Consider the following 45,212-nt stretch of genomic DNA (forward strand, 5'->3'; position numbering starts at 1 on the left):
TCCCTGATGCTGTTCTAAAGCCTGAACTCCTTGCTAAAAAATGGTTTTGTTGCAAATATTCTCACTCGATCGCTTGAATCTGGCGATCGAGTGCAAGGGTTCTGAGCCTTTCAACGTCAAAACCTTGCACTTAATTTCTGAGAAAAGGCTCAAAACCCTTGCAGTGATTGGCTTGCTGAGATCTTCAGCAAGCCCTACATAAGCTTTCTGGTAAGTGTTTCTTGAAAGAGGCTACCGCCAACGTAAATCCTTAACCTAAACTCACGTTAGTTAAGTAACCCCCAACTGCGATCTAGAGTGGAGAGAACGCCGCTCTAAGCTAGCACACCAGACATCCATCTGAAGGGCGAGTTTGAGGGGCGGCGTTCCGCTGTCTCGATCGCTAAACCCTCGGCACAGCCGAGGAGTGCACATCGCTGCCGATTGGCTTGATACAAGCAGTTACGCATGAGGCTTAATAATCATCACAAACCCTCGCGGACAAAAATCAGCGGCAACAACGCCACCAACCGCAACACCCCAGACAAAGCAAATAGCCCCAACAAGCCACCATAACCAAATTCAATCCAAAGACCTCCAGCCGCAGTACCAACCCCCCACTGACGCCAGCACCCGCCGCTGCGATCCCAAAATAGGTAGCCTGATGGGGATGGGGAGCAATATCGATCTGAAGATTATTAGAACACAGATCGATCGCCGCAGATGTCGCTCCAGCAATGAGATGGAGTAATGGCAGCCAGAACCAGATCGACAATGAATTATCCCCAGTCACCAACCAGAGCAGTGGGAACAGGGCAAACATGATGCCGACACCGATCAGAATCGGACGATTGCCAATTCGATCGGCCAACCTACCCCAAAACATCAATAGCAGCAGATTTGCGCCAGCAGAGAGGCTATTGTAAAGAGCTACTTGAGTGAGATCGAGATTTAATTCATTCAGCAAATAGACATTGAAAAATGGGGCACTGAGATTGACCGCAAATGTCCACAAAGTGAAGTAGAGTAGGAACTTGAGAAAGTTGGGGTCTTGCCAACAATCGATCGGCAGGATCTGAGGTACTGATTCGCCAACAATTGCCATCGAACATTGCGATCCTGTCAGGGGATTTATATCCACTATAAAATTTTGAAACCACAGGCTGACTAATCCTGAAATAATCCCCAGCATCAGCACCAAACTATAGCCCTGAACTGAACCGCCTTTCCACTGAGAGATCGCAAATCCCATCAATGGCACCGAAATCAGATTAGTCAAATTTGCCGCACTATTGCGCCGCCCAAAGTAGCGTCCTCGCAATCGATCGGGTACCAATGCCGCCATCCAACTCAACCACGCAGCACTTCCCAGCGCACCCAGAAAGCAGCTCGCCGTGGCTATGCCTAAAGTCACCAAAACTAACAATGGTGAATCATTACTCTGCCCAATCTGAAAAATCGCCACCGCCAAACCCACCCAAAGCGATCGCGAGATCCCATATATCCACAGACAATAACTATGTCGGCTCGTCGTTTGTTCGGCAAAATACGCGCCAATTGGCTGCATCAGATTTGCCAACATTGGAATCGAGGCGAGTAAGCCGATCTCGGTGGAATTAGCACCGAGTTCTAGCAAAAAATTCGTCAGCAGTACGCCACTTGTGATGTTCAAGAATACCGCCGCAAATACCCCATCGATCGTTGACGCTTCTAAACTCGTCCTAATTTCGGCTTTACTCGCAACTAACTGGAGCGATTTTGATTTGACTAGTTCTGTGGGGGCGAGTTGGTTCAGCTCTCCTGTATTGGAGGTAATCGAGGCTAATTCAGCCAGATTGGTTGAGGCGATCGCCTCTACAGATTCAAAATTCACAGGCGGTACCTCGCAGCGATCGGGAGCTATCCCACAGCTTGGCATAGTTTCGATCCTAATTATCACTACCATCTGGGGGTACCCAAACAGCTCCGCTTTGGCTAATATTTATCCAACAGTAAACGTGGGCATACTCATAGCCTGGGTGTTTAGATATTTTTGCCCAAAAACTCGACCAACTCTAGCAACTTATCCCAAGCGACACCACTGCGTAATACTGTTTGGGCGATCGCGATCGACTTCTGATGTTCGCCAATCGGGACGATCCCACCCACTTGGAGAGCCAGTGCTGCATTCAGTGCCACGACATCTCGCTGCATGGGAGTACCCTTACCTTGCAAAATCGCAGTGAGAATCGCGGCATTTTCAGTCACATCGCCACCTTTGAGTGCAGTAATCGGTGCGGGGGTAAGCCCCAATGCTACCGGATCGATACTGGTGAGTTTTACCTGTCCATTAGTTAAGATTGCCAAGTCTGTCAGATCGCCCAAACCCGCTTCATCCAAGCGTTCGCGTCCGTGGAGAACGATCGCTTGCCCAGTGCCTAAAATACCTGCTGCTATCGCGATCGTTTCCAGCAGATGGGATGAAAATACGCCGATAATTTGTCCCGTCGGACGCAGGGGATTGACAAGTGGGCCGATCAGATTGAATACTGTCCGAATCTTTAACTCTTGCCGCAAGGGTGCTACAGCCTTCAGCGCGGGATGCCAACCCGCTGCAAATAGAAAAGTAATCCCCACCGTATCTAGAGCCGCTGTCACACGATCGGCAGGAGCTAACAAATGTACGCCCAGAGCCTCCAGTACGTCCGCAGAGCCGACGCGACTCGATGCCGACCTACTCCCGTGTTTTGCTACTTTTACCCCTGCTGCTGCGGCAACAAACGCCACTGCTGTAGAAATATTGAAAGTCGATGCCCCATCCCCACCAGTGCCACAGGTATCGATGACTGGAACGGGATGCTCGATCGTCGGAGCTTGCAAAACTTGTGCCATCCCAGCTAGTTCGGCAGCGGTGATTTTTTTCGCTTCTATTGCCGCCAAGATCGCCCCAGACAGGACAGGCGGAATCTCACCTCTCAACCATCCCTGCATCAGCTTGGTAGCTTGTGGTTGGCTCAAGGACTCGCGATCGAGTAGTTGTTGGAGTAGTTGCGACCAGATGGCGGTTTCGGTAAACATGGCGGAGGCGATCTTAAATTAATTGATAATTGATAATTGGGTCTTTAAGCTCATAGATTGAGAGACTATCAGTTTTGGATCTTACTCCCTTTACAGTGACAAGTTAGAGATCCGAGGTAGTGAGTGAATGGCGATTTGCGATACGTAGGAAAACCCTAGTGCAACTATCAACTATCAACTATCAACTGTCATCAATCCTTCTAACCACCATAAAATTGCCCAAACGAGTGGGACGGTAGCCGCCAAACCGAGCCAGAAGTTGTGGGCAAATTGGGTCGATCGATCGAGTGCCCAACCACCCAATGGTGGCCCGATGGCGTAGCCGACTGCCCAACAGAGCGAATTAATCGAGGTATAGACACCACGTAAAGAAGATGGCGCGAGATCGGCAATCAGGGCGGAAGCTGTAGGAGTATAAGCGACGATCGCTAGTGCAAATAATCCTAAGCCTAAACTCGCCCACAAAAGTTGATAACTACTAATCGTTCCAGTAATAGTTATACAAACAAAACCTAAGATCCAAAAGCCACCGGAAATCATCAACGATCGAGAGTGACTCAATTTTTGTAATAGTTTCAGAACTGGGAGCTGAAAGGCAATCGTCATCAGTAAATGTCCCGTAAATAGGGTACTAATTACTTGAGGATTAAAGCCACGGGTAGTCGATTGGGTAACGAAACCACTAAAATATAGTGGTAAAGTAGTTTGGGTTTGAGAGATATATATAGTCAAGATAATATTGACAATAATATACACTAATAACCGTCGATCGCGTAATGCAGTTGTATAACCATCAAAAAATTTAACGGATCTTTTTTGCGATCGTAATGTTTCTTTAATCCCAACCGCGATCGTTAGTAAGAAAAAGCAAAACGAAATCCCATCGATCATAAATAGACTGCGGTATGCTCCTGTCGAGCTAATCAATAGCCCCCCAGCAATAATCCCCAGTCCCATCCCGACATTATCCGCCAAGCGGGTAATCGCATACGCAAATCTGCGCGTCTCCCCAGTTGTCAGATCGGCCACGATCGCCTCATTCGCAGGCCAGTATAAACCCAAACCGAAACCTTGGACGAGACAGCCAGCGATCAGCGTCGGGAAATCATTTGTTACTGCGAAAATACCACAGGCGATCGCTAAAACGACTGTAGATAATAATAAGACTGGTTTGCGTCCCCACCGATCGGCATAAGTCCCGCTAATCAACCGTCCAGCAATTCCTGAAATCGAGGCACTGCCTAATGCTAGTCCCACAGATGTCGCTGATAGTCCTACTTGCTGCACGAAAAAAATCGGGGCATAAAAAAGGGTGAAACCGCTACCAATTTCTGATAGCAACCGACCCAAAGCCAGAATCCAAATCTGTAGAGGTAGCTTGGACATATCGAGCCAGGGGTGGGGAAGATCGGGATGCGGAGTCAACATCTCGATCGACTCTGCATCTTTACTTTAACCCAAGTTGCTATCCATAACCCAAGCGGTCAAAAACCGCTACTAGGGGTAACAAAGTCCGTGTTCGCATTTGTACCCCTAGCGACGATTGAAATTGTAGGCACGATCCATCACGGCTAGTGCGAAGCGATCGGACTTATTCTCCAAGTGCCAAAATATCGATCCGGACTGCCCCGATCCCAGTATTTTTCAGACCGATGGCTTCCGCCGCACCAGCGGAAACATCAATCATCCGGCGACGATGAAAAGGGCCGCGATCGTTAATCCGAACTACGACTGCTTTACCAGTTATGATGCTGGTAACTCGGACTTTGGTACCAAAAGGTAAAGTCCGATGTGCTGCTGTCAAACCGCGAGGATTGTATCGTTCGCCATTAGCAGTCTTGGAACCAGCTTCACTGCCATACCAGGAAGCTTGTCCGGTATGGGTAGCAACAATTTTGTCGAGGGCTGGTTGTACTTTGTCAGGTTGCTCGATTTTTGCGCTTTCTGTTTCGATAGGCTGCGCCAAAGCCGCCGGAATCGATCGTCGAGCTGGAATATTTTGCCGTTTGGGTCGCTCTACTGGAATCGCAATACTCGGTTCTGGGGCGACGATATCGTTATCGATTTGCGCGATGACAGTCGCTACGATCTGCTGGGGTCGCTCATTGTCAAAAATAAATACAGGCAATCCAGCTTCAAAGCTAGGAGGATCCGATCGATTGTTGGCACCAGTAAAGATCGGTGCAACTTGCGGTACGGGAATGATTTCGGATCGCGGGGTGGATGTATCGATCGCTGTTGCAGCGAGAGTTTGCTGAGGTTGTGGAAGACGATCGATCTCAGCCTGAGCGGTGGTTGAATTAGTAATTATCGTTGGTCGAGCGCGATCGCTATGTACGACGAGAATAGGCGTAGTGGCTGTTTGACTGATAAATGATGTGAATGCTGGATTGGCTGCCCCAGTAGGTTGTGGCATAACGGCAGCGACTGGAGCCGCCGCTGAATTGATGCTGTTACCTAGAGGGTTCTGAGTTGAGACAATTGGTCTAGTAGCCTGGGACTTGGGATTGAAGATGGATGTTGATATGGGAGTTGCAGCGCGATCGAGGTGCCGATTCCTAAGCGGGATGAGTGTAGCCTTTTGACGCTGCTGGTGGCGATCGGCTAATGATGCGATGGTTGGAAGTTTACTGACTTGGGGAACCACTTGGTTCGCTACTTGTAGTACAGCGTCAGTTTCGATTTCGGAGACTGTCAGTGGGGTAATCGTTGGCAACGATTGGGGTGAAGGGCTATAGTTATCGCCAGCTTCTACTGAGGATGGTACTTTAGCCTGAACTTGAGCGATCGGTGCCAATACCGCAGTCAGGATTAATGTGCTTAGACAAGTCCAACGATGTTGATTCATATCTGATGAGGGAAAACAATATTGTGTAAAATTGACGCTCTCGTAGCAACGATGTGATGCCGATGGCGATCGCCATACGTCAAACCCGCGCAGAACTTTACCGTTGGTGCTTACATTTGCTCAACCTACATTTAACAGCTAATCCACCGACCTGGTAGCGATTAGCTGCTTACAGGTTGGCAAATCCGATTGACCAATTTTACCTGCTTTGAGTGACAAATAAGTATTGTTTAATCTGTCAATACTCAATTTCACAGCTTCTAGATATCAATATACCCTCAGAATCATCATTACTCTCAACTACTCTCTTTTCTAGTGTCAAATTAGGTTAGGGTTGTGAGTAGATGGCTTGCACTGTTGGCGATAGCCTGCCTTAGGCAATGCGTAGCCGTTGGCGTTGGCGAAAGCTGTCCGTTAGGTGGTAGCCTGCCGTAGGCATAGTGTGACTGGTGGATCGATTCGGCAGAGCCGACGCTACGCGAACGGGGTGGGAAGAAAATAAGAACGTTGGATCTGGATTAGCGACTGTATGGATCGATGTAATGATAAATCCTGATTTACAACATTGATATCGATTATCTATCTAACGACTACGACGACCTTGACGACGACCTTCTCCACCACCTAAAATTTCCATGTGGACTGTGCCGACACCATAACTGGTCAAACCGATCGCCCGTGCGGCACCGATCGAAAGGTCGATCGCCCGTCCGCCGATAAATGGCCCGCGATCGTTGATTCGCACTACAACGGATTTTCCAGTATTTGGACTTGTCACACGGACTCTGGTACCAAAAGGTAAAGTGCGGTGAGCCGCAGTCAAACCACCTGGATTGTATCTTTCGCCATTTGCAGTCATTGGGCCACCTTCATTTGCTCCGCCGCCGTAAAAAGAAGCTTGCCCGACAGCTTGAGCGATCGACTGTTTTGATATGACTGAAACATGAGATTGAGTGGAGTTGACTGATGTTGTCGCCGAGGCTGCTGTTGCGATTGTCAGCGTTGCTACCAGAGCAGTTAATCCAGTCAAAGTTTGGTAATTCATATGCCTATTGTGAAACGTTTTTATCTTTGAGATTTAGCTCGGATCTACCATATTTTCAGGGATAATTCACCGATTGCTAGCTCATACTTGTTCCGTGTTCACCTCGGTGTGAGGAACGTTTGGTCTACCATAACACGAAGTTTTTTATAAAAATATTGTTCTATATCCTTGACAAATCGAGTTTTGTATGTTCCCAAAAAATGACGATCGAGTCCCAAAAGTCCGAGCGATCCCCACCAACCCCAGCTTTGAGCAATGCGACCACCAGCATTTTTAAATCAGGAAAAATGATATGTTACATTTATTTGTATATATTATTCAAATATTTATTCAGTCCAAATAGGGTTGACAGGGTTGAGATATTTACAAATTTTTTATTAAAAATTTATTAAATTCATGTCGATGGCGACTAAATCTGTAAATCAAAAGACTAGATTCGATCGTTACTCGCTGAACTGTGACAAATTAGACATCTAATGTAGGGGTGGATGGTGAACGGTGGATGGTGAAAGGTGAATCATCAATGCCTAATCGATAGATGTGAGGATCGACAAGATCTCGGCGATTCTCCTGAGACAGAGGCAAAGCAGGGAACGACAACATGCTGTAACTGGCTGCTGAAAAAGCTAAATTGCTAAACCCAGATTTGCGGTCGGTAAAGCGATCGCTGTAAAATGCCTATGCCGATCGTCTACGGGGTCAGATATGGATTATCAACAAGCAGGTGTCGATGTGGTAGCGGGGAGGGCGTTTGTTGAAAACATCAAAAACCTCGTCCAAAGCACCCATCGCCCAGGAGTTTTAGGCGGTTTCGGTGGCTTTAGCGGCTGGTTTGAGCTGCCATCTGGCTACCAGCAGCCAGTCCTAGTATCGGGTACAGATGGAGTAGGAACCAAGCTCAAAATCGCTCAAGAATTAGACAATCATGCTTCGATCGGGATCGATTTAGTCGCAATGTGCGTAAATGATATTCTGACGTGCGGTGCCGAACCGCTATACTTCCTCGATTATTTGGCAACTGGCAAACTCAACTCTACCCAACTTACGCAGGTAGTAGCCGGAATTGCCGATGGTTGTCGTCAAGCTGGTTGCGCGCTTTTGGGTGGTGAGACTGCGGAGATGCCAGGATTTTATCAATTAGGTGAGTACGATCTGGCTGGCTTTACCGTGGGAATTGTTGAAAAAAGCAAGATGCTTGATGGTTCGCAGATCCAAATCGGTGATGTGGCGATCGGCTTAGCTAGCAGTGGTATTCATAGTAATGGCTACAGTCTGGTACGGAAGATTGTCAGCGATGGCGGCTATGGGTGGGAGGATGCTCCCAGTCGCTTGGAAGGGAAAAATCTGGGGACTGTGTATCTAACTCCCACTCAAATATATGTGAAGCCGATTTTAGCAGCGATCGAGCAACAATTGCCCATTCATGGGATGGCGCATATTACGGGCGGTGGTTTACCCGAAAATTTACCGCGCTGTTTAGGTGCTAACCATTCGATCGCGATCGATCTTCAGAGTTGGCAGATTCCGGCGGCGTTTCAATGGTTGGCTGAGGCGGGAAATGTGGCACCTGTAGATATGTTCAATACTTTTAATATGGGGATTGGATATGTAGTTATTGTCCCAGCGGCGGCGGTGGGTAAAGCGATTGCGTTTTTCAAGTCCCAAGGGATTTCTAGCTATGCGATTGGGACTGTGGTTGCTGGCGATCGATCTTTGATTGGGATACCTGGTTAAATAGTTGACAGTGATTCGCGCACCGTCGTTTTCCGACGGTGTGCGCTACCCTCTACCCTCTAGAGCTTATCCCTGTTAAGGTGACTATTTGTACTAAGCAGAGCGGTAAACGAACAGAATTTGTGGGTGGCGATTTTCTTGGTGTGGGCAAAACCCGGATCTGGGGGTTGTCTTGATTCGCTAGACCCTCGGGAAACCCGAGGAGCGCGAATCGCTCCGACCCCCAGACCCCCCGTTGTGAGGCGGAACGCCGCCCCTCAAACTCCCCTGCGTAAGGGTTAGATTGTTGGTAGCGTAACGCGCTTCGCATTGGTGCTTGGACTTTGGATTCATAGTACACGTATCTGTAGGTTGGGTAGAGCAAGGCGAAACCCAACAGCCCCAAATACCCCCTACCCTCTAAAGCCTAAAGCCTAAAGCCTAAAGCCTACCCTCCTCCAAATCGATTTCGTCGGTGATGAGATTTACGCCGAGCCAGTTGCTGAGTTCTATGGCTAGCCATTTAATTTCGCGCTCGGTGAGATCTTGTCCGGTGCTGAGGATGCGGATCGGATCGATCTGACGTAGCTCTAGCAATAGACTGACTTTGGGGACTTCTAGATCGGGATGCTGGTAGTTATCGACGATGACTTGACTGATTTCCTTGGTTTTGAGGTGTTTAGGACGACCGCGATCGAATCCGTAGAGATGCTCAGATAAGGTAAATTGATGACGATCGATCGTCACGAGTGTTGTTGATAGAAATTTATCAGCTAGATCGAATGATAGGTGCAATCCGGTTTTTAATAAGAAAAATGTCGCTGGTAGCACAAACATCAAACCCACCCCCAACCCAATCTTGACTCCTGCTTCCGTACTGGGATTTGTCAGCTTTATTGACATGTAAATCGTGAGGACGATTAGTACCAAAACGAGCAAGTCTACACCACCAGCCAATCCGAGTTGATGTGTGGCAATGCGATCGGGTCGAAATCGTGCCGGAATCGTTACTTGCAGCCGATCGGCTTTACTCGTAAGTTGAATTTTACTGCTTGATGGTTGACGCATGATAGATCGGTTGAGAGTTGAAAGTCAATCGTGACAACGGATATTTTTGGTCTTTGTCGTTACGCTGTCGTCTGGTGAAGGCAATCGCCAAAAGCTCGGATTGTGCTAGTTTGTGCGGTTTAATTTAAGTGGGGATTTTGATTTGAAGGAGATCGAGTATCGACGGCTGCACGGTTGCTGGCGAGATTGAGACTACTAAGCTGTTGTTGCAATGGTTGGCTACGATCGATCGCGATCCCTGCTCCAGTAGGGGTAAATCGCTCCTGAGTCCACAAGATCCAGCGACTACCAGCCGGAAGTGTTTCTACTTGTTGTGGTTGACTAGTGAGGCAAATTACGGGGACTGATGGTATTTGTGTCTGTGCGGGTTCTGCCATTTGGACTGCGGCGAGGGTTTCTAGAACTCGCTGTGTGCCAGAAATTAGACCAGTTCCCGCAGTTGAGAGTTTGACATTGAGACGGGCATCAGCATAGAAATACAGCGTACAAGCCACAATGACGGCTTGCTCAAAGTCGGCTGCATTCCAATTTGCCCCACTGTCGAGATAAATAATCAGATCTTGTCCGCCGCGATCGATTTCGAGTTCGCGGACCTGAAACTCGCCATATCGGGCACTCGTGCGCCAATGAATCGATCGCATCGGATCGCCATAACGGTATGGACGCAACGATCGAGTTATCCCCTCATTGGCTGATTCGAGATGACGATTGGAAAACTGTCGATCCGATCTATCTGTACTCCCCATCTCGTCTATGAGTGGACAGCGATCGAGTTTGAGTGCTTGGGGATATACATAAGCGATCGCCGGGACTTGCCGAAATCGTTGGCACCAAAATAACCCGATCGGCGCACCACTACGGATCGCAACTTTTTCCCACTGATACACTCCCCGCTGCTCGGTAGCCATGCGATATACCCATCGATACTTATTTTGAGGTAAAACTTGCTCTACCGTCGTTACAGGCGGATTCAACCTGCGTAATGTCGTGAGATCCTGAACTTGAAACAAAGCTTGTAAGTGTTGGGTAGGATTGTGAATAGTCAGGGCGATCTCTAATTCTGTCCCAGCGGTAACTGGCAAAATTGGTTCGCGGGTGATGGTGATAGCTCTAATCGATCGAGCGGGTAAAACTGCGCCCACTCCTAGTAATGCCATTCCTACGCCACTCAACACGTATAGCCAGCCAGCCATCGTATTCGTCGCCGCGCCAAAGAAGCAAATTGTCAGGATCGTCAACAACCATGCAGCATAGGCGGGATTTGCCCAGTTAGTTTCCAGCCAGTTTGTAATACGGTTGAGCATGAGGATTTAGATTTAGCGATCGAAATTAGCCATTGATACTATTTAGAGTACCCACGAATAATCGTTGAGGTCGCCTCTGAAGCAGAATCGATCCGAATCTACCCAAACGCGGTAAGATTTTTATCTATGTGCCCTACGTATGACGACAATTTACGGTAATTGTCTTTTCCCAAAGCTGCACCAGCACTAAGAGGGTGTTTGAAAAGTTTTATTTGTTACAAGCGTAGGCTATCAATCCCCCTGTCTTGTCGTTTTTTTATTCGGGGGTTTCCCCCGAATAAAAACGCCGCTAAATCCCCCTTAAAAAGGGGGACTTTGACTCTTACTCCCCCTTTTTAAGGGGGCTGGGGGGATTAAATCTATACTTTTCAAACAGCCTCTAACATCACTGTCTTGCCGATCGCATCAATAGGTTTGGTGCCAATTGACAGCGATCGATCCACTGTCCACCGTATGAAGTATTCATGGCGATCCAACTTTATCAGAGTGTTTCGGCTTATTACCATCGAACAGCGATAATTATCTTACTGGCTGGCTTTTTAGTAAGATTATTTATCTCAATCTGGCTCAATCCAGGATTTGATGAAGCCTATTATTATCTCTATACTCTTCATCCCGATTGGAGTTATTTCGATCATCCCCCACTTGTTGCTTTTACTACAGGGATTGGGGTGTGGTTGACTGGGCAAGTCTCTCAGTTCACAATTCGGATTGGGACATTACTGTTCTACACTGGCTCATTAATTTTTCTTTATTTAGCTGCGCTCAGATTATACACGCTGCAACTTGCCATTAATACACTCGCGATCGCCTCAGCAATTCCGATCTTTCAGATTGCTTTTGGGATCTTGAATATTCCCGATACGCCCCTATTATTTTTCTGGGCAATATCTCTATGGTTGGCTACCCAAGAATTTTTTGACTATCGCGTCTATCGACCAAGTTTCCGATTGACGTTGCTCTGTTTGACTGTTGGATTGGCATGTTTGGGTAAATATCATGGCTTTATTTTAGGCTTTAGTTTGATTGGGTTTTGTTTGTTTAATCCACATTACCGTCGCGCTTTCCGCTCTCGTTGGTTCTTAATTGGTATCCCTATTTTCTTACTGACAATTTCACCAGTACTGTACTGGAATATCAGCCATGATTGGGTATCTTTTCGGTTTCAATCAGAACGTGCTGTGCCCAATAGTAGTTATCAGATCGAGCGAGTTGTAGTTACCCTCTTGGTTGAGATGCTGTATCTATTTCCCACTTTTGGGTTTCCATTATTGTGGGCGGTTGTCCGCTCGACGATCCAACAACTGCGGAATTTTAAATGGCAACAATATCCTAGTAATCGATCGGGCGATCGTGAGTGGGAATTAGACAAAAGAAGCTTATTATTATGGCTTTCATTACCATCTATCTTGGGATTTACGATTATTTCTGGCTATCAACAGATTCTACCTGCTTGGAAGATGCCTGGATATTGGTCGGCAACAATGTTACTCGCCGAACGGATCTCAATTAACCGCCATTACGCTCATTCACGCATTCCTTATCGCTGGTTTTTTGGATCGATCGCGGTAATTCTATTATTACTCTCGATCGCGCTGTCTCATGTTGCGCTGGGTGCATTCCAAACTCCAGGTAAGTCGTCAATATTTGGATTGTTGCCAATCAAAACTGACAATTCTACCCAAATCTTTGATATTCAGCAGCTCCGGCAAGGGTTTGTCAATAATAATAAATTAAATCTCGCGTTGAAGAAAGCAGATTTTGTCTTTACCAATCGCTACTATTTGGGCGGACAAATCGGCATGGCGATCGAACCTATCTTTCACAAACCCCTCACTTGTCTCGATCCCGATCCGCGTGGTTTTGCTTTTTGGTCGAAACCAAAGCAATGGATCGGTAAAAATGCCATCTATTTGGGTACCAAAACTTTTGAAGTCGATCTAGATGCTAAAAATCGCTATCCGAGCTATTTCAAAAAAATCATAAAATTAGGTGAAATCCCGATCCGTCGGGGGGGCGAAGTAGTGGAAACCTTTAGTGTTTATCAAGCCCAAACTATGCTCAGAGCATTTCCTCGTCCCTATGGGAATTAATCAGATCTACCCTCGCCCCCACATTGCCCCTACACAACGAGGATCGGACACGATCGAACATTCTGGCTTAGATTCGATCGCTTCTAGCTACTTTTGGTGAATGTTAATGAGAGCAACCTCATTCAACAATTCTATGGATTCCGCTACCACACAAGAAAAGCTGGTCGATTTTCAGCATCTGATAGCTGTCGAAACAGCTCGCAAGCAAATTAGGAATGCACAGCTACTCACCGTCTTCACCGGAGTCGCCGTAATTGCCGCTTGGCTGGTAGGTACGTTCGTGGCGAATATATCAGGAGGTAGCGTAAATCAATCGGGATCGGGGTATTACTGGACTTTGGAAGTACTGTTTATCTTTGGGATGGGCTATGGCATCTCTCGATACAATGTACTGTGTAGCAGACTGATGTTTGGATACTCTGTCGTGGGTGCGCTCCACGCGTTGTTGACGATTGGAGTTACGTCTTTGGGGATTTCTGCCAGGATTGGTGCGCTGTCATATAAAATTTACGCGCTGTACTATTTATGGATTGGGATCGATGCTATGCAAAGATACCATCTACTAATGAAAAAAGAACGCTCATTGGCAGCAGATGGAGCTGTAAACACACGTAGTCAATTTACCGAGCAAGACGCGCTCCAGCCGAGATCTGCACCTGCTGAACCACTAAATCCGACACCAGAATTAGTGGGATTGTGTGGTGGAGATAGTACCCAAGCTCAGTGGCTGTTATCCAAAGCCAAAAGCAAGCACCCCGATCGATCGGTAGCATGGTGCAATCAACAAGTCATCGAGCAATTATCTACCTAAAAATTTCGCTGTCTTGATTCGCTTGCTTGGTGCGCTAAACCCTACGTGTGGCGAATCGCTCTCTTGAAAAGGTGCTTCACTTGGGCAAAGCCCAAGAACGCACTGTTCGCTGTCAACTGTCAACTGTCAACTATCAACTGTTAGATCATCCATGTCTACTCATTCATCGGTTACGCCACCACCAGATCTGTATGTTGCTGTCAATGGTGTGAATACTCGTTATTGGCAAATGGGCGATCGTGGGAGTAAAATCGTCTTGCTACATGGCGGGAATGGATCGATCGAGTTTTGGCTCTATAATATTGCCGCTCTAGCTCAACATCACCAGGTGTATGCTTTTGATATGGTGGGTTCTGGGAAGTCTGACTATCCCGATGGCTCTTATTCACTGGGTTATCAAGCCGAATTCCTGCATGACTTCATGTCTGCGTTGGCGATCGATTCGGCTACTTTAATCGGCAATTCGATGGGAGGTGGTGTAGCTTTGGAATTTACCAGATTATATCCCGATCGTGTAGACAAATTAGTATTAGTCGATAGTATGGGATTGGGTCGAGAAATTAGTATGGGAATTCGGTTGATTACTTTACCTGCGATCGTTAATTTGCTACGTCCAGGACGCTGGATGATTCCAGCGATGTTAAAATCTAATTTTCACAATTCCGATCGACTACCTCCAGAATGGATCGAGTTTCGCTACCCAATTTTTGCGATTCCAGGGCGAAATCAGGTGATTCTAAGGCTCGGACAAAGTAATTTTAATTTAGCTGGTGTTCGGGCTGAGGTTTATCAACCGATCGTTGATAGTCTAGCTCGGATTACCCAGAAAACATTAATTATCTGGGGAGAGTGCGATCGAATTATTCCTGTCAAACATGCCTATACTGCTGTTGAAGGGTTGCCTAATTCTCAATTAGAGATATTTCCCAATTGTGGGCATCATCCCTATCTAGAGTATCCGGCTAAATTCAATCGATTAGTTTTGGATTTTCTAACAGCATTAAAAATCGGAGCGATAATACCGATCGCTCCAATTAAAAAATAAATTTTTAAATCTTGAATAACTTACAGATTTCCACTAACTTGTGGATCTGAATTTCTTTGACCGACATCTGATGATTCCAAGATTGCATTGTAGAAGAATCCAGCCGCGATCGCGCCCAAAATAGGTGCAAGCCAAAAGAGCCATACTTGCCCAAATAATTCCATTTTTCCACCTATTAGTCCTACTATCAAAGCGGGTCCTGTGCTTCTAGCTGGATTCACGGATGTATTGGTGACGGGGATAATGATGAGGTGAATTAGTGCTAGCATCAATCCGATCGCAATCGGTGCAAAACCTTGAGGTGCTCGGCGATCGGTAGCACCTAATATTACTAGCAAGAACATAAATGTCATCACAACTTCAGCAATAAAGCAAGATAACAGGTTATATCCTTGGGGCGAGTGAACACCAAACCCATTTGTCGCTAGCGGATTACTTCCTGCGAATGCAAAACCAGTCTTACCGGATGCAATGATGTAAATCAGGAATGCTGACACAATTGCCCCACCGACTTGAGCGATAATATAAGGTAATAATTCCGATGCTGGGAATCTCTTACCAGCCCACAAGCCAAAAGAGACAGCGGGATTGAGATGACAACCAGAGATATGTCCGATCGCATATGCCATCGTCAAGACTGTCAACCCAAACGCAAATGACACCCCGATGGTGCCAATCCCTAAGGAAGCTGCGGCGATCTTGGTGTCAGGTGCCGCTTGAGCACTAAGATCTGTATAAGCTGCTGCAAGTACAGCACTACCACAGCCGCCGAGTACCAACCAGAAGGTACCAAAAAATTCGGCAATACAACGTTTTGTTAAAGGCATACTTGTCTACTACATTTACGGTAGGAATTACGATCATTGTCATGGGTAAATCCAATTAGATCCCTACCGCGTAACATTTAGTAATGTTTTAGCTTCAGAGCGTAGATTTATGCTACTAACATCGGTACCCACGTTGAATCGTTCGTCGATGACAATCGATGCTGGTATTCTCCTACAGCGATCTAGCAGTAGGAGCTTCTGTGGCGAAGCTACGGTAAGTTTCAGCCCGTTTTAGTCTATATTGATACTGACGATCTCGATTAAGCATTAACCTGAACTTGTCCATCGACAACTTGAGTGGAAAAAGTCTGTAATTTTACAGTCACATCGTCCAAACATTCGCCTGTCAACAGACTAAAATTTTGCTTGTAGATCGGTGATGCGACTTTGGGAATGCCATGGCGATCGCCGACAATACCTCTCGATAAAACGTATGCTTTACTAAAGGGATCGTAATTGTCGATCGCGTAGACATCCAGCCCTTCACCAACTCTAAATACGGCGATCTGTCGATCGTTTACTAAAGCACAAACGCCTGTGTTTGGTAAAATTCGCTCTAGGGGACAGATCGTTGTCCACTTTTGAGTTGGCTGAATTGATTCTGTTTGTGACATGAAATTTGTGATTTGTTAAAAAGCATCGACTAAGGGCAACCAAAAGGGATTGCCCCTACAAAATTATTGTGCGGATTCGATGTCTGCGATGTTCTAACGATCGATCTCTAACAATTGTCGCTCATGTTCAAACACAGGACGTTTTTGTCCGCGCTCTTCAATTAACACAATATTAGGATCGGGTGCGTCGCTATTAACGAAGTGTTGGAAGCGTTGGAGTTTGACTGGATCTTTGAGGGTAGCATCCCACTCACAGGCGTAGGTGGCTACCTGATGCTCCATTTGCGCTTCTAATTCGGCGGCGATGCCGAGGGAGTCGTGGATGATTACCTGTTGAAGGTATTCCATTCCGCCTTCGAGTTTATTAAACCATGTGGCTGTCCGCTCTAAACGGTTAGCAGTGCGGATGTAGAACATCAAGAACCTGTCAATATAGCGAATCAATGTCTCTTTATCTAAATCGCCAGCTAGGAGTTGAGCGTGTTGGGGTTTGATACCACCATTGCCGCATACATATAGGTTCCAGCCTTTTTCGGTGGCGATGATGCCAAAATCCTTGCTTTGAGCTTCCGCACATTCGCGGGTACAACCAGAGACTGCGGATTTGAACTTGTGGGGCGCGCGAAGTCCACGGTAACGTAATTCTACCTCGATCGCGAGGCTGACCGAATCTTGTACTCCAAATCGACACCAGGTACTTCCCACACAGGATTTGACTGTCCGTAGAGCCTTGCCATAAGCGTGTCCAGATTCAAAGCCAGCAGCCACGAGCCGCTGCCAAATTAGGGGCAGTTGGTCTACCCTTGCACCGAGTAAATCAATCCGCTGTGCGCCCGTAATCTTGGTGTAGAGTCCAAAGTCTTTGGCGACTTCACCCAGTACGATGAGTTTTTCAGGGGTGATTTCGCCGCCAGGGATGCGGGGGATAACTGAGTAGGTACCATCGCGTTGAATATTGGCGAGGAAGGCATCGTTGGTATCTTGGAGGCTGACGTGGGGTGCGTCGAGAATTTGGTCATTCCAAGCGGAGGCGAGGATCGAACTGACTGCTGGTTTACAGATTTCGCAGCCGCGTCCGGTACCATGTCGATCGAGTAGTTGTTGGAAGGTGTGGATGTCTTGCGATCGAACTAAGCTATATAATTCCTGACGGGAGAAGGCGAAGTGTTCGCACAGGTGATTATTAACGGCGATTCCGGCTTTTTTGAGTTCGGATTTGAGTAAGTCGGTAACTAGCGGAATGCAACCGCCGCAGCCCGTTCCGGCATTTATACAAGATTTGACGCTACCGATATCGCGCAGTTCTTGCGCTTGAATTACGGTGCAAATTTGACCTTTGGTGACGTTATTACACGAGCAAATTTGGGCGGTATCTGGAAGTTGTTCGACTCCCATCGCCATTGTCGCCCCACTGCGCGGCGGTAAAATCAGATCCTCTGGATGGGGCGGTAATGCCATCTGATTTTGCATCAGTTGAAGTAAGGTACCGTACACAGTCGCATCGCCGACGAGGATACCACCTAATAAACGGCTACCGTCCTGGTTGACTACCAGCTTTTTATAAGTACCACTGACAGCATCATCGATCGCAATTACTTTCGCGCCAGCCGTCTTCCCAAATGCGTCTCCAAAGCTAGCTACATCGATGCCCAATAGCTTCAATTTGGTGGACATATCTGCGCCCGTAAAATTATTTGTTTCGCTACCACAGAGACGATCTGCGGCGACTTCGGCCATCCGGTAGCCAGGGGCAACTAGCCCAAAAATTTGATTATTGTAGAGAGCGCATTCACCGATCGCATAGACATCAGGATCGGATGTTTGACAATTATCGTCGATCGCGATGCCACCTCGATCGCCGATCTTCAAGCCACACTGACGCGCCAACTCATCCTGAGGACGAATTCCTGCCGAGAAGACGATCGTATCAGTCAGCAATTCAGTGCCATCGGCAAACTGCATTTTGTGAACGCGCCCATGCTCGTCGGCGACAATCTCCGTCGTCGATTTACCCGTATGGATGCCAATCCCCAAATCTTCAATTTTCTGGCGCAATACCGCCCCACCAGCGTCATCTACCTGTACGGGCATCAGACGCGGCATGAATTCTACTACATGCGTCTTTAGTCCCAAATTTTGCAGTGCATTGGCACATTCCAAGCCTAGTAGTCCACCACCGACGACCACCCCAACTTTACAGTCTTTGGCATACGCTGCGGTTGCTTCGAGATCGCAGATCGTCCGATAGACAAAAGTACCAGGTAAATCGTTACCTTTAATCGGCGGTACAAATGGATAGGAGCCAGTCGCCAGCACCAGCTTGTCATAACTAATCGTCACCCCTTTTGCCGAAGTGACAGTCTTATTTGCTCGATCGATACTGATAGCCTTATCGCCGACGTGTACCTGAATATGATTGTCTTGATAAAAATCCGGTGCGACAAGTGACAAATCTTCAGCACTCTTCCCTGCAAAGTAACCGCTGAGATTGACCCGATCGTAAGCTACCCGTGGCTCTTCACAAAAGCAGATCAGCTCCCAGTCTGCACCTTTTGCCGCCATCTGTTCGAGGAACCGATGACCGACCATGCCGTTCCCGATCGTCACTAACCGCTTTGTCATGCCAATGCTGCCTATAGCTACAATAAACCCAAGTTTATACAAGGCTATGCAGATTTACAATTTTAGTTTGTCTCCGTTGATACACAAATGCTCAAAATATTCAGCGATCGCATCATCTTAATCCTGTTTTGGGTCGATCTTTTGGCGTCGATGACGATCTCAGTCAAATTAATTGCATTAAGCCTGGAGAGAATTGTCTAAAAACTAGACAGTGGAATGGACGATTCGTTCGCCCAGCAGTAACCACCCTATGGTACCGTCCACCATCTAGTCATATTTTAGATTCAATGATGCTCAGTTACTTAGATTTCGTCTGAGCCGATCGATTAATGATGCTTTTTGTTAATCTCTCCTTCAAAAGGTTGAACACCAGTTGCAGGATATTTATTACGATCGAGTCCGAATATTCGCTCGGCCGCATCGGAAAAATAACCGATGAACCGTTCTAACATGGTGGCAATTCGCATGATTTACATCCGTACCTTTTTAAGGTAAGTGGTTTAATCTTCGCTCCTACTAATTGTAAGTTTTCTATTTTCAAAAAATTATTAATAGCATAGATATTTAACTATTAACTATCAACTGTTCACAGTACTCCTTTAGAACTAGGGATAGTCCCCAGCCGACGCAGATCTAGTTCGGTGGCCATCCGCATGGCTCTGGCAAAAGCTTTGAAAGTAGCTTCGATAATGTGATGGGAATTGATGCCATCTAATTGGCGAATGTGGAGCGTCATCAGACTGTGATTGATGACAGCTACAAAAAATTCTCGGACTAGCTGAGTATCGTAAGTACCTACTCGCTGAGTGGGAATTTCCAAGCCATAACTGAGGTGGGGACGACCGGAAAAATCTAGTGCGACTTGTACCAAGGCTTCGTCTAGAGGGGCGACAAAATGACCGAACCTGACAATGCCCTTGCGATCGCCTAGAGCTTTGGCAAGAGCCATCCCCAGGGTAATTCCGACATCTTCATTGGTATGGTGATCGTCGATGTGGATATCTCCGGTGGCGGTAATCTGGAGATCGAATAAGCCGTGGGCGGCAATTTGGTGGAGCATGTGATCCAGAAAGGGAATCCCTGTCTGGGCGTGACAGATGCCAGTACCATCGAGATCGATCGTAACGGTGACATCTGTTTCACCAGTTTGACGATGGACTGTGGCGGTGCGATGTGATGAGCTATGATGCTGAATTAAGGGAGTGGTGCTGGCTTGAGTCGCTGTTGACATATAGCTACTGAGGCTGATGGTCTAGTCATCTATTCTATCACTCCAGCCACTATCCACCATTCACCATCCACCATTCACTATCCACCATCCCCCCTTGCAACTTCTGGCAAAGATTTGGGAATCATAGAGAAGGTAATCTTCAGATGCAATGGAATCGGTAGATGAGTGGAATGTCGATGGGTGATGTCTTGATACCAGGGGAAACATTACCACTAATTCCCTATCAATCACAGGATCTCGCGCGGTTAATAGAATCCTTTCGCCAACAGCAGGTAAGTGGTACTTTCCAGTTGGAAGTAGAACTACAGCCAGGAAGATATTGGCAGCGAGTCTTGATTTGGTATCGGGGAGAAATTACCTACGGGGGTAATAAATTAATCGATCGCGGTGAGTTGATTAGAATACTTGTCAAAAAGTTTAAACCAGAATATTCACAATCGATCGAGGGGTGGCTGATCCAACAATTAGTCTCTCCTCATTCAAGTCGCGAACTGTTAGCATTTTTGGTGAAAAAACAACTCCTGACGTGGGAACAGATCGAGACGTGGGCGCAAGGACAAGCAGTATTTGCACTCGAACAGGCGATCGGTTTTGGTGGGAAATATCGATTTAGCCACCAGCTGGAAGTTGACTTCTATCTTGGTGCGACGGGATCTGGATTGAACTGGCAACAGTTAATGATGAGTGTCAATACCCGCCAACAATATTGGAGCAAGATCGGGAATCTAATTCCGGGGATTGCCGCAGTTCCACTCCCACTGACTGCGGCAATGTCCGCCAAAATCGCCGAAAAAGCGATCGCGCAACACGCTCAGAAGTGGTTTGATGGGCACAGAACGATCGTCGATATCGCGACTGCGCTCGATCGCGATCCGCTTCAAGTCGCCCGTTCCTAGGCACAATGGGCACAGATGGGTTGGATGCAGTCTCAGCAGCCTGCCGATATCTCGATGGAGTCCCTAGTCCCCGTAGAATTGCCGATCGTCTTGTCTGTAGATGATAGTCCGATCGTCCAAACTCGGATCAAGCGGGCGTTGAGCGAGCGGTTTGAGGTACTACTGGCGAATGATGCGATGAGTGCCCTGCATTTGTTGGCTCGACAGCCTGTGGATTTGCTGTTGCTGGATGTGACGATGCCCGGTATCGATGGGATCGAGCTGTGTCAAACGCTCCGGCGCATGAGCAAATTTACCCAGTTACCGATCGTCATGCTGACAGCCAAAGACAAGAGTTACGATCGGGCACTAGCAGAAATGGTGGGAGCAACTGAATATCTCACCAAACCGCTAGATGATGAAAAATTGATTGCAATTGTCGATCGATACACCAAGCGTGGGCATATTCAATGATAAGTCCAGCACCTAATGTAATTCAATACACATTATATACATCATGTCAGATAAGCAAAATCTGATCTTTGGGCTACACGGCTCCCTCTATGGAATTAATACGGGGTTTGTCAGAGAAATCTGTTGGTTGCCTGAGTTGTACTCATTAGCCACCACTCCAGCAGATATTATCGGGATCTTCAATTGGCGATCGCGAATGGTGCCTGTGATGCACTTAGATTTGCGATTTGGCTGGAGTTTTTCCGGCTGTAGTGTCACAGATCGAGTCATTGTGGTGGAGTGTCAAGGCACTTATCTGGGCATCGTTGCTCATGAAGTATTTGATGTTCGATCGATCGACCCTCAGCCCTTGGATCTCGATCTGATCCAACGTCAATCGCCGATCGATCGTAACTTTATCATCGGCATCGCCCAGAGCGATCGAGATCTAGTCTCTTGCCTCGATCTCGATCGATTGATGCGAGAGCCAGATGCGATCGCCGCTCTAGATCGCCACGAGCCACCCCTGGCTGCTGGTGCTGACTTTTATCATCGTTGCTGTGCCCAGGCTACAGTCGCCGAACGCGCCACCTTTGCCACTCGCGCCAGCCAGCTCAAGATATCAGTCATTCAGACTCAGACCGACGAGACAGATACGGGCGTTTTAGTCGTCCAAATTGGTACCGATTACTTTGGACTGCCACTCCAACTCATCGTCGATGTGGATACACTCGATCGATTTGCGCTCTCACCAGTACCACTTGCACCGCCCCAAATTTTAGGTCAAATCAACTGGCGAGGGCAAATTTTGCCATTACTAGAGCTAGGGACAGTATTGCAAATTCCCGCTTCCCCTCGCCAAGAAGTGGTAGTCGTCCAGATCGACGATTTCCAAGTTGGCATTGGGGTCGATCGGATATTTGATGTCTTGTATCTAGCAAATACACAGATTGATGCGCTCCCGATCGCCAGTACCAGTCAACTACGCAAATATCTGCGTGGCGTCACCAAATATACTGATAGATTGCTGTATTTAGTCAAAATTCAGGAATTAGTCGAAGGCGAATTTTTATCAAAAAGTGTAACTTAAATATTCATAACTAAATATAGTTCTTGTGTTTTAATTTCATTCTCTATCATTAACTATTGCAATTGACAAACTTTATGTTCCCAACTAACCTGTTGACTAAAGTCAAAAGACTTTCTTTGAAAACGAAAGCAATTAGCACTGTAATATTACTGTCGTTACTACCTATCATTGGAGTTGGAGGGATAGCTTTCGTCGTTTCTTCTAATAACCTGCGACGAACAGAAGTGGAGGCTCAACAATCTAGTACGTTAACAATGGGAAATATAATCAGCAACTTTATTCAGCTACGGAGTAAAGACATTCAGACTATGGTTGACTTGCCAATTTTTAGCAATTCAGCGATCTCAAAAAACTTGACTTTGGCTTCACAGGCAGAGATTTTTAATATCTATGTAGATAGATATAGATATTATGATAGCTTAACATTGATGGATCTAAATGGAAAGGTTATCGTAGCATCGAGGGGCAGTCTCGATAATGATGCTAACCGCGATTACTTCCAAGCAACGCTCAAAACTGAAAAACCTCAAATTAGTAAGGTCGAAGTTTCTCGCACGACGAAACAAGCCTCAATCTATTTTACAGCATTAGTTAGAGAGGCTGATACGGAGAAAGTAATCGGAGTAATTCAGGCGAGAATGCCACTTACTACACTCAAAGATATTACGCCACCTTCTGCATTTAATCAAAGTGAATGGCGGCTAATTAATAAGAACACAAATAAATTTGTGCTGGCAGATCGTAAAAAAGATCTCGATTTCGGCGTTAGTGGTATTGATAGTTATCAGCAGCTCAAGGATAGCGATAAATCATTTACTAATACTGAGCAAGATCGAGTCACTGGAGATCGAAAACTAGTCTCCGTTGCTAATATCACAGGCGGAGAAAAGTTAACTAATGTAAATTTGGCGATCGCCACGTTTAAAGATCTGAAAATAATTCAGGACAAGGAAAATTCTGTCCTAGTCGTGCTGTTATTGGGAATGCTAGGCACAGGCGGTATTACAGTCGGCTTAGTACTATTTTTTGGTAGTCGAATTACCAAATTTATCCAACGGACGATCGCGACAATTACGACTTCTGCCAATGAAATCGTCGATACCGTGCAGACGCAAGAGATCGCCGTTAACGAACAGGCAAACTCCGCCATCGCCACGACAGATACCATCAATGAATTGGAAAGCATCTCCACCGAAACAGCCGCGCAAGCATCCGCTTCCGCCGATGGAGCCAGACAAGCACTGTCTCTAGCCGAAGCAGGTACTCAAGCGGTGCAAAAGACTATTCATGAAATGTCCGACTTGCGCGAGCGCGTCGATGAGATCGCCGCTCAGATTACCAATCTCGGTGCCCAAACCGGACAAATCACCACCGTATCGGATCTGGTATCAGATCTCGCCAAACAAACCAACATGCTCGCCCTCAAAGCCGCCGTCGAAGCTGCCCGCGCTGGCGAACAGGGGAAAGGATTTGGGGTAGTTGCAGGTGAGATTCGGAAGCTCGCCGATGAAAGTAAAAAATCCGCTCAGAAGATTAATAACCTCGCCACCAACATTCAAGCGGCGATCGATCGCACCGTCATAACTACCGAGCGTGGTACCAAGACAGTTACTGACGGCATCCAACTTGCCGAAAATACCGCCGTGACTTTTCACGGCGTGACAGATGCCGTCAACAACGTCTTCCTCAACTCCCAGCAAATTTCCGCTAGTACCAAACGCCAAGCCACAGCCATTCAACAAGTACTTGGTGCAATGAGTACGATCTCGGAAAGTTCTCAAGAAAGTGCCGTCGGTATGCACAAAGTCAAGACCTCCACCAGAGAACTCAACCTGATTGCAGACGAGCTGCAAGCAGCGGTGAGCTAAGAGAGTGGATGGTGGGCAAATAGGGCAGACGCAAGCGGCTTAAAAAAATAGATGCTTACCACCGACTATCCACCATCCACCATCCACCATCCACCCATCCACCCATCCACCCATCCAGCCTCCTATGCTATCCACATTCACAACCAATTTTCAAGATAAATTAAATAGCTTTTCCTTTAGAAAGAAAGCAGCTATTGTTGCCGTATTATTTTCGACGCTACCTGTCGTAGGGATTGGACTACTTGCTTATAATTTGGCACATGATAGTCTTCAAACATCCGAAACTCAGCAACAACAGTACATAACTGATTCTTTTAAAGGTAACTTAATCAGATTCCTGATTCTGCGTCGGAAAGATATTCAAAGTTTGTCGTTAGCACCAGTGCTGACAAATCCCCAACTTAGAGCTAGTAGCTCGGTATCAGAAATTGAAACTTACTTAAATCGATTCCAAGATACTTATAAGTTGTACGACAGCATTATGGTATTCGACCTTCAGGGAAATCCGCTGTATGTTTCCCAAGGTAGTCCCCGCGATAATCATCGCGATCGAGCATATTTCCAAGCGACGCTCAAAACTGGCAAAGCCCAGATTTCCAACGCCTCAATTTCCAAGAGTTCGGGAAAGACTGTCTTCCATATTACCGCTCCCATTCTGAATAGTAGCACCGGAGAGCTAATTGGTGTTGTCCGCGCTCGAATGCCGATTGAGTCTCTCAAAGTACTCGCTCAAGCTTTTGGTGTCGGTAGTAGTAATCGTAATAAGTGGTATATTCTCGACAGAAATCTCAATCAATTTCTCCTCGCTGGAGAGAGCAATCGAATTGGGCTTCCAGGTAATAGCTTTAACAGTTACGAAAAACTGAAAAATGCTCCGCAGCCCACCACAGTCATCGATACCGAGAAAGTTGATGGGAAAGCTCAACTAGCATCCTATGTCGCTGTTTCTGAAACCCCAGATTTGCAAGATCTCGGACTAACAATTCTCATTGCCAAGGATACCGCTGATATTTTTGCCAAAGAGCAGGGAATAATCGTAGTTATTGCTTTAGGAGTACTGGTAACAGGTGGTTTGACCTTGGGTTTATCCCTTTTATTGGGGAATCGAATTACCAAGTTTATCGCCAAGCTTGCTGACTCGATCGTTACTTCTTCTGGGGAGATCGTCGATACGGTAGAAATGCAGGAAATCACAGTCAATCTCCAGGCAAATTCGGCGATCGATACCAGTAACACCGTCAACGAACTGGGGGCGATCTCATTCCAATCTGCCGCCCAAGCTGAAGCCGCCACCAATAACGCCAGACAAGCACTCTCCCTCTCAGAAGATGGGACTCGATCGGTACAACAGACCCTCCAAGGCATGTCTGGACTCCGAGATAAAGTCGATGCGATCGCCAATCAGATCGTCAATCTCAGCGAACAAACCGGACAGATTACTCTAGTATCCGACCTCGTGGCAGATCTGGCAAGTCAAACCAATATGCTCGCCCTCAACGCAGCGGTAGAAGCTGCGCGGGCGGGGGAACAGGGTCGAGGTTTTAGTGTAGTTGCCGACGAAATCCGGAAACTAGCCGACCAAAGTAAGAAATCTGCTGACAAAATCAACGATCTAGCCAACGATATTCAATCAGCAATCAACCGGACGGTAATGGTGACTGATGAAGGTACCAAAACTGTAAATGAGGGGATCGACCTGGCTCGATCGACCGCAGCCACCTTCGTGGGCGTGACAGATGCCGTTAACAACGTATTCTTGAACTCCCAACAAATCTCGACTAGTGCCAAGCAACAAGCGATCTCGATCCAACAAGTACTCAGCTCGATGACGACGATCTCTCAAGGCTCTCAAGAAAGTGCCGTAGGAATGCACCAAGTGAAAATGACGACTAAAGAGTTGACACAGGTGGCGGATGAGCTGAAGGCAGCAGTGGTTTAGAGGGTAAAGGGTAGAGGGTAAAGGGTGGATGGTGGATGGTGGATGGTGGATGGTGGATGGTGAATGGTGGATGGCTTCAGCTCTTACTCCCTTCCTACTCAAGAAATAGACGAGCGCAGTTCACTATCCACCATTTACTATTCACCCACTACCCTAATATCTAATTATTCACTGTGAAGGGATTAATAATCATCTACTATTTGCCAATAACCAATAATATTTCCCAAGTAATTGTCAAGATCGAGGTGATTGAATGAGTGTTAGTAGTTTTCGTGATTTAAGAGTTTGGCAGCTAGGGATGGAAGTAGCTGAAAAAGTATATCGATTGACAGCAGACTTTCCCAAGTCAGAAACTTATGGTTTGAGTAGTCAGATGCGACGATCGGCAGTTTCGATCCCTTCAAATATTGCTGAAGGTCAGGGTCGAGACTCAACTAAAGAATTTTTGCATTTCCTCGCAATTGCATTCGGCTCGATCTGCGAACTTGAAACTCAACTACTGTTAGCACATCGCTTTAGCTATCTATCCGATAACGATCTTCAAATAATTCTTGCTACTTTAACATCAACGAGTAAAACAACTCGCAACTTACAAAAGGCTCTTAAATTGAAATTGCAAACTTAATGAATAGTGGATGTCAAATAGCTAATAAAAAAGCTTGGTAATTACAAGAAAAACCATCCACCATTCACCATTCACCATTCACCATTCACCATCCACCACAACCCCATGTACATTGACGACGACGAACTCCGAGGACTATACAAAACCTCAGCTACCGAACATATCCAAGCGATCGAGTCGGCATTGATGCAGTTGGAAAAACAACCGCAAGATTCGGCTGTATTAAAAGACTTGTTGCGCTCGGCGCATACGCTCAAGGGTGACTCGCGGATGCTGGGGGTAGAAGATGTGGAAACTCTCGTTCATCAGATCGAAGAGTGTCTGATGCCGCTAGAAAGAGGGCAGACGATGATGGATGAGCAATTGTGCGATCGGCTGTATGTCGGACTCGATACCATCAAGCAATTAGCCCATACTGCGGTGACAGGCGAACCCAATGATGTCAATATGTTTTATGTATTGGCAACATTAATGGGGGATGCTGGCGTAGTTCCGCCGCCCGTTACTGCTGCTCAACCAGCATTCACGCCAGATCCATTGGTCGATGGGCAAGTATCCGATGGTTGGATAACACTCTCTAATGAAGAACCTCTGTTTGAGATGTCTTCAGATCTGTGGGTACATGAAAACAATGACTTACTTGCACCAATGTCGTTGGAAGCTCTGCCCTGGGACACTGATACGCCCCAAACAAATTTCTTGGAGTTAGGCGCACTATTTCCACCTGACTCGACTTTACCAAAGCTCGATCGCGATATAGTTTTTAGTGACTTCGATCTGATGCCTGGAACTGCACCAACAGATCTGGAGCAGATCTTTCTGTCAGACGATAACTTGTTACTGATGTCTGATATTTCAGATAGTGATGGCACCCGTAGCTCGGTAGATCGATCGATCTTTGATGCAGATCTTTTCGCTACCACTTTCGAGAGCCTGTCGATCCCGATGAGCGGAGATTTGGGAGAGCCGATCCTGTTTGGTACCAACATTCCTACCGAGGAAGTAGCAATATCTTCAGCAGTTGACAACCCCATCCCCACCCTACAAGTTCAATCTGCCGTAGCTGCTCCGACAGCAAATGTCAGTGACTACCAAATCGAAACAATTCGGGTGGAAGCCAAGCAACTAGATGCCCTGATGGGACAATCTGGTGAAATTAATGTCATCAACCAGCAAATCGCCAGTAGATTGCTCGATCTCGAAGCAATGATGGAACTCTGGGAGAATGGCAACCGCGATCTGCAACAGATCCAAATACTCCAACAAACTCCTCCACAATCGCCACTGCATCGGCAACTGAGCCGCAATCATCAGCAGTGGGAGCAAATGGGCGCATTAATCGCTAAGTTTAAAAAATCGATCGATGGAGATAGCTCCAGACTAGATCTAGTTACCTCCGCTCTAGAATCAGGAGTCAAAAAGCTCCGACTACTACCACTATCAACGATCTTTAATCTCTTTCCTCGGATGGTAAGAGATTTAGCCAAAACTCAATCTAAAGAAATTAATTTGGCGATCGAGGGTGGCGATCTCCTCCTCGATAAACGGCTTCTAGAAGAGATAAAAGACCCCTTGACGCACATTTTGCGAAATGCGATCGATCATGGCATTGAGACGCCTAAAGAACGCCTCCAGCAGGATAAATTGACTGCTGCTAACTTGACGATCCAAGTCCGTCAAGCTGGCAACCAAACGACGATCGAGATCCTTGACGATGGGCGGGGATTGGACATACAACGGATTAAAGCCACAGCCATCAAGCGGGGCTTATATACTAGTGCCGAGTTGGAACTGATGAGTATAGACAAGATTCAATCTCTGATCTTTGCGTCAGGGTTTTCTACCCGTACGCGAGTCACAGAGCTATCTGGGCGCGGCGTCGGATTGGATATCGTCCGTACCAATGTCGAACGAATTAAAGGTTCGGTAGATGTTGAATCATCACCAAATGGTGGATGTAAGTTCAGGATCGTCCTCAGTCATACGATCGGTAGTTCTCAAGTGATGATGGTAAATGTTCGCAACCAAACTTACGCCATCCCAGTAGAATTTGTCGATCGGATGTTGCTGGTTAATAAAGCCGAAATCTTTGCACTCAGTGGCACTTCTACCACCGAGATCGACGGACAGACGGTGACAGTTGCTTGGCTAGCCGATCTGCTCTCCCTGCCCTCCGTTACACCCCACTCCCCTGGAGAAATCAAACGCACCTCCAATTCGATCGCTTGTCTACTAATCCAGTCAGGACGGCAAAAATTGGCACTGCTGGTCGATCGGATCGACGATCGACAGTTAGTCACCATCGAAGCCCCCCATCCGCTCCTCAAACATGTTCCTCACCTAGCTGGGGCAACAATTTTAGGTACGGGAGAAGTCTGCTTGGTGCTCAACCCGATCGATCTGCTGACAACGGCTGCGGGGGGCAATCCGCTCTCATCAAAAGTCGCAGCGATTACACCGATTGCGGCGGTTGCGCCAGCGATCTTGCTAGTCGAAGACTCACGCGTGATTCGGATTCAAATGACGCGGATCTTGGAGGGAGCTGGCTACCGCGTCACCACCGCAAATGACGGCTTGGAGGGCTGGGAAAAACTCCAAGCAGGTCAATACGATCTCGTCGTCTCCGACGTAGAAATGCCCCGCTGGAGCGGATTACAACTGACAGCAGCCATCCGCTCCAGCACCCAATCCCAAGTCCCAATAGTTTTGGTAACAACCCTATCACAAGCAGTCGATCGCGATCGCGGCTTTCAAGCTGGTGCCAATGCCTATCTCACCAAAGGCGATTTCGACCAGCAACTGTTGCTGGATACGCTTGAGAGGTTGATCTAGGAAGGTGGAAGGTGGAAGGTGAATGGTGAATGGTGGATGGTGGATAGGTATAAGGACGCTTGCGTCCTTTCTACTCCCAATTCCTGACTATTGACTCATTCACCATCCACCCATCCACCCATCCACCATCCACCCATCCACCCATCCACCCATCCACCATTCACCCATCCCCCATCATGGCTCCTACTAAAGTTCTCATCGTTGAAGATTCTCCCGTAGCAATGGAAGTACTGCAACGGCTATTTAAATCTACTCCCGAAATCGAAATTGTCGGTGTCGCTCGGAATGGTCAAGAAGCCCTAGCAATGATTCCCCGTCTCAATCCTACCGTTATCTGTACAGACTTCCACATGGAACCGATCGATGGATTGGAACTCACCAAACAAGTGATGGCAAACTTCCCCCGCCCGATCCTGGTACTCAGCAACTCCGTCAAATCAGACGATACCAAAAATGTTTTCGCACTGCTCCAAGCTGGAGCCTCAGATATTTACCCCAAACCGATGGGCGGTGACTATGCCGAATACGAAGCAGTCAAACAAAAAATCCTCTCTAAAATCAAACTCCTAGCAGGAATGACAGTCAAAGCAAGACCAATAAAGTAGGCTTGAGGCTTGAGGCTTGAGGCTTTAGGGACTAGGCTTTAGGTATCGATCGATACCTAGAAAAAATCCCCTAGAGCCTCAACCCTTAAAATCTCAAAGCTCAAGCCTTACCCAATTCCTAACTCCTCAAGCCCAACCTTGAAGCCTAAAACCTCAAACCTCAAGCCTAAAGCCTAAAGCCTAAAACCTAAAACCATGCCTATTAAAGTTCTCCTCGTCGAAGATTCGCTCATCGCGCTCGAACTGCTGCAACGTCTATTGAGAAGTAGCCCAGAAGTTGAAATAGTCGGTACTGCCCGAAATGGTCGAGAAGCTCTAGAACTGATTCCTCAAGTCAATCCTAGTGTGATTTGTACCGATTTGCACATGGCACCGATCGATGGGTTGGAACTCACCAAAGAGGTAATGGCAAAATTCCCCCGTCCGATTTTAGTGATTAGTAACTCAGTTCAGGAAGACGATACTAGAAATATCTTTGGACTACTCCAAGCAGGTGCGGTGGATATCTTCCCCAAACCTATCAGCGGCGACTATCGGGAATACGAGCAAGTCAAGCAGCGACTGCTTGCTAAAATTAAAATGCTCTCGCAGGTGACTGTCAAAGCTAAATCTCAGCATCCAGAATGGCAATCGACTGGTGCTAGTGCCCATATTAATGACCCTAGTAGCTTACGCGCGATCGCGATCGGTGCATCGACAGGTGGCCCTCAAGCCATCCATAAGCTCGTTACTTCCCTACCTCCAGATTTCCCCATCCCCCTGATTTGCGCCCAACATATCGGCGATGGATTTTTGACAGGGTTGATTAGCTGGCTCAAGGAAGATGCACATTTAAATGTCAAAGTCGCCCAAATTGGTGAGACTCCCGCACCTAAAACAGTCTATTTCGCACCAGAGAGGGCGCATTTAGAATTTGATGCTCAGGGTAAATTTATCTACAGTAACTTCATATCTGCTAATGGTACTTGCCCCTCGATCGATGCTCTATTTCGCTCTGTAGCGAGGATCTACGGTAGCTCTAGTGCGAGTATATTGCTCACGGGCATGGGTACCGATGGAGTCGTTGGCACTGAGGCTGTAGCCGCTGCTGGGGGGATAACGATTGCTCAAGATGAACAAAGTTGTCTGGTGTTTGGCATGTCCAAATTCGCGATCGATTCTGGCTCTGTCGGACACATTCTTAGCCTCTCAGAAATTGCCCCCTTTCTACTTACCAAAGTTGCCAACTGTCAATTGGTTGAAAGTTGAAGTCATGTCCGATCTCGATCGATTAGCTAATAAATGGCAACAATGTTTTACGGCGCGATTCTCTACCTGCGAGGAGCAGCGAGTCTTTAATATTCTAGTTGCTGCATATACTCAACCAGATCGTCATTACCACAATCTCCATCATATCGATCGCCTCCTCACGACAATCGATCGGTTTGCCGAAACATCAATTTAAAATCCTACTGCTGTAAAACTAGCAGTCTGGTTTCACGATTTTGTATATGATTCCCAAGCTTCAGATAATGAAGCTCAAAGTGCTAAATTTGCTGAAGAATTACTCAAAAACATCGGTATTTCGAGCAAATTAATCGATCGCGTACAGCAGCTTATTTTGGCAACACAGGGACATCAAATCGATCCTGACGATCCCGATCTATGTATTTTTTTGGATGCAGATCTAGCCATTCTCGGTGCAGATCCAGCCCAATATCAAGCTTATATGCGATCGATTCGCTGTGAATATAGTTGGGTATCAGATGCCGCATACAAAGTCGGACGCACCCAAGTATTAGAAAGCTTTCTCCAACGCGATCGACTTTATTATACAGATTTACTCAGCGATGAATTAGAATCGATCGCTCGTTTCAATATCAAGCAAGAAATAGCCAATTATCAAGACTAGTTTTTTCTTCTAACACCTAAAACCCAAAACCTAAAGCCTAAAGCCTAAAAACTAACACCTAACACCTAACACCTCAAACCTCAAAACTAAAGCCTAAAGCCTAATTCAATTGCTCGCCCAGATTATTACCATAGATACCCACTCGCCGATAATGCGGTTCGATTCCAATTAGATCGTTAATGTTGCGCTCGATCGTATCGCAAATTGTATCGAGAGGTAGATCGTTAGGATCTGTACCAAAAGGATTTTCAATCTCTACACCGATCGCTTCAATTCCAAATAGAGTAAAACTAACTAAAGCAGTCGCTGGTGCTGTCCACCATCTAAGTTCTTCGACAACTTGAAAAGGTAATAACAAGCAATAAATAAACAGTAATTGTCTGAGGTGAATGGCGTAAGCTAGCGGCATTGGTGTCCTGAGTATCCGTTCGCAAGCACCAAGCGTATCGACTAGACTGTTTAAGATCGTTTGCAATTCATTCATTTGATACAGACTAATCTGTCCCTGCTCCTGTTTTGCTTGGAGAAAATCACTAATCCAAAAAGCAATTTCTAGCGGCGGATTGTTCATGGTTTGGAGCTTGGCAAATTGCAGCGGCGAGACAAGTTTTGACAAGCGATCGTCAACAGGCTGCGCCCTTAGATGTAACTTAGTAGCAATAGCGAATGCTACTAATAATTTTACAGCTTGCTCTTTTTCCTGCTGATGAGTCGGCTCGATCTCAGTAATAGCGACCCAAATTAATCGTGATAAATTACGAGTATGATTGACAATATTCCCCCAAGCTTTTCGTCCCTCCCAAAACCTTTCATAAGCAGTATTTGTCCGAAATACTAATAATAAACCTAAGACGATACTCGGAATAATTCCCCCGATGGCTTTAGCTACAATCGGGATTTTGTAGAAATTCAAAACTGATATAAATAAGCCAAAAGCTCCACACCATAAAACTCGACTGAGAATAGCTGGAATTACCGAACTTTCGATGTTTAAGGCAGTTTTAAACCATTTTGTTTGCTTTAAGCTCATAATTCCTTAGTTTGGGCGGCAACAATTGGCTCATCATGGGGTTTTGGGCGTTTACCATCAATGAGCGCACTTACAGTCATATCACCCATAACATTGATTGCGGTTCGACATCGATCGAGAAACCAGTCTACCGTAATTAGGATCGCAATATACTCCGTCGGCAACCCCACGGAAGAAAATACCAACGTCATCGTCACTAACCCCGCTTCGGGGATTCCCGCAGCCCCCACAGATGCCACAATTGAAGTTAGCATCACCATCACCTGTTGTACCAGTGTCAGATTTTGCCCCAATACCTGAGAGATAAATAGTGCCGACATCGCCTCATAGAGCGCGGTACCATCATTATTAAAGTTACTCCCCACCAGTGCGCCGAGCGAAGCTGAAGACTCGCGTAGCCCCACTTTTTCAATCAAAGATCTAAAAGTGAGCGGCATAGTTGCCGTCGAAGAACCCGTCGAAAAAGCAGTAATCAACGCATCCGATCCACCTGAGAGAAATTTTAGCGGCGGTACCCAAGATCCAAGTTTAACTCTAATTAGATAGTAAGCAGCTTGAAGTAATAACGCCAAAATTACCGCAATCACAAACGCACCCAAAGCTTTGAATGGAGCAAATCCTTGAAGGGCAATTGTTTTAGAAACAATCCCAAATACAGCAAATGGAACTAAAGCAATTACCCAATGTAAAATTCTAATTACTGCATCAAATAATAAGCCAATTGTCTGCTCGATCGCTAAATAATCATGCTGTCCCCGATTTACTTGTTCTGTCTTAATTGCTCTGAGGACAATTGCAAATGCCAGTGCTACAAATATCAGCGAAATCACATTGTTATCCACTAGCGGTTTTAGTACCGAATCGGGAATAATATCAGCAAGTAAACTCCAGGGATCGAGTTGTTTGGCAGTAGTATTCGTAGTTGGCGAAGTTACTAAGGATTGTCCTCCAGCACCAGGGCGTAAAATATTCGCAACTAGTAAGCCGATCGCGATCGCTACTAGTGTATTAGTAATTAATAAGATCGATAACTTTCGCCCAGAGTTACTAGGAATCTCTGCTGTCAAAAAGGTATGGAGGATGGCTAGAAAAATTAGTGGAGTTGCTAGAGTTCGCAAAGCCTTGAGAATCAGCGTACTTGGCAATGCTAAATGGTTGATGACTTCCCGATCCAAGATCGGGTTTCCTGCACCTAAAAGTACGCCAACTATTACTGCTACAATTAGAGCGGCAACAATCTGTAAATATAATGGAATTTTATTCATTATTTGCTTACCAATTTAAATTAGGGATGAGGACTCAGAGATTAGATGGGCGGTAATTACTTTTAATTGGGACTAAACTGCTAAATTATGACTTACTGTTTGGGAATTATTTCTGCTCATGGATTGGTAATGGCAGCCGATTCTCGAACTAATGCGGGAGTTGATTATGTTTCTACCTATCGGAAGATGTTTGATTTTTCTGTACCTGGCGATCGAACTGTTGTGTTGTGTACTTCGGGAAATCTATCGATTACCCAGTCTGTCATACTTAGTGTAGAACAAGATTTGGGATCTCTAGATGTCGAAAATTTACATTCTCACCAGAGTATGTATGATATCGCTTGCTATCTAGGGGAGAAATTACGACAGATCCAAGCCAGGGAAAGGGAATGGCTAGAAAAAGATCGGATCGATAGTAGCTGTAATATCTTACTGGGTGGGCAAGTACGCGGGCAACCGACGGAGTTATATATGCTCTACCGTCAGGGCAATTTCATCAAGGCAATGCCCGAAACGCCGTTTCTACAAATTGGCGAAATTAAGTATGGTAGACCAATTTTAGATCGAACTTTGACCTTTGAGACTAGTATCGAAGATGCGGCTAAATGTGCCCTCCTATCCTTCGATTCGACAATGAAATCAAATGTCTCTGTCGGCCCACCGATCGATCTAATGATGTATCATGCTGATAGTTTCGAGATTCGCCACCAGCTTACCTTCCACCGAGGCGATCCTTACCTACTACAAGTCCGTAGAGAGTGGGAATCCTTTCTCAAAACTGCTTTCGAGCGGATGCCACCGATCGATTGGGAGCGAAATACCGATCTCGCACCGGATCGAACTGAATTTTCAGGTTTTCTTGATGAGTAGAGGGTAGAGGGTAGTTTTAGTAGGGTGTGTTAGGCATCAGCCGTAACGCACCAAGATCGAAGTGAATTTTCAGGTTTTCTCGATCGATAGTCGATAGCTCATTTCGGTGGCTACCATGCCTAGGGTTCGCAATTTCCCCTCTACGGGGGTTGTCTGGACTGGGAGGGGGGATGAAGCGATCGCCATGTGTCCGTCTGCGACAACTAAGCCATGAGTGGGATCGTAGCCCCGCCAGCCCGCTCCAGGGAGATATATTTCCGCCCAAGCATGAAGGTGTCTGTCATCACTCTCGGCTCCAGCTTCGTAGCCGCTGACAAATCTTCCCGCCAATCCTACCGCCCGACACACTTCGATAAATAATACCGTCAAATCTCGACAGGAGCCGGAGCGATTTTTCCAGACGATCCCAGGCGGAAGTGCAGCTCCAGTCTGACGGAGGGAATATTTACAAGTATGGTAGATCCGTTGATTGAGTTTGGAGAGGAAGGAGAGCGTATTCCCCTCGACAGTATTCCAGATTTCCCCTGCTACCTCAGCCGCAATCGGATCGATCGATCCAGCTAGGTATCCAATTAGATATGGTTGCAATTGTTGAGACATCGATCGGGGATAATCGATCGGTAGATGAGCCGCCCACGGTTCGAGCAGATAGTTGAAGGGATCGGTAAGATTGGTAGATACTGTGGATTGGGTGTGAATTTGGAGGTTGGTAGTAGGATAGTTATCGAACCAAATGACGATCGAGTCATTACCATCGAGATCGATCGATTCGACAATTTGCTGCGGTGTCGGCGAGATCGACAGCGCAAACGCCGTCACCGATTGATGGAGATTCGATCGCGGGCGCAATCTCAATTGGTGAGGCGCGAAGGTGACTGGTTGGCTATAGGTATAATTGATGGAATGGTCGATCTGATAGATACTCATGATGCCACCCTAGTGTCGATCGTCAAAAAGGTATCGTTGATCTCTTGCGAGACACCGTTAAGCCGACTCTGGGTTTCATCTAAGAACTCATGTAATCCCCCTTTGGTGATTTCCTCGATCGACAAAAAATCTAATTCCGATCGCAGTTTACCCAGTTTATGTTCGGCAGGATTGCACCAAGTATCGCTCTGAGAGCCACTAATCAGATGTAAGCATTTTTCGGCAGAGTGGAGACAGAATTGAATCGATCTTGGGAACTGTCGATCGAAGATCAAAAACCGTGCGATATCTGAAGGATTAATGCGGCGGTACATTTTACGGTACATTTCATAAGCACTGGTAGATTTCAATAAGGCAATCCACTGCAATTCATCCAATGCCGAGCCGACACCATTGGGCAAGATAATAAAGTACTTGACATCCAAAATCCGCGCCGTTTTATCCGCCCGTTCGATCGATCGTCCAATCTGTCCAAAATGCCACGCCTCATTATGCGACATCGTAGCGTCCATCACTCCCGCAAATTGGTGACTCGCCATTTTTACCGCTGCGAAAAATGCTGGTAGATCTGGCTTAGTCTCGGCTTCCGCTGCCGCTTTCACCATGAAGTAAAAACTATTTACCTGCTCCCACGTCTCCGATGAAATAATTTCCCGTACCGATCGAGCATTATTCCGCGCAGATTGGAGACAAGATAAAATCGAGTTGGGATACTTCTCATCGTAGGTGAGAAACTGCACCACATTTTGCGCTGTCGCCGCTCCATAACGACTACGAAAAGTAGCTAAATCTCCGGTGGTAATCACAATCGGCTCCCACTGTCGATCGTTTACCACCACACTATCAAGCAATAAATTTAGATTAACATCGACAAATCGAGCGATATTTTCCGCCCGTTCGATATAACGATTTAGCCAGTAGATTGAATTAGCAACACGACTTAGCATAGGGAGAAGGCTTTAGGCTTTAGGTATTAGGCTTTAGGTATTAGACTTGAGAATTCAGTTGTAGGGTGTGTTAGGCGCAAGCCGTAACGCACCAATATTTGATCCTAGAGATCTGATTTTGAATCGTCATATATCAAGTTATCAGGTTCAAATTGTACCTGACGATATAGATTGGAAATTGTAATTTCCACCTCAATTGATTCTAGTAGCAGAGTATCTTCTAGATCGTATTCAGACAACACCCATCGATCGAGATTATTGCGTCGAAATACTTCCACCTTTGGACGATCGACCTGAACTAACACATACTCTTGCAAAGATCGAAATTGACGGTACCTCTCAAATTTTGCACCTCGATCGATCGCTTCCGTCCAAGGTGACAATACTTCAATAATCAAACAAGGAAATTGGACTATTTGGGCATCATCATCGCGCTCATCACACGTCACTACTACATTTGGATAAAAGTACTTTCGTCCTGGCTCCACTTGAACTTTGACATCAGCAATATAAACATCACAATCGCGATCTAGCAGAGCATCATCCAGCAGTTTCGAGAAATTCAATGAGATCCGATTGTGATTGCGAGTTCCACCGCTCATCCCTACTACTTCACCATCCCAATACTCATGACGTTCCTCCTGGGTAGGTTCCCAGTCTAAATATTCGGCAGCGGACATGAATAAGCGAGCGGGTAAAGCAACCATAATTTAATAGGACGATCGATAGGTTAAACAGTTGACAGTTGGGCTTCGCGCTCCTTATCTCGCCTTTGTCCCCCGCCCAGCTTGAGCTGGTGCGTTACGCTTCTCTGCGAGACGCTACGCGAACGCGGTAACACACCCTACAACTAAAGCCTAACAAACTACCCATGTATCTTTGGTACCGCCACCTTGAGAAGAGTTGACAACGAGGGAATCTTTTTTCAAGGCTACTCGCGTCAATCCACCTGGATTAATGTAAATATCCCTCCCATTGAGAATATAGGGGCGTAAATCTACGTGTCTACCATCGATGCCATCTGGAAGTAATGTAGGTACCCGCGATAGATTCAGGGTTGGTTGGGCGATGTAGTTGCGGGGGTTGGCGACAATTTTTGCGGCAAATTCGCTCCGCTCTTCAGGGGTGGAGCGAGTACCGATGAGCATACCGTAGCCCCCCGATTCACCTGCGGCTTTGACGACTAATTTATCTAGATTTTCTAGTACATACTGGCGTTGACTATCGTCCCAACATTCGTAGGTAGGCACATTGGGGATGATTTGCTCTTCACCGAGATAGTATTTGACGATCGCTGGGAGATAAGCATATACCACTTTATCATCGGCGACTCCCGTGCCTGGGGCATTGGCGATCGCGACTTTTCCCGCGCGATAGACATCCATCAATCCAGGTACTCCCAATGTCGAATCAGCTCTAAAAGTCAGCGGATCGATAAAGTCATCATCGATCCGCCGATAGACGACATCTACCTGCTGTAAACCCTTGGTAGTCCGCATTTGCAAGAAGCCATTGGCGATCGTCAGATCTCTGGCTTCTACCAATTGCACCCCCATCTGCTGCGCTAAAAAGGAATGCTCGAAATAGGCTGAGTTATAGATACCTGGAGTCAATACCACCACCGTCGGATCGAGGGTGGATTCTGGGGCTAGATACATCAGAGTTTCGAGTAACCTACTGGCATAATCTTCCACAGGGCGAATCTGCATCTTCTCAAATAGGCGCGGAAATGTAGACTTCATCACCCGCCGATTTTCGAGTACATAGGAAACTCCAGACGGACACCGGAGATTGTCTTCTAACACATACCAGCTACCATCGCGATCGCGAATCAAATCCGTACCAGTCACATGACACCAAATCCCCTGCGGTGGTTTTAGCCCCATACAAGGCTTGAGAAATCCACTAGCTGAATAAATTAGCTCCTGGGGAATAACTCCATCTGCGACGATCTTTTGCGCTCCATAAATATCGCTTAAAAACAAATTGAGCGCGTGGGTGCGCTGCTTTAAACCTTGCTCCAACTGTGTCCATTCGCGATCGCAAATCGTGCGGGGAATGATATCAAACGGGAGAATTTTTTCAGTCCCGCGATCGTCACTATAGACATTGAAAGTCACGCCCATTCTCAATAAAGTACTTTGGGCTAACTGCTGTTGCTGTTGTAGCTCCACTAGGGAAAGGCTGCTAATCTTTTCGATGAGGGTAGCCGCGATCGATCGGGGAGTCCCGTCAGGTAAAAACAATTCATCGTAAAAGTCACCAGGTCGATAACTGTTTATTTCCATATCATCAAAGCGGATTAGAAAACCATACTGTTACATTCTATCGAACAACTTTTTAGATCTAAATAACCGTATCAGACTATACCGTAGCGGTGGATGGTGGATGGTGGATGGTGGATAGTGGATGGTGAATATTGCTCTCGCCACAGTTGAGGGGTTTAGATCGGATGAATTTGGATCTCTAGATCCTGACTGACAGTGATGATGCTTTGCATCGGACAAGTTTGCCAATTGCCAGCAAATATCGGCTCGGAGGCTAGGATTACGGCATCTGGATAATCAAGACTATCCCTAATCCAATAGAGAGAAGGTACTTTCGTGCGATGAGCGAACCGAGAAGCAATTAATCTTTCACCATCGCTAATTACAATATTGGCAGAAATCGTCGTCCGCTCTGCTTCGACTAGATCGCGGAGGATCTGCAAGGTGCGCTGGAGTGCAATTTCTAGGGGAACGGGATGAGTATGTAGTTCGTTAGTCAACAGCGCGAAAATGTGTTCGGAATCGGTAGTTCCATCGATCGCTTGATAAATATGGTGATGTAGTTTTTCCCGAATCTGTCGATACAAACCACTGCGGAATTTGTCGATAAATCCATTGTGAATAAATAGTAATTTACCATCCTGAAACGGTTGACAATTACTCAGACTTACGGCTTGCCCTGGAGTTGCGCTTCTAACATAACTCAACATGCAGCCTGTTTCTACATATCGACTCAGGTGAGGGAGATTGATATCCGTCCAAATTGGCTGAGTATGTTTGTAAATAAACGGAGCGGTGTCTCGATCGGGATGATACCAGCCAATCCCAAAACCGTCAGCATTAATTACCCCTGCGGTCATTTCACGCGGTTGATAACTTTGGACGATGAGGGAATGTTCTGGTTTAGCGATTAATCGATCGAGTGATTGGGGGATACCCTGATAAGCAAGCAGGCGACACATTTCGGGCGAGGGGATAATATTAGGCTTTAGGCTTTAGGCTTTAGGCTTTAGGGGAAGATTTGGCTTTCACTTTTGCAGGAGTCTATTAAAAAGATGACTATTTATTTTCAAACCCGCCCTCCACTCTAGCTCCTAAAGCTGACAAAAAAGGTAGGTACTGATACCTACCTGTATTTTAGGTGTGAGTTTGATGATAATTATGGAGCTAGAGCATTCCCTCGGAGCAGACTACCGATCGTTTTGGCAGTAATCTTCAACTGCGTGATGGGATTGGCAGGTACGACTGTTTTGTAGAGATAGCTATCGAAGGTGAGCTTCTGAACGTCCAAATCGCCACACATTTCGACAAATGCTTCGCGAGTAGCATCGGAACGGTAAAATACGCGTTGGAGGATATCCAAGACCGTGTAAGTCAAGCCATAAGCTTTATCCCACTTCTTGATATATACCTTTAGATCCGCTTCCGTGGGAATCTTTGTTCCCTGTTCGGAACGTTCGACGATGACTTCTGCACACATCCGTCCTGATTTGGCAGCAAAGTAGATCCCTTCGCCGGATGACTTGGTAACATAACCAGCGGCATCGCCAACTAATGCACAACGTCCGACTACTCGACGAGGGCGAGGATGTTCGGGGATAGGGTGAGCTTCAACTTTGATGATAGTGCCGCCTTCTAGCTTCTTGGCAGCCCGTTTGCGGATACCCGCTTGCAAATGTTTGATTGAGGCTTTGTGTACCTTCATTGTCCCCGTACCGACCGCTACGTGGTCGTGTTTGGGGAATACCCACGCATAGAAATCAGTGGAGACATCATCGCCTACATACATCTCGGCGAGACTATGGTAGTAAGCCATCTTATCTTCGGGGAGTTTGATCCGTTCTTGGAATGCGATCGCGTAATTGTAGTCCCCAGCATCCATCGCTTTAGCGACGCGAGAATTGGCACCATCGGCACCGATGACTAGATCGACTTTGAGGATTTTTGCTTCCCCTTCGAGGCTGCCATTAGCATGATCCGCATAGTGGAGGACATAAGGATCTGTCGTATTGAGTCCGGGCATTTCCAACTTATGGACGGTACCATTAATCAGTTTGGCACCTAGTTTAGCTGCTCGATCGCGCAAAAATCCGTCCAAGACTTCCCGCCGACACATGCCGATATATTCCCCAGGCTTGAGGGTTTGACCGATATCGACTTCGATATTAGATGGCGATATCATCTTCATCTGCCGCACTTGTCGATCGATAATCTCTGGGGGCAAGTCAAATTCACTCACCATACAAAGAGGTATCGCTCCACCACAAGGCTTGGCGTTATCTAATTTGCGTTCAAATAAATAAGTTTCAATTCCAGCTTTCGCTAGGACTTCCGCAGCGGAAGAACCCGCTGGACCAGAACCGACAACAGCAACCCGTAGTACCACAGCTATATCTCTTTATGATTTGTGCTTACACTGATGGATGTTAGCACGGACTTTCTTGGAGATCGCTCGGAATCCGGCTCAGTCTGTCAGAATTGAAATATTCCTTTACATAACGACATATTTGGATCGGTGGGGTGTCGATCGATCTGTAGTTGTTGGATTTGCTGGGTTAGCGTTAATGCTGGTGTTTAGCATAGCGGTAGACGAAGAGAATTTGTGGGTGGCGATTTTCCTAGTGCGAGCAGAACCCGGATCTGGGGGTACCGACCCCCAGACCCCCCGTTGAGGAGCGGAACGCCGCCCCTCAAACTCCCCTGCGTAAGGTTCGACTGGTGTGTAGCGTAGCGCGCTTCGCATTGGTGCTTGGACTTTGGTTTGCTGGTGTTGGGTAGTCGTTGGCAATCGCTATCGATTTAAATGTAGGGTGTGTTAGGCGCAAGCCGTAACGCACCAGTAACCTACGCTCTACCCTCTACTCTCTACCCCCTGAATTAGCCAATCCCACTCATGACTGGATGGAAGTAGAAAGAAAATCCTAGTACTACATATGCGGCTAAAAGTAGAGAACCTTCGAGCCAATTCGATCGACCATCAGAACTGATCGAATTAGCAATTAAGACGGCGACGGCGACGGCGACTAACTCAAATGGATTAAAATTTAAGTCCATTGGTTTGCCCATAATATAACCAGCCAATACTAAAACTGGCGCGACAAATAGGGCGATTTGTAAACTCGAACCCAAAGCAACAGATACAGATAAATCCATTTTATCCTTCATGGCAACCGTTACGGCTGTAGCGTGTTCGGCGGCATTCCCAATAATCGGCACCAAAATCACCCCAGTAAATAAGGCTGTCAAACCTAACTCTTTGGTAGCAACTTCTAGAGTAGAAACGAGAAATTCTGATTCGACGGCAACTAATAAAGTACAGCCTAATAATACCGAAATCCACAGCGGTAAATTAACTTCGCCGTGGTTGTTGTCGCCGTCGAGATTGGATTCCGATAATTCTTCAGAATCTAGCTCTGCCAAATCTAAATCGTAGAGATAGGTGTGAGTTTTCATTGAGAATAGTAACGTCAAACCGTAAACGCCGATTAAAACGATCGATACTGCGATCGATAGTTTCTGTACCGCATCAGCATCAATCCCCGTTGAGGTGTAATCCACCGCCGTCGGTAATAACATGGCAATTACAGCTAGATTCAGACTCGAAGCATTGACTCGCGCCACAATGGGCTGAAACGTCTGTTCCTTATATTTCAACCCGCCCAGCAGCATCGAAAACCCCATTACCAGCAATAAGTTACCAATAATCGAACCTGTGATACTTGCTTTGACGACATCAATTAAGCCCGCATTCAAAGCAACTAAAGCAATAATCAGTTCGGTAGCATTCCCAAAAGTGGCATTTAATAAGCCACCCAGCGCGGGGCCGACGACAACGGCGATTTCTTCGGTTGCTGTGCCCATCCATGCCGCCAGCGGGATAATTGCTAGCGCAGAAGTGATAAATATAATCGGTTCGCTCCAATGTAAAAAGTGTCCCGCGATCGAAACTGGGATAAATAGTAGTAAAACGGAAAGAATATTGGTGAGACTGAGCATTGAGGCTTATAGTTATACACTGTGTCTCTAGCGTACCCGATTCATTCGACTGACTTTTCACCAAATTATCGATCGGTTAAAGTTGCTGTCGTTATCATTCGCTATCTCTCCAAGCAAATCTAAAGAACGATCTGACGATATGAGCAAGATCGGAGCCGATCTTTAATGAATTTGAGCTAAATCGAGCTGAGTTACCATGTCGCCTGTGAGACTAAATGCGCGAATCTCACTAATTTTGACAGGAACAACTTTACCCCGTAGCTCATTAATATCACCATTAAAGAAAGTGAGTCGATTACCGCCAGTTCTGCCTAATACTTGAGCAGGATTTTTGGTATTGCGTTCTTCCACCAAGACAGATTCTACTCGATCGAGATAACGCCCAGATCGCTCGATCGCGGTTTGGGAAACTAGATGATTGATCCGTTGCAACCTGTCGAGTTTGACTTCCTCACTCAGTTGATTAGTCCACACCGCCGCTGGGGTATTAGGACGCGGCGAGTAAGCCGCTGTATTTACCATATCAAAGCCGATATCGGAGATTAATGTCAGCGTACTTTCAAACTGTTGCTCGGTTTCGCCTGGAAATCCCACGATCGCATCGCCACTAATCGATGCGTCTGGCATATACTGACGGATACTATCGACAATCCGCCGATATTTTTCGTGAGTATAACCCCGTGACATCTGTTTGAGGATCTCGTTATCTCCCGACTGAAATGGGACGTGGAAATGCTCGCAGACTTTGGGTAACTCAGTACAAGCTTTAATCAACCGCTCGGTAAAGTAGCGGGGGTGACTAGTAGCAAACCGAATCCGCTCGATCCCTTCAATGTCGTGAATATAGTAGAGTAAATCTGTCAGCGTATGCAAATGACGACCTTCAGCCGTGGCTCCAGGTAAATCTCGCCCATAAGCATCAATATTTTGACCGAGTAAGGTAACTTCCTTATACCCTTGACGTGCTAACTCTCTAATTTCAGTCCGAATGGCTTCAGGCGTGCGTGACTGCTCGACACCACGCACATTTGGCACGACACAATACGTACAGCGTTCGTTACAACCGTAGATGACATTTACCCAAGCAGTTACATTACTATCGCGGCGCGGTTTGGTGATGTCTTCGATAATGTGGATCGGTTCGGTGGCGACTACCTGAGAGCCAGCCAATACCTGCTGTAAGAGGTCTTCGAGACGATTTGCGTGTTGTGGCCCCATAATCAAGTCTAGTTCGGGAATGCGGCGGAGCAAGGCTTCTCCTTCCTGCTGGGCGACGCATCCTGCCATAATCAAGATCAGATCGGGGTTGTCTTTTTTCCGTCGGGTTTGTTTGCGTGACATAACCACACGTCAAGCGAGTACGCTATGACGTGGGCTTCCTTGCAGCCCTATTAAGGGTGTACAGGATTTCCTTCATGGTACTGTTATCTATAGAACCAACTACAGAAAGATTCCCACTACGGCGTTTGATGCTA

General features: G+C 46.5%; 39 protein-coding genes and 1 pseudogene. 17 read left to right on the plus strand and 23 right to left on the minus strand.

The annotated features are described in order from the left end of the window. The first annotated feature begins 40 nt into the window (after positions 1-40). Positions 41-202 carry a hypothetical protein gene (locus ACEW9J_RS12645; protein WP_373545475.1) on the plus strand — a complete coding sequence of 54 codons (162 nt, stop codon included), beginning with the start codon at positions 41-43 and terminating at the stop codon, positions 200-202. A 68-nt stretch (positions 203-270) separates the two neighbouring features. Here ACEW9J_RS12645 and ACEW9J_RS12650 read toward each other — a convergent pair whose 3' ends face one another. The 6 genes and pseudogenes from ACEW9J_RS12650 to ACEW9J_RS12675 form a co-directional block, all read right to left on the minus strand. Further along, positions 271-414 carry a hypothetical protein gene (locus ACEW9J_RS12650; RefSeq protein ID WP_373545476.1) on the minus strand — a complete coding sequence of 48 codons (144 nt, stop codon included), beginning with the start codon at positions 412-414 and terminating at the stop codon, positions 271-273. A gap of 73 nt (positions 415-487) precedes the next feature. Beyond that, on the minus strand, positions 488-1,897 hold the full coding sequence (locus ACEW9J_RS12655; protein WP_373545477.1) for an MFS transporter: 1,410 nt from the start codon (positions 1,895-1,897) through the stop codon (positions 488-490). A gap of 104 nt (positions 1,898-2,001) precedes the next feature. After that, the gene (gene trpD / locus ACEW9J_RS12660; RefSeq protein WP_373545478.1) at positions 2,002-3,036 is read right to left on the minus strand and encodes an anthranilate phosphoribosyltransferase; all 1,035 of its coding nucleotides are present in this window, start codon (positions 3,034-3,036) and stop codon (positions 2,002-2,004) included. 174 nt (positions 3,037-3,210) lie between these two features. After that, the gene (locus tag ACEW9J_RS12665) at positions 3,211-4,464 is read right to left on the minus strand and encodes an MDR family MFS transporter (RefSeq protein WP_373545479.1); all 1,254 of its coding nucleotides are present in this window, start codon (positions 4,462-4,464) and stop codon (positions 3,211-3,213) included. Positions 4,465-4,627: 163 nt separating this feature from the next. Then, positions 4,628-5,884 (minus strand): septal ring lytic transglycosylase RlpA family protein, encoded by a 1,257-nt coding sequence (locus ACEW9J_RS12670; protein ID WP_373545480.1) that lies wholly within the window; start codon positions 5,882-5,884, stop codon positions 4,628-4,630. Between the two features lie 583 nt (positions 5,885-6,467). Continuing rightward, a pseudogene (locus ACEW9J_RS12675) lies at positions 6,468-6,788 on the minus strand (septal ring lytic transglycosylase RlpA family protein); the annotation flags it as partial. Between the two features lie 846 nt (positions 6,789-7,634). Here ACEW9J_RS12675 and purM point away from each other — a divergent pair. Then, entirely contained in the window at positions 7,635-8,663 is a 1,029-nt protein-coding gene (gene purM, locus ACEW9J_RS12680; RefSeq protein WP_373545481.1) for a phosphoribosylformylglycinamidine cyclo-ligase, read from the plus strand. Positions 8,664-9,083: 420 nt separating this feature from the next. Here the strand turns inward: purM and ACEW9J_RS12685 are convergent, their stop codons facing one another. Together ACEW9J_RS12685 and ACEW9J_RS12690 are read right to left on the minus strand one after the other, a co-directional pair. Next, entirely contained in the window at positions 9,084-9,710 is a 627-nt protein-coding gene (locus tag ACEW9J_RS12685) for a hypothetical protein (RefSeq protein ID WP_373545482.1), read from the minus strand. A gap of 119 nt (positions 9,711-9,829) precedes the next feature. Beyond that, a complete protein-coding gene (locus tag ACEW9J_RS12690; RefSeq protein ID WP_373545483.1) occupies positions 9,830-11,014 on the minus strand; it encodes a DUF58 domain-containing protein in 1,185 nt (394 codons plus the stop codon). A 464-nt stretch (positions 11,015-11,478) separates the two neighbouring features. On the opposite strand from ACEW9J_RS12690, the gene ACEW9J_RS12695 reads away from it, so the two are divergent. The 3 genes from ACEW9J_RS12695 to ACEW9J_RS12705 all read left to right on the plus strand — a co-directional run bounded on the left by ACEW9J_RS12695 (position 11,479) and on the right by ACEW9J_RS12705 (position 14,963). After that, positions 11,479-13,107, plus strand: coding sequence for an ArnT family glycosyltransferase (locus ACEW9J_RS12695; protein WP_373545484.1), 1,629 nt, complete (start codon positions 11,479-11,481; stop codon positions 13,105-13,107). Between the two features lie 133 nt (positions 13,108-13,240). Further along, a complete protein-coding gene (locus ACEW9J_RS12700) occupies positions 13,241-13,918 on the plus strand; it encodes a hypothetical protein (protein WP_373545485.1) in 678 nt (225 codons plus the stop codon). A 151-nt stretch (positions 13,919-14,069) separates the two neighbouring features. Then, positions 14,070-14,963, plus strand: a complete 894-nt coding sequence (locus ACEW9J_RS12705) for an alpha/beta fold hydrolase (protein WP_373545486.1) — start codon at positions 14,070-14,072, stop codon at positions 14,961-14,963. 20 nt (positions 14,964-14,983) lie between these two features. Here ACEW9J_RS12705 and aqpZ read toward each other — a convergent pair whose 3' ends face one another. The 5 genes from aqpZ to hisB form a co-directional block, all read right to left on the minus strand. Beyond that, positions 14,984-15,790 (minus strand): aquaporin Z, encoded by an 807-nt coding sequence (gene aqpZ, locus ACEW9J_RS12710; protein WP_373545487.1) that lies wholly within the window; start codon positions 15,788-15,790, stop codon positions 14,984-14,986. A 260-nt stretch (positions 15,791-16,050) separates the two neighbouring features. Then, positions 16,051-16,404 carry a nitrite reductase small subunit NirD gene (gene nirD, locus ACEW9J_RS12715; RefSeq protein WP_373545488.1) on the minus strand — a complete coding sequence of 118 codons (354 nt, stop codon included), beginning with the start codon at positions 16,402-16,404 and terminating at the stop codon, positions 16,051-16,053. Positions 16,405-16,497: 93 nt separating this feature from the next. After that, complete coding sequence (nirB, locus tag ACEW9J_RS12720; protein WP_373545489.1) at positions 16,498-19,026, minus strand: nitrite reductase large subunit NirB; 2,529 nt, start codon at positions 19,024-19,026, stop codon at positions 16,498-16,500. 326 nt (positions 19,027-19,352) lie between these two features. Then, on the minus strand, positions 19,353-19,493 hold the full coding sequence (locus ACEW9J_RS12725; RefSeq protein ID WP_373545490.1) for a hypothetical protein: 141 nt from the start codon (positions 19,491-19,493) through the stop codon (positions 19,353-19,355). A 119-nt stretch (positions 19,494-19,612) separates the two neighbouring features. Next, the gene (gene hisB, locus ACEW9J_RS12730; RefSeq protein WP_373545491.1) at positions 19,613-20,257 is read right to left on the minus strand and encodes an imidazoleglycerol-phosphate dehydratase HisB; all 645 of its coding nucleotides are present in this window, start codon (positions 20,255-20,257) and stop codon (positions 19,613-19,615) included. A gap of 161 nt (positions 20,258-20,418) precedes the next feature. On the opposite strand from hisB, the gene ACEW9J_RS12735 reads away from it, so the two are divergent. The 11 genes from ACEW9J_RS12735 (at position 20,419) to ACEW9J_RS12785 (ending at position 32,435) form a co-directional block, all read left to right on the plus strand. Continuing rightward, positions 20,419-21,153: a hypothetical protein gene (locus ACEW9J_RS12735; protein WP_373545492.1), complete on the plus strand. Its 735-nt coding sequence runs from the start codon at positions 20,419-20,421 to the stop codon at positions 21,151-21,153. 24 nt (positions 21,154-21,177) lie between these two features. Then, positions 21,178-21,606 carry a PleD family two-component system response regulator gene (locus tag ACEW9J_RS12740; RefSeq protein ID WP_373545493.1) on the plus strand — a complete coding sequence of 143 codons (429 nt, stop codon included), beginning with the start codon at positions 21,178-21,180 and terminating at the stop codon, positions 21,604-21,606. A 43-nt stretch (positions 21,607-21,649) separates the two neighbouring features. Further along, the gene (locus ACEW9J_RS12745) at positions 21,650-22,675 is read left to right on the plus strand and encodes a chemotaxis protein CheW (protein ID WP_373545494.1); all 1,026 of its coding nucleotides are present in this window, start codon (positions 21,650-21,652) and stop codon (positions 22,673-22,675) included. A 254-nt stretch (positions 22,676-22,929) separates the two neighbouring features. Further along, the gene (locus ACEW9J_RS12750) at positions 22,930-24,543 is read left to right on the plus strand and encodes a methyl-accepting chemotaxis protein (protein WP_373545495.1); all 1,614 of its coding nucleotides are present in this window, start codon (positions 22,930-22,932) and stop codon (positions 24,541-24,543) included. Between the two features lie 124 nt (positions 24,544-24,667). Then, positions 24,668-26,482, plus strand: coding sequence for a methyl-accepting chemotaxis protein (locus ACEW9J_RS12755; protein ID WP_373545496.1), 1,815 nt, complete (start codon positions 24,668-24,670; stop codon positions 26,480-26,482). A 253-nt stretch (positions 26,483-26,735) separates the two neighbouring features. After that, positions 26,736-27,107: a four helix bundle protein gene (locus ACEW9J_RS12760; protein WP_373545497.1), complete on the plus strand. Its 372-nt coding sequence runs from the start codon at positions 26,736-26,738 to the stop codon at positions 27,105-27,107. Between the two features lie 105 nt (positions 27,108-27,212). Next, on the plus strand, positions 27,213-29,939 hold the full coding sequence (locus ACEW9J_RS12765; protein ID WP_373545498.1) for a response regulator: 2,727 nt from the start codon (positions 27,213-27,215) through the stop codon (positions 29,937-29,939). Between the two features lie 59 nt (positions 29,940-29,998). Continuing rightward, positions 29,999-30,544, plus strand: coding sequence for a response regulator (locus ACEW9J_RS12770; protein ID WP_373545499.1), 546 nt, complete (start codon positions 29,999-30,001; stop codon positions 30,542-30,544). A gap of 195 nt (positions 30,545-30,739) precedes the next feature. Then, entirely contained in the window at positions 30,740-31,792 is a 1,053-nt protein-coding gene (locus ACEW9J_RS12775) for a chemotaxis protein CheB (RefSeq protein WP_373545500.1), read from the plus strand. Next, positions 31,764-31,988: a hypothetical protein gene (locus tag ACEW9J_RS12780; protein WP_373545501.1), complete on the plus strand. Its 225-nt coding sequence runs from the start codon at positions 31,764-31,766 to the stop codon at positions 31,986-31,988. The genes ACEW9J_RS12775 and ACEW9J_RS12780 overlap by 29 nt, the downstream gene beginning before the upstream one ends. A gap of 156 nt (positions 31,989-32,144) precedes the next feature. Next, a complete protein-coding gene (locus tag ACEW9J_RS12785; protein WP_373545502.1) occupies positions 32,145-32,435 on the plus strand; it encodes a hypothetical protein in 291 nt (96 codons plus the stop codon). Positions 32,436-32,535: 100 nt separating this feature from the next. Here the strand turns inward: ACEW9J_RS12785 and ACEW9J_RS12790 are convergent, their stop codons facing one another. Beyond that, positions 32,536-33,465 (minus strand): bestrophin family protein, encoded by a 930-nt coding sequence (locus tag ACEW9J_RS12790; RefSeq protein WP_373545503.1) that lies wholly within the window; start codon positions 33,463-33,465, stop codon positions 32,536-32,538. Further along, positions 33,462-34,730 (minus strand): dicarboxylate/amino acid:cation symporter, encoded by a 1,269-nt coding sequence (locus ACEW9J_RS12795; RefSeq protein ID WP_373545504.1) that lies wholly within the window; start codon positions 34,728-34,730, stop codon positions 33,462-33,464. Before ACEW9J_RS12795 ends, ACEW9J_RS12790 begins: the two co-directional genes overlap by 4 nt. A gap of 87 nt (positions 34,731-34,817) precedes the next feature. On the opposite strand from ACEW9J_RS12795, the gene ACEW9J_RS12800 reads away from it, so the two are divergent. Beyond that, positions 34,818-35,600, plus strand: a complete 783-nt coding sequence (locus ACEW9J_RS12800; protein WP_373545505.1) for a peptidase — start codon at positions 34,818-34,820, stop codon at positions 35,598-35,600. Between the two features lie 69 nt (positions 35,601-35,669). Here ACEW9J_RS12800 and ACEW9J_RS12805 read toward each other — a convergent pair whose 3' ends face one another. From ACEW9J_RS12805 to miaB, 8 genes are all read right to left on the minus strand, one after another. Next, complete coding sequence (locus ACEW9J_RS12805) at positions 35,670-36,527, minus strand: transglutaminase N-terminal domain-containing protein (protein ID WP_373545506.1); 858 nt, start codon at positions 36,525-36,527, stop codon at positions 35,670-35,672. Next, the gene (locus ACEW9J_RS12810; RefSeq protein WP_373545507.1) at positions 36,524-37,474 is read right to left on the minus strand and encodes an alpha-E domain-containing protein; all 951 of its coding nucleotides are present in this window, start codon (positions 37,472-37,474) and stop codon (positions 36,524-36,526) included. Before ACEW9J_RS12810 ends, ACEW9J_RS12805 begins: the two co-directional genes overlap by 4 nt. Before the next feature lie 104 nt (positions 37,475-37,578). Then, positions 37,579-38,181, minus strand: coding sequence for a Uma2 family endonuclease (locus tag ACEW9J_RS12815; protein ID WP_373545508.1), 603 nt, complete (start codon positions 38,179-38,181; stop codon positions 37,579-37,581). 150 nt (positions 38,182-38,331) lie between these two features. Further along, positions 38,332-39,762: a circularly permuted type 2 ATP-grasp protein gene (locus ACEW9J_RS12820; RefSeq protein WP_373545509.1), complete on the minus strand. Its 1,431-nt coding sequence runs from the start codon at positions 39,760-39,762 to the stop codon at positions 38,332-38,334. A 155-nt stretch (positions 39,763-39,917) separates the two neighbouring features. Further along, positions 39,918-40,703 carry an ergothioneine biosynthesis protein EgtC gene (gene egtC / locus ACEW9J_RS12825; RefSeq protein WP_373545510.1) on the minus strand — a complete coding sequence of 262 codons (786 nt, stop codon included), beginning with the start codon at positions 40,701-40,703 and terminating at the stop codon, positions 39,918-39,920. A 197-nt stretch (positions 40,704-40,900) separates the two neighbouring features. Beyond that, complete coding sequence (chlP, locus tag ACEW9J_RS12830; protein WP_373545511.1) at positions 40,901-42,127, minus strand: geranylgeranyl reductase; 1,227 nt, start codon at positions 42,125-42,127, stop codon at positions 40,901-40,903. 491 nt (positions 42,128-42,618) lie between these two features. Next, positions 42,619-43,737, minus strand: a complete 1,119-nt coding sequence (gene cax / locus ACEW9J_RS12835) for a calcium/proton exchanger (protein ID WP_373545512.1) — start codon at positions 43,735-43,737, stop codon at positions 42,619-42,621. Between the two features lie 162 nt (positions 43,738-43,899). Next, the gene (miaB, locus tag ACEW9J_RS12840) at positions 43,900-45,078 is read right to left on the minus strand and encodes a tRNA (N6-isopentenyl adenosine(37)-C2)-methylthiotransferase MiaB (RefSeq protein WP_373545513.1); all 1,179 of its coding nucleotides are present in this window, start codon (positions 45,076-45,078) and stop codon (positions 43,900-43,902) included. Between the last annotated feature and the right edge of the window lie 134 nt (positions 45,079-45,212).

Source organism: Chamaesiphon sp. (assembly GCF_041737865.1).
Lineage (GTDB): Bacteria > Cyanobacteriota > Cyanobacteriia > Cyanobacteriales > Chamaesiphonaceae > Chamaesiphon.

What these genes read in the sequence shown, in the direction of transcription:
- ACEW9J_RS12645 (WP_373545475.1), top strand. Translation starts at nt 41, where the DNA reads ATGGTTTTGTTGCAAATATTCTCACTCGATCGCTTGAATCTGGCGATC.
- ACEW9J_RS12650 (WP_373545476.1), bottom strand. Translation starts at nt 414, where the DNA reads ATGTGCACTCCTCGGCTGTGCCGAGGGTTTAGCGATCGAGACAGCGGA.
- ACEW9J_RS12655 (WP_373545477.1), bottom strand. Translation starts at nt 1,897, where the DNA reads ATGCCAAGCTGTGGGATAGCTCCCGATCGCTGCGAGGTACCGCCTGTG.
- trpD (WP_373545478.1), bottom strand. Translation starts at nt 3,036, where the DNA reads ATGTTTACCGAAACCGCCATCTGGTCGCAACTACTCCAACAACTACTC.
- ACEW9J_RS12665 (WP_373545479.1), bottom strand. Translation starts at nt 4,464, where the DNA reads ATGTTGACTCCGCATCCCGATCTTCCCCACCCCTGGCTCGATATGTCC.
- ACEW9J_RS12670 (WP_373545480.1), bottom strand. Translation starts at nt 5,884, where the DNA reads ATGAATCAACATCGTTGGACTTGTCTAAGCACATTAATCCTGACTGCG.
- purM (WP_373545481.1), top strand. Translation starts at nt 7,635, where the DNA reads ATGGATTATCAACAAGCAGGTGTCGATGTGGTAGCGGGGAGGGCGTTT.
- ACEW9J_RS12685 (WP_373545482.1), bottom strand. Translation starts at nt 9,710, where the DNA reads ATGCGTCAACCATCAAGCAGTAAAATTCAACTTACGAGTAAAGCCGAT.
- ACEW9J_RS12690 (WP_373545483.1), bottom strand. Translation starts at nt 11,014, where the DNA reads ATGCTCAACCGTATTACAAACTGGCTGGAAACTAACTGGGCAAATCCC.
- ACEW9J_RS12695 (WP_373545484.1), top strand. Translation starts at nt 11,479, where the DNA reads ATGGCGATCCAACTTTATCAGAGTGTTTCGGCTTATTACCATCGAACA.
- ACEW9J_RS12700 (WP_373545485.1), top strand. Translation starts at nt 13,241, where the DNA reads ATGGATTCCGCTACCACACAAGAAAAGCTGGTCGATTTTCAGCATCTG.
- ACEW9J_RS12705 (WP_373545486.1), top strand. Translation starts at nt 14,070, where the DNA reads ATGTCTACTCATTCATCGGTTACGCCACCACCAGATCTGTATGTTGCT.
- aqpZ (WP_373545487.1), bottom strand. Translation starts at nt 15,790, where the DNA reads ATGCCTTTAACAAAACGTTGTATTGCCGAATTTTTTGGTACCTTCTGG.
- nirD (WP_373545488.1), bottom strand. Translation starts at nt 16,404, where the DNA reads ATGTCACAAACAGAATCAATTCAGCCAACTCAAAAGTGGACAACGATC.
- nirB (WP_373545489.1), bottom strand. Translation starts at nt 19,026, where the DNA reads ATGACAAAGCGGTTAGTGACGATCGGGAACGGCATGGTCGGTCATCGG.
- ACEW9J_RS12725 (WP_373545490.1), bottom strand. Translation starts at nt 19,493, where the DNA reads ATGCGAATTGCCACCATGTTAGAACGGTTCATCGGTTATTTTTCCGAT.
- hisB (WP_373545491.1), bottom strand. Translation starts at nt 20,257, where the DNA reads ATGTCAACAGCGACTCAAGCCAGCACCACTCCCTTAATTCAGCATCAT.
- ACEW9J_RS12735 (WP_373545492.1), top strand. Translation starts at nt 20,419, where the DNA reads ATGAGTGGAATGTCGATGGGTGATGTCTTGATACCAGGGGAAACATTA.
- ACEW9J_RS12740 (WP_373545493.1), top strand. Translation starts at nt 21,178, where the DNA reads ATGCAGTCTCAGCAGCCTGCCGATATCTCGATGGAGTCCCTAGTCCCC.
- ACEW9J_RS12745 (WP_373545494.1), top strand. Translation starts at nt 21,650, where the DNA reads ATGTCAGATAAGCAAAATCTGATCTTTGGGCTACACGGCTCCCTCTAT.
- ACEW9J_RS12750 (WP_373545495.1), top strand. Translation starts at nt 22,930, where the DNA reads ATGGGAAATATAATCAGCAACTTTATTCAGCTACGGAGTAAAGACATT.
- ACEW9J_RS12755 (WP_373545496.1), top strand. Translation starts at nt 24,668, where the DNA reads ATGCTATCCACATTCACAACCAATTTTCAAGATAAATTAAATAGCTTT.
- ACEW9J_RS12760 (WP_373545497.1), top strand. Translation starts at nt 26,736, where the DNA reads ATGAGTGTTAGTAGTTTTCGTGATTTAAGAGTTTGGCAGCTAGGGATG.
- ACEW9J_RS12765 (WP_373545498.1), top strand. Translation starts at nt 27,213, where the DNA reads ATGTACATTGACGACGACGAACTCCGAGGACTATACAAAACCTCAGCT.
- ACEW9J_RS12775 (WP_373545500.1), top strand. Translation starts at nt 30,740, where the DNA reads ATGCCTATTAAAGTTCTCCTCGTCGAAGATTCGCTCATCGCGCTCGAA.
- ACEW9J_RS12790 (WP_373545503.1), bottom strand. Translation starts at nt 33,465, where the DNA reads ATGAGCTTAAAGCAAACAAAATGGTTTAAAACTGCCTTAAACATCGAA.
- ACEW9J_RS12795 (WP_373545504.1), bottom strand. Translation starts at nt 34,730, where the DNA reads ATGAATAAAATTCCATTATATTTACAGATTGTTGCCGCTCTAATTGTA.
- ACEW9J_RS12800 (WP_373545505.1), top strand. Translation starts at nt 34,818, where the DNA reads ATGACTTACTGTTTGGGAATTATTTCTGCTCATGGATTGGTAATGGCA.
- ACEW9J_RS12805 (WP_373545506.1), bottom strand. Translation starts at nt 36,527, where the DNA reads ATGAGTATCTATCAGATCGACCATTCCATCAATTATACCTATAGCCAA.
- ACEW9J_RS12810 (WP_373545507.1), bottom strand. Translation starts at nt 37,474, where the DNA reads ATGCTAAGTCGTGTTGCTAATTCAATCTACTGGCTAAATCGTTATATC.
- ACEW9J_RS12815 (WP_373545508.1), bottom strand. Translation starts at nt 38,181, where the DNA reads ATGGTTGCTTTACCCGCTCGCTTATTCATGTCCGCTGCCGAATATTTA.
- ACEW9J_RS12820 (WP_373545509.1), bottom strand. Translation starts at nt 39,762, where the DNA reads ATGGAAATAAACAGTTATCGACCTGGTGACTTTTACGATGAATTGTTT.
- egtC (WP_373545510.1), bottom strand. Translation starts at nt 40,703, where the DNA reads ATGTGTCGCCTGCTTGCTTATCAGGGTATCCCCCAATCACTCGATCGA.
- cax (WP_373545512.1), bottom strand. Translation starts at nt 43,737, where the DNA reads ATGCTCAGTCTCACCAATATTCTTTCCGTTTTACTACTATTTATCCCA.
- miaB (WP_373545513.1), bottom strand. Translation starts at nt 45,078, where the DNA reads ATGTCACGCAAACAAACCCGACGGAAAAAAGACAACCCCGATCTGATC.